This window comes from Pirellulales bacterium (assembly GCA_035499655.1).
Taxonomy (GTDB): domain Bacteria; phylum Planctomycetota; class Planctomycetia; order Pirellulales; family JADZDJ01; genus DATJYL01.
The window spans coordinates 1-45,249 of record DATJYL010000081.1 but is presented as its reverse complement, the minus strand read 5'-3'; the positions used below and the strand labels follow the sequence as shown (position 1 = coordinate 45,249).

The 45,249-nt window shown below is 58.0% G+C and carries 40 protein-coding genes; 20 read left to right on the top strand and 20 right to left on the bottom strand.

Annotated elements, in window-relative coordinates; genetic code table 11:
• Nucleotides 1-229: hypothetical protein (locus VMJ32_06030; protein ID HTQ38565.1), on the top strand; the 229-nt coding region annotated here is incomplete at its 5' end.
• Here the strand turns inward: VMJ32_06030 and VMJ32_06025 are convergent.
• Together VMJ32_06025 and VMJ32_06020 are read right to left on the bottom strand one after the other, a co-directional pair.
• Nucleotides 226-1,329 carry an agmatine deiminase family protein gene (locus VMJ32_06025; GenBank protein ID HTQ38564.1) on the bottom strand — a complete coding sequence of 368 codons (1,104 nt, stop codon included), beginning with the start codon at nt 1,327-1,329 and terminating at the stop codon, nt 226-228. The genes VMJ32_06030 and VMJ32_06025 overlap by 4 nt on opposite strands.
• Before the next feature lie 16 nt (nt 1,330-1,345).
• Nucleotides 1,346-2,260 carry a carbon-nitrogen hydrolase gene (locus VMJ32_06020; protein HTQ38563.1) on the bottom strand — a complete coding sequence of 305 codons (915 nt, stop codon included), beginning with the start codon at nt 2,258-2,260 and terminating at the stop codon, nt 1,346-1,348.
• Nucleotides 2,261-2,342: 82 nt separating this feature from the next.
• Between VMJ32_06020 and bioD the strand changes: the two genes are divergently transcribed.
• A complete protein-coding gene (gene bioD / locus VMJ32_06015) occupies nt 2,343-3,035 on the top strand; it encodes a dethiobiotin synthase (protein ID HTQ38562.1) in 693 nt (230 codons plus the stop codon).
• 54 nt (nt 3,036-3,089) lie between these two features.
• Here bioD and VMJ32_06010 read toward each other — a convergent pair whose 3' ends face one another.
• The 4 genes from VMJ32_06010 to glgA all read right to left on the bottom strand — a co-directional run bounded on the left by VMJ32_06010 (nt 3,090) and on the right by glgA (nt 8,739).
• The gene (locus VMJ32_06010; protein HTQ38561.1) at nt 3,090-5,318 is read right to left on the bottom strand and encodes an alpha-amylase/4-alpha-glucanotransferase domain-containing protein; all 2,229 of its coding nucleotides are present in this window, start codon (nt 5,316-5,318) and stop codon (nt 3,090-3,092) included.
• An 89-nt stretch (nt 5,319-5,407) separates the two neighbouring features.
• The gene (locus tag VMJ32_06005; GenBank protein ID HTQ38560.1) at nt 5,408-6,403 is read right to left on the bottom strand and encodes a DUF4921 family protein; all 996 of its coding nucleotides are present in this window, start codon (nt 6,401-6,403) and stop codon (nt 5,408-5,410) included.
• A 96-nt stretch (nt 6,404-6,499) separates the two neighbouring features.
• Nucleotides 6,500-7,096 carry a sterol desaturase family protein gene (locus VMJ32_06000; protein ID HTQ38559.1) on the bottom strand — a complete coding sequence of 199 codons (597 nt, stop codon included), beginning with the start codon at nt 7,094-7,096 and terminating at the stop codon, nt 6,500-6,502.
• A 146-nt stretch (nt 7,097-7,242) separates the two neighbouring features.
• Nucleotides 7,243-8,739 (bottom strand): glycogen synthase GlgA, encoded by a 1,497-nt coding sequence (gene glgA, locus VMJ32_05995; protein ID HTQ38558.1) that lies wholly within the window; start codon nt 8,737-8,739, stop codon nt 7,243-7,245.
• Nucleotides 8,740-9,165: 426 nt separating this feature from the next.
• Here glgA and VMJ32_05990 point away from each other — a divergent pair, with 426 nt between their 5' ends.
• Together VMJ32_05990 and VMJ32_05985 are read left to right on the top strand one after the other, a co-directional pair.
• On the top strand, nt 9,166-9,729 hold the full coding sequence (locus VMJ32_05990) for an RNA polymerase sigma factor (GenBank protein ID HTQ38557.1): 564 nt from the start codon (nt 9,166-9,168) through the stop codon (nt 9,727-9,729).
• Nucleotides 9,719-10,408 carry a hypothetical protein gene (locus tag VMJ32_05985; GenBank protein ID HTQ38556.1) on the top strand — a complete coding sequence of 230 codons (690 nt, stop codon included), beginning with the start codon at nt 9,719-9,721 and terminating at the stop codon, nt 10,406-10,408. The genes VMJ32_05990 and VMJ32_05985 overlap by 11 nt, the downstream gene beginning before the upstream one ends.
• Nucleotides 10,409-10,470: 62 nt before the next feature.
• Here the strand turns inward: VMJ32_05985 and VMJ32_05980 are convergent, their stop codons facing one another.
• Nucleotides 10,471-11,673, bottom strand: coding sequence for a pyridoxal phosphate-dependent aminotransferase (locus VMJ32_05980; protein ID HTQ38555.1), 1,203 nt, complete (start codon nt 11,671-11,673; stop codon nt 10,471-10,473).
• Between the two features lie 919 nt (nt 11,674-12,592).
• Between VMJ32_05980 and VMJ32_05975 the strand changes: the two genes are divergently transcribed.
• Nucleotides 12,593-13,927 (top strand): DEAD/DEAH box helicase, encoded by a 1,335-nt coding sequence (locus tag VMJ32_05975; GenBank protein ID HTQ38554.1) that lies wholly within the window; start codon nt 12,593-12,595, stop codon nt 13,925-13,927.
• A gap of 104 nt (nt 13,928-14,031) precedes the next feature.
• Nucleotides 14,032-14,682 carry a hypothetical protein gene (locus tag VMJ32_05970; GenBank protein ID HTQ38553.1) on the top strand — a complete coding sequence of 217 codons (651 nt, stop codon included), beginning with the start codon at nt 14,032-14,034 and terminating at the stop codon, nt 14,680-14,682.
• 2 nt (nt 14,683-14,684) lie between these two features.
• On the opposite strand, the gene VMJ32_05965 is transcribed toward VMJ32_05970, so the two are convergent.
• The gene (locus VMJ32_05965; protein HTQ38552.1) at nt 14,685-15,074 is read right to left on the bottom strand and encodes a DUF488 family protein; all 390 of its coding nucleotides are present in this window, start codon (nt 15,072-15,074) and stop codon (nt 14,685-14,687) included.
• Nucleotides 15,075-15,163: 89 nt separating this feature from the next.
• Between VMJ32_05965 and VMJ32_05960 the strand changes: the two genes are divergently transcribed.
• Both VMJ32_05960 and glyA read left to right on the top strand, forming a co-directional pair.
• Nucleotides 15,164-16,513, top strand: coding sequence for a hypothetical protein (locus tag VMJ32_05960; GenBank protein ID HTQ38551.1), 1,350 nt, complete (start codon nt 15,164-15,166; stop codon nt 16,511-16,513).
• Nucleotides 16,514-16,626: 113 nt separating this feature from the next.
• Complete coding sequence (glyA, locus tag VMJ32_05955) at nt 16,627-17,880, top strand: serine hydroxymethyltransferase (protein ID HTQ38550.1); 1,254 nt, start codon at nt 16,627-16,629, stop codon at nt 17,878-17,880.
• Nucleotides 17,881-17,959: 79 nt separating this feature from the next.
• Here the strand turns inward: glyA and VMJ32_05950 are convergent, their stop codons facing one another.
• On the bottom strand, nt 17,960-19,282 hold the full coding sequence (locus tag VMJ32_05950; protein ID HTQ38549.1) for a replication-associated recombination protein A: 1,323 nt from the start codon (nt 19,280-19,282) through the stop codon (nt 17,960-17,962).
• 161 nt (nt 19,283-19,443) lie between these two features.
• Nucleotides 19,444-20,538 carry a PA0069 family radical SAM protein gene (locus VMJ32_05945; protein HTQ38548.1) on the bottom strand — a complete coding sequence of 365 codons (1,095 nt, stop codon included), beginning with the start codon at nt 20,536-20,538 and terminating at the stop codon, nt 19,444-19,446.
• Between the two features lie 364 nt (nt 20,539-20,902).
• On the opposite strand from VMJ32_05945, the gene VMJ32_05940 reads away from it, so the two are divergent.
• Nucleotides 20,903-21,430, top strand: a complete 528-nt coding sequence (locus VMJ32_05940; GenBank protein HTQ38547.1) for a hypothetical protein — start codon at nt 20,903-20,905, stop codon at nt 21,428-21,430.
• Nucleotides 21,431-21,587: 157 nt separating this feature from the next.
• Here the strand turns inward: VMJ32_05940 and VMJ32_05935 are convergent, their stop codons facing one another.
• Entirely contained in the window at nt 21,588-22,802 is a 1,215-nt protein-coding gene (locus tag VMJ32_05935; protein ID HTQ38546.1) for an ADP-ribosylation factor-directed GTPase activating protein isoform b, read from the bottom strand.
• Nucleotides 22,803-23,255: 453 nt separating this feature from the next.
• On the opposite strand from VMJ32_05935, the gene VMJ32_05930 reads away from it, so the two are divergent.
• The 4 genes from VMJ32_05930 (at nt 23,256) to VMJ32_05915 (ending at nt 25,357) form a co-directional block, all read left to right on the top strand.
• Nucleotides 23,256-23,942 (top strand): zinc metallopeptidase, encoded by a 687-nt coding sequence (locus VMJ32_05930; GenBank protein HTQ38545.1) that lies wholly within the window; start codon nt 23,256-23,258, stop codon nt 23,940-23,942.
• A gap of 114 nt (nt 23,943-24,056) precedes the next feature.
• The gene (gene cutA, locus VMJ32_05925) at nt 24,057-24,377 is read left to right on the top strand and encodes a divalent-cation tolerance protein CutA (protein HTQ38544.1); all 321 of its coding nucleotides are present in this window, start codon (nt 24,057-24,059) and stop codon (nt 24,375-24,377) included.
• 53 nt (nt 24,378-24,430) lie between these two features.
• Nucleotides 24,431-24,883: a hypothetical protein gene (locus tag VMJ32_05920; GenBank protein ID HTQ38543.1), complete on the top strand. Its 453-nt coding sequence runs from the start codon at nt 24,431-24,433 to the stop codon at nt 24,881-24,883.
• Nucleotides 24,884-25,150: 267 nt separating this feature from the next.
• Nucleotides 25,151-25,357: a hemin uptake protein HemP gene (locus tag VMJ32_05915; GenBank protein HTQ38542.1), complete on the top strand. Its 207-nt coding sequence runs from the start codon at nt 25,151-25,153 to the stop codon at nt 25,355-25,357.
• A gap of 91 nt (nt 25,358-25,448) precedes the next feature.
• On the opposite strand, the gene VMJ32_05910 is transcribed toward VMJ32_05915, so the two are convergent.
• Both VMJ32_05910 and VMJ32_05905 read right to left on the bottom strand, forming a co-directional pair.
• The gene (locus VMJ32_05910) at nt 25,449-26,831 is read right to left on the bottom strand and encodes a hypothetical protein (GenBank protein ID HTQ38541.1); all 1,383 of its coding nucleotides are present in this window, start codon (nt 26,829-26,831) and stop codon (nt 25,449-25,451) included.
• Nucleotides 26,832-27,062: 231 nt separating this feature from the next.
• A complete protein-coding gene (locus tag VMJ32_05905) occupies nt 27,063-27,926 on the bottom strand; it encodes a ThuA domain-containing protein (GenBank protein HTQ38540.1) in 864 nt (287 codons plus the stop codon).
• A 229-nt stretch (nt 27,927-28,155) separates the two neighbouring features.
• Here VMJ32_05905 and VMJ32_05900 point away from each other — a divergent pair, with 229 nt between their 5' ends.
• Nucleotides 28,156-28,965: a DUF480 domain-containing protein gene (locus VMJ32_05900; GenBank protein HTQ38539.1), complete on the top strand. Its 810-nt coding sequence runs from the start codon at nt 28,156-28,158 to the stop codon at nt 28,963-28,965.
• Between the two features lie 50 nt (nt 28,966-29,015).
• Here VMJ32_05900 and VMJ32_05895 read toward each other — a convergent pair whose 3' ends face one another.
• A complete protein-coding gene (locus VMJ32_05895) occupies nt 29,016-30,626 on the bottom strand; it encodes a DHA2 family efflux MFS transporter permease subunit (GenBank protein HTQ38538.1) in 1,611 nt (536 codons plus the stop codon).
• A 27-nt stretch (nt 30,627-30,653) separates the two neighbouring features.
• On the bottom strand, nt 30,654-32,300 hold the full coding sequence (locus tag VMJ32_05890) for an HlyD family secretion protein (protein ID HTQ38537.1): 1,647 nt from the start codon (nt 32,298-32,300) through the stop codon (nt 30,654-30,656).
• 281 nt (nt 32,301-32,581) lie between these two features.
• Here VMJ32_05890 and VMJ32_05885 point away from each other — a divergent pair, with 281 nt between their 5' ends.
• From VMJ32_05885 to VMJ32_05870, 4 genes are all read left to right on the top strand, one after another.
• Entirely contained in the window at nt 32,582-33,379 is a 798-nt protein-coding gene (locus VMJ32_05885; protein HTQ38536.1) for a hypothetical protein, read from the top strand.
• A gap of 182 nt (nt 33,380-33,561) precedes the next feature.
• Nucleotides 33,562-34,452, top strand: coding sequence for a DUF58 domain-containing protein (locus tag VMJ32_05880; GenBank protein ID HTQ38535.1), 891 nt, complete (start codon nt 33,562-33,564; stop codon nt 34,450-34,452).
• A gap of 122 nt (nt 34,453-34,574) precedes the next feature.
• Nucleotides 34,575-36,641 carry a BatA and WFA domain-containing protein gene (locus VMJ32_05875; GenBank protein ID HTQ38534.1) on the top strand — a complete coding sequence of 689 codons (2,067 nt, stop codon included), beginning with the start codon at nt 34,575-34,577 and terminating at the stop codon, nt 36,639-36,641.
• 56 nt (nt 36,642-36,697) lie between these two features.
• On the top strand, nt 36,698-37,435 hold the full coding sequence (locus VMJ32_05870; GenBank protein HTQ38533.1) for a class I SAM-dependent methyltransferase: 738 nt from the start codon (nt 36,698-36,700) through the stop codon (nt 37,433-37,435).
• A gap of 18 nt (nt 37,436-37,453) precedes the next feature.
• Here the strand turns inward: VMJ32_05870 and VMJ32_05865 are convergent, their stop codons facing one another.
• From VMJ32_05865 to VMJ32_05845, 5 genes are all read right to left on the bottom strand, one after another.
• On the bottom strand, nt 37,454-38,779 hold the full coding sequence (locus VMJ32_05865; GenBank protein ID HTQ38532.1) for a (Fe-S)-binding protein: 1,326 nt from the start codon (nt 38,777-38,779) through the stop codon (nt 37,454-37,456).
• A 59-nt stretch (nt 38,780-38,838) separates the two neighbouring features.
• On the bottom strand, nt 38,839-40,089 hold the full coding sequence (locus VMJ32_05860) for an FAD-binding oxidoreductase (protein ID HTQ38531.1): 1,251 nt from the start codon (nt 40,087-40,089) through the stop codon (nt 38,839-38,841).
• A gap of 87 nt (nt 40,090-40,176) precedes the next feature.
• Nucleotides 40,177-41,646: an FAD-linked oxidase C-terminal domain-containing protein gene (locus VMJ32_05855; protein ID HTQ38530.1), complete on the bottom strand. Its 1,470-nt coding sequence runs from the start codon at nt 41,644-41,646 to the stop codon at nt 40,177-40,179.
• Nucleotides 41,647-41,746: 100 nt separating this feature from the next.
• Nucleotides 41,747-42,220: a flavin reductase family protein gene (locus VMJ32_05850; protein ID HTQ38529.1), complete on the bottom strand. Its 474-nt coding sequence runs from the start codon at nt 42,218-42,220 to the stop codon at nt 41,747-41,749.
• A gap of 3 nt (nt 42,221-42,223) precedes the next feature.
• A complete protein-coding gene (locus VMJ32_05845; GenBank protein HTQ38528.1) occupies nt 42,224-42,544 on the bottom strand; it encodes an MTH1187 family thiamine-binding protein in 321 nt (106 codons plus the stop codon).
• A 242-nt stretch (nt 42,545-42,786) separates the two neighbouring features.
• Here VMJ32_05845 and VMJ32_05840 point away from each other — a divergent pair, with 242 nt between their 5' ends.
• Nucleotides 42,787-43,956 (top strand): DUF1207 domain-containing protein, encoded by a 1,170-nt coding sequence (locus VMJ32_05840; protein HTQ38527.1) that lies wholly within the window; start codon nt 42,787-42,789, stop codon nt 43,954-43,956.
• Between the two features lie 200 nt (nt 43,957-44,156).
• The coding region (locus tag VMJ32_05835) for a hypothetical protein (GenBank protein ID HTQ38526.1) at nt 44,157-45,249 on the top strand (1,093 nt) is incomplete at its 3' end.

Here is a 45,249-nt window from a genome sequence, read left to right as displayed (position 1 = left end):
TCCTGAGAACGCATTTTTGACAAGCGATAATCTATTGACATTGGGAGACATGAACGGAGATGGACGGGTTACGAATGCCGATCTGCAATACTTACTCAATATGTTGCGCGGCGGCGGTGCGGAGACAAGCGGCGTGCCCGAACCGGAGGCGTGGGTGTTGGCCATTAGCACCGCGGCGGGTTGGCTGATGATGTTTCGCCGCCGAAATTCAACTGGAGCAATTCGTTAATTTAGGGCCGGTTCTTGTTGGGTGATACAGTGGAAGGCACCCAAGCCCCACACCAGGTCACGGGCCGGCAGGCCGATGATTTGGCGGCCCGGGAGCAGTTGGCTGAGAATTTGTAAAACCTTAGCATCTGCCGGGTCGTCGAATTGCGGCACAATGGCCACGCCGTTGGCCAGGTAGAAATTGCAATACGAGGCGGGGAGGCGCTGGTCTTCGTAGTGGATGGGCCGGGGCATGGGCAGCGCGATCACATTAAGCGGTTGATTGTTTTGATCGGTCATGCGCTGCAGCCGCTCGAAATTTTCTCGTAACGGCGAGTAGTTGACGTCGTTTGTGTCGTCTTCCAGCGCAGCGACCACAGTACGTGGGCCGACAAAGCGGGCCAGCTCGTCGATGTGGCCGTCGGTATCGTCCCCTTCGATTCCCTCGCCCAGCCAAAGGGTTTTTTTGGCGCCCAGATAATCGGCCAGATATTTTTCCATATCGTGGCAACAGAGCTGCGGGTTGCGATTCGGGTTAAGCAGGCATTGCTCGGTGGTGAGAATCGTGCCGAGGCCGTTGGAATCGATGGCGCCGCCTTCCAAAATAATTCCCGGGTGAAACAGCTTTCGGCCGGTGTATTGAGCGATGCGCTGGGGCACGGCATCGTCCAAATCGAACGGCGGATATTTGCCGCCCCACGCGTTGTAGCCCCAATCGACCAGCGCTGGCGGTGAGCCAGGCGGTCCGACAAGGAACGTGGGGCCGTGATCGCGGGTCCAAGCGTCGTTGGTGGGGATGTTGTGCAGGGTGACGTTGGGCACGTTGCCGAGAAGTTGTTTTACTTGATCGATGAGCGGCGTGCCGGATTCTGGATCGGCGCCGCCGGCCAGAATGTGCACTGGTTCGAACTGGGCCAGTGTGCGCACCAAGCGCGCAAACAGAGGCGGAATGGGCTCGAACTTGCCGGGCCAACTTTCCCGCTTGTGGGGCCAGGCGAGCCAGGTGGCGGCATGCGGTTCCCATTCGGCGGGCATGCGGTAGCCAAGTGCGGCGGGGACTTCAGCAGGGGAGAGAGGCGAGGCGCGGGGGGCGAGGGGCGAGGGGCGTGGATCGCTGTTCATTTTGTGTGCGTGGTGTTCAATCCACGTAGCGGCGGGTGATGTCGCCATAGGCGTCGATCCGGCGGTCGCGGAGGAACGGCCAATGGGTGCGGACGACGTCGATGCGGCTTAAATCGCACTCCACGATCAATGTTTCTTCTCGATCGTGGGTGGCGCGGGCCAGGATGTTGCCGTTAGGATCGGCCACGAATGATGCGCCCCAAAACTCGATGCCGCCTTCGGTTCCCACACGGTTGACGGCCACGACGAACAGGCCATTGGCGATGGCGTGGCTGCGCATCATGGTTTCCCAGGCGGCGTGCTGGCTGACGCCGTATTCCGCTTTTTCCGCGTGCAGCCAGCCGATGGCCGTGGGGTAAAACAGGATTTGTGCGCCGCGCAACGAGGTGAGCCGGGCGGCTTCCGGATACCATTGGTCCCAACACACCAACGGACCGACGCGGGCAAAGCGGGTATCGAAGGCGGCAAAACCTAAATCTCCAGGCGCAAAATAAAACTTCTCGTAATAATTCGGATCGTCTGGAATGTGCATTTTTCGATAGACGCCGGCGGTGCGGCCGTCGGCATCGAAGACGACCGCCGTATTGTGATACACGCCGGCGGCGCGGCGTTCGAACAGCGAACCGATGATCGCCACGCCGTGCTTTTTGGCGGCGGCGGCTAAGGCTTCGCTGGTGGGGCCGGGAATGGGCTCGGCTTCCTCGAACCGGGCATGGTCTTCGGATTGGCAGGGATACAGTCCCTGGAACAATTCTTGCAGGCAAACGACGTTCGCTCCGGCGGCCGCGGCTTCGGCAATTCGAGCGAGGGCCTTGTCGACGTTTTTTTGCTTGGCAGCGACGCAGTTCATCTGCACCAGCGCCACGTTGACGTGACTTGCTGGGGAGAGGTTTCCAGAAGCGGAAACGGATGATTGGTTGGCGGCGTTCATCGAAGCAACCGCGAGTCATTTTCGCGGCATGGAAAAAACGGCGTTAACAAGTCGAATGGTTCATGGTAGCGTAGTTTGCAACATGCGTACACCCGTCGGATTGTTTGTGACCGGGAACGATACAGGCGTCGGCAAGACGCACGTGGCGGCGATGATTGCCCGCGCTGCCCGTGCGCAAGGATTGGACGTTGGCGTTTACAAGCCGGTGGCCAGCGGATGCTCCAGCGAAAGCGGCAGCCTGATTGCCGAAGATGCCCAGGAGTTGTGGTTGGCGGCCGGCTCGCCCGGCGAATTGGAGCGGGTCTGTCCGCAACGGTTTGCCGCGCCGCTGTCGCCCCATTTGGCCGCGCAGGCCGAAGGCAAGGAGTTGGATGCAAATTTACTTCGCAGCGGATTGGATTACTGGCGAGAACGGTCGAATTTTTTGATCGTGGAAGGGGCCGGCGGCTTGATGAGCCCGTTGGGCGACGACGAATACGTGGCTGACCTGGCGCACGATTTTGGTTATCCGCTGATTGTCGTGGCAAGGAATCAGATCGGGGTGATCAATCAAACGCTGCAAACCATGATTGTGGCGATGACTTTCCGCGACGGGCTTAGCATCGCCGGCATTGTGTTGAATCGGACCATGCAGCCGGACGGTGATCCGAGTTTGATCGACAACCGGCGGCAGCTAGAAATGCGTTCGGTGCCGCCGCTGTTGGCAGAGGTAAAGTTCGGGCAGCAAAATTTCGAGCCGGGCGTGGATTGGGGGAGTGTGGCCCGCGCGCCGTAGCGCGGTTCTGCCAATGCTCTTTGCGTCGTTTTGTCGTTGAGGAACCAAGGGCGTCTACGAATGCAGCGCAATGGTAGGTTCCGCAGCGGCTGCCTGGCGCTGCTCGGCTAAAGATGTATCGAGCTTGAGTTGCATCACGACGGTCCAACGGCCTTTGGCATCGGGCTGGATATGCCAGTGGGGTTGCAGGCAGACGGCTTGATGAACCAGTTCGAAGCCCCCTTCCGATTGGCTGACGGTTTCGATGGGGTAGGTCCACAAATTCGTGGGGCGATTGAACGCCAATCCGACGTCGAGGCCCAGCCATTCGTCGACCAGATTCAGGGTCGCAGCATCGGAAAGACTTAAGCGCGAGCCGAGTTGGCCAAGCCGCTGGTGATCGCCGTTGTGAAAGTAGCGATCGTCGGCGCCGGCGGGCATTCCGGCGAAGTTGAATTCCACGCTGAAGTGGAACGTGCGATCGGCGGGCAAGCCCTCGAGGACGTAGGCGATTTCCAACGTGGAACTGCCGGCATGCAGCGTTAACCCCTTGGTGATTTTGAGCGGAATTCCCCACGCGTTTCCGGCGCGAGAAAGCTGGACTTGCACGCGGTCTGGATTGCGGCGAAGGCGTGCTTCGTACGGTCCTTGCAAAAAATCGCCCCGTTCCTGGGCCTCGTTGTGTTCGAGGGCCTCGGGCGAAATTTCGTCGTCGTAAAAGTGATCCAATAAACTTTTTCGCAAGTAACTGTCGTATTGCAAATGCCGCTCCAAGCCCTGCTGCTTAAACTTCACGGGCGTGTTGGCGTCGATGACGCTGCCGCCGGCGGCGCCGGGGCCCGCCAACACGCGGCGATGGTAGGCTTCGGGCCGTCGGCTGAGCGTGGCCAACAAGTTGTGGCAGATGGCGCGGACATCGAGCTCGTATAATTGTCCGCCGCGGCTGGGAGACAAGAGTGCCAGGCAACGATCGTTGGACAATTCGACTTCGGGGCGGTCGTCGAAATTCAAATCGTCCGAGACCGCTTCCACCCAGGAAGCATGCTGTCCGGCGGCGCGGTCGAGCAAATTTTCCGCGGCGATGAGGTGTTGATAAATTGCGTGCCGCAAATGAGGCAAATAAACGCCGCCGAAGGCGCCGTGCCAATAGGCACAATTGCACTGGGCGCGATACATTTCGGTGCGGGCATCATGCAACAATTCGTCGCGCGAGAGGGCCGAGCGGCCATTGAGCGACACATGCGGGGGCGGGACCACTGAAGCCGCGTTTTCCAACGCATCGTGCAGACGGCGGCTGACCATCATCATCCGAGAGTACATTTCGTTGATTTCGGGATATTTCACCAAAAAATTTCGCCATGTGCCGCCATGCACAAAGCGCGAAATGCCATTCCATTGCGGGTGTTGCTTCAGCTCCGCCCGCGCGGCCTCGTAAGCCAGCAATTGCTCAGGGGGCAAAACCCACTCGGTCATTTCGCGATAGCTGCCTTCGGGAATGTAAACTTTGCCCAAGGGGAGCACATGGTCGATGGTTTCCGAAGGGGTAGTCCAGTGGAGCCAATCCGCGTTGGCCTGCGCCAGATCGAAAAACTGCCGCAGCCAGCCGTCTTGATAAACCGGTTTTTTGGTATCGGGCCAGCAGCCGAATTTTTCGCCATCGTCGGCAAACACGGCCACCGCGCCCGGCTGGCGTTCGGCAATGCCGCGCAAGTAATCGATCGAATCGTTGGGGGCGGCAAAGGGAATGGTGTACCGCAGGCGTTCGCTGCCGGAAAATACGCGCAGCAAACGGCCGTCATCTTCGGTGAGGTAATAACCCCACAGTTGATCTTCGGTCAGTCCGGCCGATTTAAAGTGCGAATCGTCAAGGATGATGTATTCGACGCCGGCGGCGGCCAAGTCGGCGGTGAGGCTTTGCTCCCACACGCGTTCGGCAATCCAGGCTCCACGGATCGGAGTACCAAAGCGGCGCTGTAAAAATTCTCGATAAGCGCGGATTTGGCCGATGCGATCGCGGGAGGGTATCATCGGCAAAATTGGCTCAAAATAAGCGCCGCCAATAATTTCCAAGCGGCCCGCCGCCGCCAGCGCAGCCAAGCGGTCGACATATTCGGGATGATGCGCGTCGAGCCATTCCATCAATGGGCCGCTGGTGTGCAACGCCAGTTTAAAATTGGCGTAGGGCTCGATCACGTCCAGAAACGGCCGGTAACTGTCTTGATAGGCCTGTTCGAAGACGCCTTCGAAATTGCCGACCGGCTGATGATCGTGCAGCACAAACAAAAGGCGAATCGGATGGGGCATCGGCGGAAGCAGCGCTGGGCAAAAGGCGGCGAAATTTGACTCTACTGATTTTAGTGATTGACCGACCCTGTGGCCAATGGCAAGCGAAATTACACTTCGCGGAGTGCCGCCGCGGCCCGCTCGGGCAAGACCGCGTTGATGTAGCAGCCGGTGCCCAATTCAAAGCCCGCCAGGTTCGTGGTGCGCGGAAGAATCTCTATATGCCAGTGATAGTGGTCGCAACCGGGTGTGTCAAAGGGGGCGGTATGAACGATGTAATTGTAGGCGGGCAGTTTAACGATCTGCTGGAGTTTAACGAGCACCCTGCGCAGCAAGCTGGCCAATTCCGGCAGACTTTCCGAAGCCTGGGCATCGAAATGGGGCGCGTGGGCCAGCGGCAGAATCCAGGTTTCGTAAGCCATCCGCGAGGCAGAAGGGCAAAAAGCCACAAAGTTGGCAGTACGGGCCACGAGGCGGCTCTTGTCGCTGGGCAGTTCGTGGGACATCTGGCACGCGGGACAAATGCCATGTTGTTGGGTGTAGTTCTGAAAATTTGGAAGGCGGTCGCCAAAGTTTGGTCCGCCGTTTTCGAATGCCAGCAATTGGCTGTGCAAATGAGTTAGCGTGGCCCCGGCTGATGGTCCGCCGTTTTTGAATACAACGGCCAAACGAAAGCGACGTACACCTCGCAGTGTGGCCAGGCGCTGGCGGTAAACTTCCAATACCTCGGCCATTTGCACATCGCTCAGTTCGGCAACGCTGGTCAAATGGCGTGGTGATTCGATGATGATTTCGTGCAGACCCGCACCGGGTACGAGGTCGGCTTGAGAATTGGCTAGCGGTTGATTGATTTTGCCAAGCGCTTCCACCGCCGGATATTTGTTGGGCACCACGCGAACGCGCCAGCCGGGACAGTCGGGCGGACTACCAGCGGCGCGCAGAGCCAGCACTTCGCTGGGCGTGCAATGTTCGTTGCCTTCGCAGAACGGGCAGGTAATTTGGGTCCGCACCACCTGCTGAATATCCACTTCCTGGGGCCGCGCGGCGCGATTTTCCGCCAGAATCACCCAATGCCCGGTGATCGGATTGCGGCGGAGTTCGGACATTACAACATGCCAGTAGGGTTGATCGCGCCGAAGTTCGTTTTGATACCCAATCAGCGGTGCTGCGCGACCAACGGTCGCGGCTTTCTACTTTGCGCTTTATGATTTGGCGATTTGCTTTGCGCTTTCCATTTTTTTTTGCCGTTCTTCTTCCATGCGGCGTTCGGCTTCGGCATTGCCGCCCCAGAGCCAGTTGATTTGCCAGAACTTGCGCGTGGCTGCCGCTGCTTGCTCGGGCTTCAAACGATCTTCCCACTGCAGCGGCTGATAGGTGCCGAAGATGCGGTCCCAAATATCCAGCGACAGTCCGAAATTATGATGCCACTGGTTGTGCGCATGATGCATGAAATGCACGGGTCGGGGCATCCAGAAGCAGCGTTTGGGATTTTCGTGTTGAACTTGATGGCCGAACGCGGAGAAAAAAATAAAGGCATTGGCTCCAATCACCCAACCAATTCCTGCCGGAAGCGAAATTAAAAACGGCGGCCACATGAGGACCCAGGTGTACTTGAAATAATCCCAGAATTCCAACAAAACCCCCTGTGCCGTTCCGCGGGCATGATGTTCCCGATGAGTTTTTCCGGGTCCCCAGGTGACGGCGTGCATGAAGCGGTGACCCCAATACTCGACGAAGGTGCCAAAGATGAATCCGCCGACGGCCCATGCTGTGCCGACGCCCATGGCATACCAATTCATGTCGATTTCCTTGCTCGAAGCGACAATCCACGCTGCCTCTATGCCGGCCAACCACGAAATGTAGTTTACACGCGCCGGCCTATTGAGAAAACAGCAGCCCCGTAGAAGGCTTTGGGCGATGCTGCGATTGCACAATCGTGCGATTGTCAAATCTTGGCAGTATCGCCACTGCGGACTCGAGCGAGCGTGCGCTCGTACAGCGCTGTGTATTCCCGCGCGCTGCGACCCCACGACCAATCTTGCTGCATGCCGGCGGCGACCATTTTATTCCAGACTTCGGGTTTGGCGAACAAACCCACGGCCCGGCGGAGGGTTTCGCTGAGGGCAAAAGCGCTGTAATCGTGAAAGCTAAAACCGGTGGCTGTGCCCGCGGCCAGCGTTTCGTCAGTGGCGTTGATGACGGTATCGGCCAGGCCGCCGGTGGCCCGCACGATGGGCACGGCGCCATACTTCAGGCTGTAGAGCTGGCTGAGGCCGCAGGGTTCGAAGCGGCTGGGCATGAGGAAGATGTCGGCGCCGGCTTCGATCAAATGGGCCAGCCGTTCGGAGAATTCGAACTTTACGCCCACTTTTTGCCGATGGCGCTGGGCCAGCGTTTGCAATTGCTCCTGGTATTTGGGCTCGCCGGTTCCCAGTATCACCCATTGCACACCGGTCGACTGAACCCATTCGGAAATGGCAGCGATGAGCAATTCAATTCCCTTTTGTTCTGTCAGTCGCCCGACGAACGCCACAACGGGCGCTGCGCCGTTATCTTTGGGCAAACCAAATTCCTGTTGCAGCGCTGCCCGGCACTTGGCTTTCCCTTCGCGCACGTTGGCTGAATTGTATTTCGCGGGGAGATGAGGATCGGTTAGCGGATTCCATTGCGAATAGTCCACGCCGTTGATGATTCCCGACAACACGCTGCGGCGCTGCTGCAATAAACCCTCTAAGCCGCAACCCAAGGGAGCGGTTTGAATTTCCTCGGCATAGCGTGGGCTGACCGTATTGATGGCGTCGGCGAATGCCAAGCCGGTTTTGAGAAGATTCAACTGACCGAAGAATTCCATTTGATGCCAGTTGAAATACTTCCAATCCAACCCGGTGAGCAGCATGTCCCAATGCCAAAACGTTCCCTGGAACGCCAAATTGTGAACGGTGATGAGCGAGGCCGTTCGCTCAAAGCGCGGAACGCCGCGATATTCGATTTTGTGATACGCCGGCAAGAGGCCGGTTTGCCAATCGTTGCAATGCAAAATATCGACATCCAATTCCAGCAAACGCACGGCCTCCAACACCGCGCGGCTGAAGAACACAAACCGCTCGCAGTTGTCGGGGTAATCTTTGCCGGCGGTTTGGTACAGACCGTCCCGGTCGTAATAGCCGGGTTGATCGACAAAATAGACGGGCACTTGGGAGCCGGGAAATTTTCCGCGAAGCAGCCGACCGGCAATGCTGTTGCGGCCGATGCGAATATTGAGCGGAATGCCGGTGGCTTCGATCGATACGCCGGCTTGAAACACCGAACGATAGGCCGGCATGACGACCGTCACTTGATGTCCCAGGCGATGCAACTCCTGGGGCAGCGCGCCGCAAACATCGGCCAGACCGCCGGTTTTGGCAAAGGGGACCGCCTCGCTAGTGGCCAAAACAATTTTCAAGGCGACAGCCTCCCCCCGAGCTGAAATGTCGACAATCCGGCATCTTCAAAATCATAGGCCGGCATTTGGCCTGCGTCGCGGCTTAAACTAACACAAAATGCGGGAAAATTGAACTGTGCGGTGTTTGCCGCAATCGGGCGGGGTGTGAAAAGGCTGAAAATTGCAAATTCGATTGAACTTTGGCTTGGACTTGCACCACTCACTGCTAGGGGACGATTTCTCGGCGGTGGGCAGCGATTATCGCGGTGGTGGGACAATTTGAAATTCCGACAGCCGCTTTTCCCGACTGACACAGTCGGGCTATGTTCAAATTGGCCCACTACCATTATCGCGGTAGCGTGGCGGATTGCATTGGGTGTTGATAAAATGGAGGTTTCCATGGTGTTGTTGGTGCAGTGCCTTTATCGCCCCGCGGCATTCGCTGCCATGAGTGAGCTCGACGTTCGACAGATTAGCGAGAATTATTTGGCGCGGATTCATCGTGCTGCGTTGGTGTTGACCGGCAATCCGTGGGATGCGGACGACTTGACGCAAGAAACGTTTTTGGTGCTGTCACGGGAATTGCCGCGCTTTCGGGGCAGCAGCAGCATTTACACCTGGCTATACGGAATTCTCTTGAATTTAGATCGCAATCGGCGGCGCAGCGGCGCGAGACGGCGAAACAAGCTCCGCGTGCTATGGAGTACCGAAAGCGGCGTCGATAAATTGGCGCCTGCGGCGGAAACGCCACTGGAAATCAAGGAATGGAATCGCAGCCTGTGGAGACTGGTGGCCGATTTACCAACTCCGCAGCGGCACGCTTTGGTTTTGCGCTTCAGTGGGCAACTGCCCTACGAGGAAATTGCGGAAGTACTGCGTTGCCCTGTGGGGACCGTTAAATCTCGAATCTTTCACGGCGTGGCCGGCTTGCGTGAAGCCATGTTGGCCGAACATCGCCCCAGCAGCGAGTCGCAGCCTGCAGTGCCAGGAAACATTCACCATGTCAATTGAACCGCCGCGAAAATCGATTTTGCAGATGACAGGCCACGAGTCCGACGATTCTTCGGCGGACGAATGGCCCGACGATTTACAGGCGGTGGCGCAACAACTGACTGATGACGCACAGTTTTTGGCCGCGCGGTATCCGGCCACGGTTGCTGCGGCAGCGGTGGCTCGTGAAGTGGACAAGCGCCAGATTGTCCTGCCGCTTGAAACGCGCCTTGCCGTGCGCCGGCCCCGGCCATTTTGGCAGCAAGCGGCGGCGGCCGTGCTGTTCATGGGGTTGGGGGGCGCAGCCACGGCCATAACTATTTATTCGCGCAGCGCGGGCAATGGGCCGGTGCCGCACGCGTTGCACAGCCCGGTCGCTAGCAGCGAAGCTTCAGGCAGCGAAACTTCGGGCAGCAAAGCTTCGGGCAGCGGCGCTGTCAGCGACGATGAAAATTCCGTCGGTGTGCAAGCCGTCGGGTTTAATACGGTCCCGGCCGCGCGAACCACACTGAGCGAAGTCGAGATGTTGCGCATTCAATCGGCGGCGTTCGAGCAGGTGATACGCAAGCTGCAAGATGAACTGGCTCGGCGCGACAAAGAGCAGGCGGACATGCAGCAAACGTTGGAATCGCTGCGGAAAGAGGTGAGCGAACTGCGTCAGCGGGTGAACGAAGCGCCACCGGCCGGCAAGGACAAATAGCGGAGGGTCTGCATCGCATCCCGCGGTTTTGCTTTTTCAGCTTTCCCCTTAGCTATCAGCGGCTATTTTTTCGCGCCGGCAATGAAAGCGGCGATTCGATCCAGGCCAGCTTCCAGGTCGGCCATGCTGGCGGCGTAGGAGATGCGGACGTATCCTTCCGCCCCGAAGGCCGAGCCCATTACCGTCCCCACATTTTGCTGTTCCAACAGCGCCAGGCACCATTGGGCCGAGTTGGCGCATTTTACGCCGCTGTAAGTGCCGCCTAAATGCTGCTTGATGTTTACAAAGGCGTAAAAGGCGCCGGCCATTTCCGGAACGCTTACGCCCGGGATTCTGGCCAGCCGGCTGCGGACAAAATCGCGTCGCATGGAAAATTCTGCGTGCATGTCGCGGACGCATTGTTGCGGACCTTCCAGGGCCGCCGCCGCCGCATACTGACTGATGCTGCATGGATTCGAGGTTTCCTGGCTTTGTAAATCGGCCATGGCCTTGGCCACGTTTGTGGGTGATAAGGTCCAGCCGATGCGCCAGCCGGTCATGGCGTACGATTTGCTTACGCCGTTCACCACCACAGTGCGCTCCACCAAGCCCGGCCGCACCGTGGGGAAGCTTTTGAAGCGATGGTTGCCGTAAATCAAGTGTTCATAGATTTCGTCGCTCACAACCAGCAAATTGTGCTGGAGAACTACGTCAGCCAGTGCGGCCAACTCCTCCGGCGAGTAGACGCTGCCGGTGGGATTGCTGGGAGAACAAACCAGGAGGATGGTCGTGCGCGGAGTAATCGCCGCTTGCAGTTGAGCGGGCGTCAGTTTGAAATCGTTAGTCTCGGCTGTTTGCAGGATGACGGGCTTCGAGCCGGTGAGCTTCACCAATTCTGCATAGCTGACCCAATAGGGGGCCGGAATAATGACTTCATCGCCCGGATTGCACAGCGCGGCAAAAACATTGTGCAGGGAATGTTTAGCCCCGTTGGAAACCACTACTTGGGCCGGCTGGTATTCCAGGCCGGTGCGCTGCTTGTAAGTTTTGACAATTGCTTTTTTCAATTCCGGAATGCCGCTGGCAACGGTGTAATGCGTGTGGCCGGCCGCGATGGCCGCATCGGCGGCCGCGCAAATGTGCGGGGGCGTAGTGAAATCGGGCTCGCCCACGCTGAAGTCGTACACCTTCTTTCCGGCGGCAGCCAGCTCCTTGGCTTTGGCGGCCATCGCCAACGTGGCGGAGGGTTCCAAGGCGGAAACGATATGTGAAATCTGCATCGCCATGGGCGAAATCCTTGGGCTGCAATGAACGGAAAGCGGCTGGCAAGAAACACGAACCACGCACGGCATTGTACTGGAAGACAGGACAATCATATTCGCCTGCGGGTTCGTCTCCAAGCGGGTCGGGTAAAGCGCCTTCCAGCCGCCCGATGCGAAGCGATTGAAACTCATGTTGCGAAACCTACTGGGGCGCAAGAATGACACGTCGAAGTTCCAAGGCGCGTCAGATTGATGGCGCGGCAAACTCGTATTGACAGATTTCTGGGGATCGTGTTTCAATGGCCTGCATGGGAGTAGTTGTTAGGCCAGCCACAGGCAAGTTTTGTCGACTGGCCACCCTCGGGAACTTGGATTGCAGATCGAAAGTCGCCGTGCCGTAGGAAACAGCGACTTCGGGATTAGTGCGTCATCGAACTAGAACGTGTTGTTGGCGGAACCGGCCTGAACCGGAGCACCCCAGGCTCGACCGCTGATTTGTTTGCATGTGGTGCTCGCTAGTTCAGGAGCCAATAGATATGGCAGCCAAGAAGAAATCCAGTGCTCGAAAATCGAAACGCTCACCGAAAAAAAAGGCGAGCAAGCGTTCTGCAAAGAAAAAGAGCAGCCGGCGATGGTAAGCGCCCCAATAGGCGTATGCTAATCGTTGTTTGATTCCGACGAGAAAGGTCGGTCTGCGCGCTTGCGGCACAGACCGACCTATTTTTTCATGGTCGGGCCGCTGTTCCGTGGACGACGGCGCGACATTGACCAAACTTGTTTGGCATGTTAGAGTTGCGTGTAATGTAAATAGTGATTCATTCTTGCGCGGGGGGCGATCAACCCGCTTCTTCAAGCTCTTCTGGCAGCGAATTCAGTGACCGATACGGCAACCAGTGTGCTGGATCAATCGACCCGATTCGATCAGCTAAATCTTTCAACCACGATGCTGGCGGCGCTGGCTGCTGCGGAATACTCGCAACCGACGCCAATTCAGGCCGGCTTGATTCCACGGGCCTTGGCCGGAGTTGACGTGCTGGGCCAAGCCCGTACCGGGACCGGAAAAACGGCGGCGTTCGCCATACCGATATTAGAGCAGCTTGATTTGGGGAAAAAACATCCCGGTCCGCAAGCGCTGGTGTTGGTACCGACGCGCGAACTGGCCGTGCAAGTGCGCGAAGAAGTCATCAAGCTGTCGCATGGGCGCAAAGTGCATGCGGTGGCCTTATACGGCGGCAAGCCGATCAAGGGGCAAATCGAAAAACTTCGCCGCGGCGTGGAAGTGGTCATCGGCACTCCGGGAAGGGTGCTGGACCATTTGGCGCGGGGCACTTTGGGACTGCGCGATTTGAAAATGGTGGTGCTGGACGAGGCAGACCGGATGTTGGACATCGGCTTCCGGCCGGACATCGAAAAAATTCTGCGGAACTGCCCCCAATCGCGGCAAACGCTGCTGCTTTCTGCGACGGTGCCGCCGCCGGTGGAACGGCTGGCGAAGCGCTACATGCGCGATCCGGAAGTGCAGAATTTTTCGCCCAAGGACGTGGCGGTGGAGACGATCGAGCAATTTTATTTCACGGTCGACGCCAACCGCAAATTCGAGCTGCTGGAGAAGCTGCTGCAGCGCGAGCAGCCTCGGCAGGCGATTATTTTTTGCCGGACCAAGAGGGGAACGGAAAAAGTGTATCAGCGGCTTTCGAAAAAGCTGTCCGAAGCGGCCACGATTCATGGCGATTTGCACCAGGGGGCGCGCGATCGCGTGATGGCCGCGTTTCGAGCGGGCGAGGTGCGGTATTTAGTGGCCACCGACGTGGTGGGACGCGGCATCGACGTATCGGGGATTTCGCACATTATCAACTACGATTTGCCCCAATTCTGCGATGATTACGTGCACCGCGTGGGGCGCACCGGCCGCATGGGGCGGGAAGGCGTGGCGTACTCGTTTGTCACTCCCGAGGAAGGAAACGAATTGACGCGGATTGAGATGAGAATCAACCGGCTTCTGCATCGCGATGAAATGCCGGGCATTTCCAACGCGGGAAAACCGGCCGACACGACGGGCATTCCGGCCCATAGCGGCCCCGTGCAGTGGAGACCCGGCGGCGGTTGGGGAAACAGCCAGGAGGAGTATAGCCAGCCCAGCGCCGGCGCGGCGGCGACAGAGGCCGCCAACGCAAGTGAAGCGGGAGCAGCCGGAACAGGCTCCGAACCAAAGAGCGCATCGCCACCGCCGGCCGCGGCAGCGAAACCGGCAACCAAGCGCTATCGCCGGGCGCTTTGAGGGGCTGATTCAGGGCAGCAGGTGCATCGTTCAGCCCGGCGGTGGTGTCGTTTTGCAACATCGCGAACGGCGAGATAGAATTCTGGGGAGTTCGAGACCGCTCTATGCAGATCACCGCAGATTTTTTGGCGCAGCAGTTGGAATTGGCCGACGCTTTAGCGGCAGGAAGAAATCGCATGCTACAGCCGCAGGATTTGCCGGGCCGATATGGACGCGTGGTGAAGGCGCTGGATCTGGTGCTGGCCGCGTGCGATTGCGAAGCGGTGGTGGGCGGCGGTTGGGCCGTTTGGCGGCACGGGTACGTTGGCCGTGTGACGCAAGACATTGACATGGTGTTGCCGCGCGATCGCATCGACGATTTTCTCAAAACGGCGTCGGTGAGCGGATTTGTTATCCTCAATCAACCGGCAGGACGTTGGCCTAAGCTGCAACATCGAGAGACGGGAATCGACGTCGATATTTTGCCCGAGGGGGAGCGGCCTGGCACCATGACGCACCCCGCGCCGACGACGATTGCCCACCCGAGTTTGATGGGGGGCGTTCGTGGGCAGTTGCGCTACATTTCGCTGCCCGCTTTGGTGGAACTTAAATTGGCGGCCGGCCGGCTGCGCGACGAGGCCGATATTCTGGAACTGTTGCGAGAAAATCCGGAGCAAGTTGAACCGCTACGAGAGCATCTGGCCGCAGTACATCGACAATATGTGACGCGGCTGGAGCAATTACTGGCCCGACTTGATGAATCTGCGGGCGGTTGAAGTTACGGCAAGTGTTTGCCGGCGGCACGAATCAGTTCGATCAGGACTGAGCGGTGGCAGCGGGTTTCGTCTTCGCAGAAGCAGCCGACCGCAATTGGGGTGCGGCGGCTGATGGCGGCGAGCAATTCGATGGTGTGCCGGGCTTCGGGGCGCTGCATTTCCGCTTGATAAGCGCGAAAGAATTGTTGCGGAGTTTTTTTGCCGTCTTTGAATGCGGCGAGCAATTCCCGGCTGGGGGCGACCAGCGGGAGCCAGACGTCGAAGAAGTCGCGCCGGGCATATTCACTGCGAGGGACACCGCGCGGCAGATGCCGGACCGTGCCCAGACGCAGGCCTTCGTGCTTTGTTCGCGGGGAACCGAGGCGATATGTCGAAATTTGTGGGCGATTCATCATGCGGCCCCGGATTTACCTGGCGGAAGTTACAATAAAGAAAGCGGCGAAAAATTCGATTTCAGTGAATTTGGTCCGGCAATTATTCTATGTTTTTTCGCATTGGGTTGGCCAGCGTGGGCTTGTTGGCGGCGGCGCTGGTGTGCAGTTGCGGCAGCGCTTGGGCGCAAACGGCCGGCGGCGCGAATCAAGGCGCATTGGTTTCTTCTGCGCCGCTCTTTGCCGCCGTCGACGAAGCCGCGGTGCGGGCTTTGGGCATTCGCAAGCTGGAAAGCCGGCGGCTGGTGTTGTACACCGATTTGCCCACTGTGCCGGAAGTTGATGAATTGCCGCAAGTGTTTGACCAGGCGTTTGAATTGTGGTGCAAGTATTTTGGGCTCGATGCGGCGCGGTATCCGGATTGGAAAATGCGGGCGTCGATCATCGACAATCCACAGCGATTTATCGACGCGGGGCTGATGCCGGCCGATTTGCCGAAATTTCTCAACGGGTATACTCGCGGACATGAGTGTTGGCTGTACAACCAAACCAGCCCGTACTATCGGCGGCATTTATTGTTGCACGAGGGGGTGCATGGGTTCATGTTCTCGCTGGTGGGGAGCAATGCGCCACCGTGGTACATCGAAGGGATGGCGGAATTGTTGGGCACGCACCATTGGGAACAGGGCAAATTGCAATTGCCTTACTTTCCGCAGCACGCCGCCGAGGTGCCCAAGCTAGGCCGGATTGAAATTGTGCAGAAAGATTTTGAACAGCATCGGGCCATGCGCCTGGCGGATGTGATGGCTTACGACCGCTTGGCCCATTTGCATGTGGAACCGTATGGCTGGTCGTGGGCGGCGTGCGCGTTTTTGGATGGGCATCCGAAGTACCGCGATAAGTTTTGGCAAATGCAGGGACGGCTGAGCGTGCATAACCACTTCAACGCCGATTTGGTGGCCGCATACGGCGACGATTACCCGCACTTGGAAGAAGAGTGGGAAGTGTTTGTCGCCAATTTAGATTACAGTTACGATTTTGGTCGCATGGCCATCGACTTTACGCCGGGCGAACCTTTGGGCTCGCAAAACCGTCGTGTTGAAGTGCAGGCCGACCGGGGTTGGCAGAACAGCGGCGTGCTACTGGAAGCGGGGAAAACCTACAAACTGACGGCGAGCGGGCGATTTCAAGTGGCCAGCGATCCCAAGCCGTGGATCAGCGAACCGAACGGCGTTTCGGTGCGTTATATTCATGGGCGGCCGCTGGGTTTAATGCTGGGGGCCGTGCATCCGGAACATACTGACCACGCGGTTAGTTCGCTGGTGAATCCGATTGTGGTGGGTCTGGCAGCGACAATTACGCCCTACGAAACCGGCACGCTGTATTTGCGAGTGAACGATTCCGCGGGTGAACTCAGCGACAACGCCGGACAGGCGGAAGTGAACATTTCGACGGATTGACGATGTGCATTGCAGCGCCGACAATTATTCAGCGTGCGGTGATTTTCGGTCGTCGATTTCATCCATCCGTCAATTCACTTCCAAACCATCCCATGCCACTTCTGCAATCGCCCATGAATTTTATTGAGCAGGAAGATCCCGATGTTTGGGCCGCCATTGATGCCGAGGCGCAGCGGCAGCAAGACGGGCTGGAAATGATCGCCAGCGAAAATTATGTCAGCCCGGCGGTGATGCAGGCGGTGGGCAGCGTGCTGACGAACAAATATGCAGAAGGGTATCCGGGCCGGCGGTATTACGGCGGCTGCGAGCATGTCGACACCGTGGAAGAACTGGCCCGCAACCGGGCGAAGCAATTATTCGGCGCGGAGCATGCCAACGTGCAGCCGCACTCGGGCAGTCAGGCGAATTTCGCGGTGTATCTTTCGGCGGTGCAGCCGGGCGATACGGTGTTGGGCTTGGACCTGGCCCACGGCGGGCATTTGACGCATGGCATGAAATTGAACATTTCGGGCATGCTGTATCACTTCGTGGCGTACGGCGTGACGCGGGATACTAACCGATTGGATTTCGACCAGGTGGCGCGGCTGGCCCGTGAGCATAAGCCGAAGTTGATTGTGGCCGGGGCCAGCGCTTATCCGCGGCAAATTCCGCATGGGAAGTTTGCGGAAATCTCGCGGGAAGTCGGGGCGAAATTGTTCGTCGACATGGCCCATTACGCCGGGTTGGTGGCGGCGGGTTTGCACGATAATCCCGTGGGTGTCGCCGATTTTGTCACCACGACGACGCACAAAACTTTGCGCGGTCCGCGGGCCGGGCTGGCCATGTGCAAAACGGAATACGCCAAGGATTTGGACCGCAACGTGTTCCCGGGCATTCAAGGCGGGCCGCTGATGCACGTGATTGCCGGCAAGGCGGTGTGCTTTGGCGAGGCGCTGCGGCCCGACTTCAAAATTTACGCGCAGCGAATTATGGATAACGCCAAGGCGCTGGCCGAAGCGCTGATGGCGGGCGGCCTGCGATTAGTCAGCGGTGGGACTGACAACCACTTGATGTTGGTCGACGTCACGACGCTGGGCATCGGCGGCAAGCTGGCGGAAGCGGCGCTCGACAAGGCGGGCATCACCGTGAACAAAAACATGATTCCGTATGACGAGCGCAAGCCGATGGACCCTTCGGGCGTGCGGATTGGCACGCCGGCGCTGACGACGCGCGGCATGGGGCCGGACGAAATGCGAACGATTGCCGCTTGGATTTTGCGGGCGCTTAAGTCGGCGGAGAATGAAGCGGCGCTGGCGGAAATCCGCGGTGAAGTGAGCGAGTTGTGCCAGCAGTTTCCGGTACCGGCGGCGCGATTAGGAGCTTTCTGATTTGTAGGAGGCGAATCCTTTCGCCGACCCTCGCGAATGCATCTTCATTAAAGCTGCCGTCGGGGAAAGGATTCCCCTCCTACTGTTTTTTTGCTTCGCGCAGGCGGGCGCGAATTTTTTCCAGGCGCGAGGCCAGTTCTTTTTCGAAGCCGCGATCGACGGGGCGATAGTATTCGCGCTCGATGCCCAAGTAGTCTTGCGCGGCGATGGCGCCTGGCGCATTGTGCGAATACTCGTAGCCTTTGCCGTGGCCCAGCCGCTCGGCGCCCTGGTAATGCTTGTCGCGCAGTTGCACCGGCACCGGTAGCAATCGGCCGTCGCGGACATCGTGCACGGCTTCGCCGATCGCCACGGTGGCGGCGTTGCTTTTGGGCGCGCAGGCCAAGTAAGCCACCGCTTGGGCCAGCGTCAACTGACATTCGGGCAAGCCGACGAACTCGCAGGCTTGCATGGCGGCGACGGCCAACGGCAGCGCGTGCGGATCGGCGTTGCCGACATCTTCACTGGCTAAAATCACGAGGCGGCGGGTGAGAAAGCGGACTTCTTCGCCCCCTTCCAGCATGCGGGCCAGCCAGTAAATGGCCGCATCGGGATCGCTGCCGCGGATGCTTTTGATGAGCGCGCTGGCAGCGTCGTAATGGGCGTCGCCGCTGGCATCGTAGTCGACGGCCTTGCGCTGCACCGATTCTTGCGCCAGCGCTTTGGTGAACCGCAACGGGCGCTCGGGTGACGAGAGGACGCCGATTTCCAAAGCGCCCAGGGCGCGGCGGGCGTCGCCATCGCTGACTTCGGCCAGAAATTGCAGGGCGCCGTCGTCGAGCGAAACTTGTTCGTGGCCGAGGCCGTGTTGCGCGTCGGCCAGAGCGCGGCGAATGATGGCTTTGATGTGGTCGATGGACAGGGGTTTGAACTCGAAAATGCGGCTGCGGCTGACCAAGGCGCTGGTGAGCGCGAAGAAGGGATTTTGGGTGGTGGCGCCGACCAATATTACCACGCCTTCTTCCACGTCGGGCAGGAGCACATCTTGCTGGGCGCGGTTGAAGCGATGAATTTCGTCAATGAATAGCAGCGTGCGTTGGCCGGCGGCGGCGAGACGGTCGCGGGCTTCGTCGAGCACTTCGCGCAGTTCTTTTACGCCGCTGGCGACGGCGCTCATGGGCTGAAACATGCTGCGGCTGGCCGTCGCCAACAGATGCGCCAGCGTTGTTTTGCCGGTGCCGGGCGGGCCGTAAAAAATGACCGAGCCCAAGCGGTCTGCGGCCAACAGGCGGCGCAACAATTTTCCTTCGCCCAGGAAATGCTCCTGGCCGACGAAGTCGTCGAGCGATTCGGGGCGCATGCGTGCCGCCAGCGGTTGGGCCTGGCGGCGGTTTTCGGCTTCGGCGGCGGCGAAGAGGGACATGGCGGAAGTGGTCAGGGGTCGATGGACGAAACGAAGGCGGAAGGAAAAAAGGCAGAAGGCGGAAAGCAGAAGGCAGAAAGTCGGAGGTCGGAGATTTGTGTGGGAACCGACTGGTTTATTGTATCCGTTGGTTCGGTGAACGTGAATGAACGCGGTGAGGATTAAAACAGCGTGAGTTGGCCGTCGGCGGAGCGCGGGGGGTGGAATTGGGTGGTGTCGAGCGGCGGCAGGTCGCGGTTCAGGCCGAACTTGTGTTTGAAGACGCGGAACGTGTCGGCGATGCCGTCGGTGTATTCGCCTTGACCACGCATGCGGCGGCCGAATTGGTAATCATTCATTTTCCCGCCGCGGACATCTTGAATGCGGGCGATTACACGGTCTCGCTGCAGCGGCCGGTTGCGGGCCAGCCAATCTTCGAAAATTGGTCGCACGGCCCAGGGGAGCCGCAACATTTGCCAGCCTGCGCCACAAGCGCCGGCCTGGGCGGCGGCTTCCAAAATGGCGGGGATTTCTACGTCGGTAAGGCCGGGAATGATGGGTGCGACCATGACGCGCACTGGTACACCGGCGGTGGAAAGTTCTTTCACAGCGCGCAGCCGGCTGTCTGGGGGACTGGTGCGCGGTTCCAGATCGCGAGCTAAATCAGCATCGAGTGTGGTGACGGAAAGATTGATCGCGCACATTCTCTGCGCAGCATGAGGGGCGAGCAAATCAAGATCGCGCAGGATGAGGGCGTTTTTGGTGATGATGCCAAACGCTTGGCGGGCTTCGACTAGAACTTCGATGCAAGAGCGGGTGATTTTCAGGCGGCGCTCGGCGGGTTGGTAGCAATCGGTCACGCCGGACATGGCGATGACTTCGCGGCCATTCCACGACGGTTTGCATAGTTCGGCGCGGAGCAGGCGGGCGGCATCGGGCTTGTACAGCACTTTGGTTTCAAAATCGAGGCCGGCGTTCATGCCCAGGTATTCGTGTCCGGGGCGAGCGTAACAGTAGGCGCAGCCATGCTCACAACCTCGATAAGGATTGATGCTGTGCGTGAATGGAATGTCGGGGCTGTCGTTGTGAGTGATGAGGCTGCGGGTGTGGTCGGGGAAGAATTCGGTGGGAATGCGGCGCTGGTTTTGGGCGGCCAATTCGTCGTGTTCGAGCTGCTGCCAATCGGCGTGGGTGGAAACTTTTTCGAACCGATTGGTCGGCTCGATTTGGGCCCCGCGGCCGACGATATGCTGTGGAGGTTGTTGAAGTGGCTGCATGACTTTCGCGGGGTGGTTTTGACCGGCTTTCAAGTAGTGTACATTTGTTCTAATCAAAGGTCAATTGTGGACGGAACACCCAGGGCACTGTTTTTTCATTCCGGCAGCAAAGAGAATTGGATTGCGGCTGCCGCGGGCCGCTTCTTCTTTTCGCAAAGAGGCTGATTTGCCAGCGGCGAGTAGAAAATTCAGGTCGAAGAAGCCGTGCGCTTGCTGGGCGATTGGCCGGGGAATCGCTAAACTGCAGAGCCGTCGCCCGCTTTTCCTTCTGTGAAATCTCCGCTGGGCAAGCCCAGCGGCTAACTATTCAACTTCCGCTATTCAACTTCCGCTGGCAAGTCCAGCGGCTAAAAATGGTGCCGCCATGACTGATCGCGAACGCTGGATTGTGTATCCGTTATTGTTGTTGTCGATCGGTTTGGGCGTGTTTCAAACCGGAAACGAACAACAAAACCATTCCGCGGATTTGGATCGGGTGCGCTGCAAGGCGCTGGAAGTGATTGGCGCGGACGGGAAAGCCAAAGTCACGCTGGGAACCAATGAAAACGGCGATGGCGTGATGGAAACCGCCACTGCCAACGGGTTACTGGCAATGAAAATGGGATCGAACCCCAGCGGTGCAGACCTGACCCTGTTCGACGGCGATCATAAAAAATTCTTGGCGCTCGGCTTCGAAGGGCAGATTATCGGTCTGGTTGCCGGATTAGTGGGAGAGCAGAAGTATTACTTAATGAATGTCTTGCCGATTCCTCGATTGCCACGGCCTGAAGAAAAAACAACAGATCGATCAGACTCGACCGACAAGCCGGCGGATTCTGACAAATCGCCGGGCTCTGGCGCCGATTCGACCGTTCCGCCGCCCGCGCAGGAAAAGGGACCGGGGATCCAGTGATTAGTATACAACTCAAGAAGACGTAGCGGCCCCGGCGCGCCGGGGTCTCCAGCCGCTGAGGACAAGCGGCCACCACATCCGGGCTGACCGCAGCCGCTGAGGACAGCGGCAACTACATCCACCGCGTAATTGCGGGACAGGCTCCTACAAGCGGCCTTTATTTTTCCGTTCCGATGCCGGGAGGCGGGGCGGGGGCGGCATCGTCGGTTGCCGGGCCAGCGGCGGCGGGTTTGATCGGATCGCCGCCGTGCGAATCGGCCGGGGCGCGGGCTACGATGGGGGATTGGCTGTCGCGGGGGCCAAATACCTTCTCGCGGTACAGCTTCAATCCGCGGGCCGCGTGGTACAAAGCGCCGCAATCTAACTGGCGGTTGGCGTTATCTTCCAGCAATTGGCACAACCGATTCACCGCGGCCGTGACCCACGGCTCTTGCAATTGCTCTTTGGTCAATGCGACATCCAGCCATTCCAACGTGTGGCCGGTGGCGTGCAGGGTAACTTTGACATCGGCGGAACTGCCCGGCCGAACGAAAAAGCTCGTGGAAAAGTTGCCGTCGGGCTGTTGAAATTCGCGGGCTTTGCGGACGCAATCTTGAATGACGTTGTGGGCTTTCTGCCAGCCGCCAGTGAGTTGGTCGGGAGTTTTGCCGGTTTGCTCCATGTAATGATTCAAGGCAATGGTCAGGCCGTACAAGCGGTGCGTGCCGCCGCAGGAAGCTTTTTCGCCGACAACGGGAGCATCAGCCTCCATGGCTTCGAGGCGTTCGGTGTTCCACTGCTCGCCGTCTTTATCTACCCAGGTGTGATCGTAAGGATAAAAAGTGCTGACGGTCCATAAAGTCCAGCAGGCTTCCATGCCTGGGTAAAGATCCCATTGGGCCTGAGTGGCAAGATCCTCCACTTTGTAGACTTTGCCTTGAACCACGAGCTTGTCGTCAGGCTTAACGCCGACTTGCGAAAGGATGCCGACCCATTGGTCTGGATGGCCTTGGGCCGCCATCGAACCGGGTTCCAAGTGTGCTTTTACGCCGTGATCGCCTGGTTCCAATTCCCAGCCGTGCAGATCACCACCGTTGAGCAACCAATCTAGGGCCCCAATCATTTGTCCGTCGTGTTCGATCTTGAGATCGTGTCCATAGGCCAAAATACCGTGCATGATTTGCCAGGCATTGTGGTCGCGCGTGTTCAGCGTGCGGTTGTTCAGCGTGTAATCGACCAGGGCATCGATGCGATCGCGCAGTTCGTTGGGCGAGGAAAGGTTGACATTAAACGTCTGAGCAGGTGGAGTTGTATCTTTCGAGCAACCGCAGGCCAGGCCAAACGTTAACAACAAGGCAACGCTGAACCATCGAGCACTAGGGAGAAATGACATTGGATTCTCAATGGGGAGAGGAATGGCGGGAGAGAAACGCGGTTCCAGGGGCAGACAGTCTTTTAACACTTCGGCACGGATGCTAGCAGAAGTCGCGTAAAAGTGCAGACGTGCGGTTAAGTGGGCGGAATATGTTGAGTTTGCCGGATGAAAGGAGCTTCGGTCAACCCGCAGGGAGCGGCGATTTTACCCCAGCCATTTGAAAGGCGAGGTTAAGTGGCGAGGCGATCTCAGAGCGGTGGTTTGTGAATCGCTTGTAAATCCTATGATGACAAGTGGTTGCGCATGAGCAAACAGGCTTCGGACAAGATCCGACGGCCTTTGGGATACGTAGTAACGAAGAAAACGTGTCGTAAAGCGAAATAATATAATCGCATTTACACCCCCGCATCATCTGCTGATGCATCTGCAATGCTGGGCAAATGCAGCCAAGCGTATTGAGGACGCAACCAAATGTTTCACATGTTTGATCCGTTGTATTTTTTGTTCCTGGCACCTGCTTTTTTGCTGGCGATGTGGGCGCAATTCCGCGTTAAGTCGGCGTATGCTCAAGCGCAGCAACAGCCGGCGCCGCTGAGCGGAGCGGCCGCCGCCCGTCATATTTTGGATCAAGCAGGTTTACAAGCGGTCAACATTGAGATGGTGCCGGGGGAAATGACCGATCATTACGATCCTCGCGATAAAGTGCTGAGGCTGAGTTCGGCGGTGTATCAAAGCCGGTCGTTAGCAGCGGTGGGTATTGCGGCACACGAATCGGGTCACGCTTTGCAAGACGCCAAGCACTATGCGCCGCTTTTGGTGCGCAATGCGGTGGTGCCGGCGGCTGGCATCGGAACGCATTTCAGTTTTCTATTGCTAATCCTGGGCGTGCTTTTTAGCCTGCCGGCTTTGCTGTGGGCCGGCATCATTCTGTTTAGCACGGTCGTGTTTTTCCAAGTGGTGAATTTGCCGGTGGAATTCGACGCCAGCGCGCGAGCCAAGCGCGAACTGGTAACCTTGGGCATTGTGCCCGAGCAAGACATGCACTACGTGAACAGCGTCTTGAATGCGGCAGCACTGACGTATGTGGCGGCCACGTTGCAAGCGGTGATGACGTTGCTGTACTATGTTCTTCGGGCCAGCGGCGAATCGCGGCGATAAAATGCCGCCTAGGGCAGCCCAACGGTTGCTGATCGCACGTCAATTCATGCGACCGTCGCCGGATACGTCGTTTCGCACGCTCGTGGAGTTCATCTAGTCGAGTTCATCCATTTTATGACCGAAGAATTTATCCAGATTGTGACCACTGCGGCCAGTCAGGAGAGCGCGAAAAAAATTGCCCACGCGCTGTTGGAGCAACGGCTGGCCGCGTGTGTGCAAATCGTGGGGCCAGTCAAAAGCATCTACCGCTGGAAAGGCCAGATTGAAACTGCCGCGGAGTGGCAGTGTTGGATTAAAACTCGTCGAGCAAAGTACGAGCCGGCTGCCCAGGTCATCCGCCAGCACCACACCTACGAACTGCCGGAGATTTTGGCTCTGCCGATTGTCGAGGGCTCTGAAGCGTATTTGCGTTGGCTGGCCAGCGAAACGAGCTGAACATGTTGAACTGGCAGATGCTGTTCCCGGAAAGCATTGGTTAAAATAGTCGGATGCTTTCCTTTCATACTGCGGTACATGCACGCTCGCCGGAAGTTGCCGCTGGCCCGGAAATCAGATTGCGGGGCACGACATTTCAGACGCTGACCGTCAACCCTTCGGCATTAGCAACGGCGTTCCCCGTCAGTTTTGAACAGGCCGGCGCGGCGCTGGAAAAGCTGGAGCGGTTGCATTTCGAACCGGATGGGTCGTTCGTATGGGTTTCGGGCCGTGACGAACTGGCGTGGCAAATTGACGGCAATTTGTTCGATCGGTCCGGTCGGCTGCTGTTTGTCGATTTGAAGGGGACTTGCCCGAGCCGGCAATTCGATCAACTGTTGGCGGCTTTCGGTTGGCCGACCACGGCCGTGATGTTCCAATTGTTGCGCGAAGCCGCGTTTTTGGACGAGACGGAATTCCGACGCTATGCGGAAATAAGGGCTGCTAGCAGTCCAGCGACATTATGAAAGGAGGGCGTTTGGTTGCGCGGCGGGAGGATTATTAGCGTCCGCTTGCCAGGCTGCATGGCGACAACTTCATCACGCGTGGACAATCGTTGGCCAGCGAATGCGGAATGCCTCCATAGTCATCGCAGCGTCTTCGTGCTTTCTCGTGTCGATAGGCAGTTTATTTGGGTGGAAATCCAGGTAATTTTCCACGGCGGAATCGGCACGGCGATTGCAATGTGCGTTTTGTATCTGTCTCCGCTCCAAACGCTCCCAAGGAACCATCGCATGTTGCTTACCGAAATGTCGGGCGAAAAGCAAGAATCTACGGATCGCTCAGCGGCGCTGAGTTTGTTGCCAACGGCGGAGGTGCGTCCGCCGATTTATGGTTCGAACGAGCTGCTACAGGGCTGCCGTGAAGCTTGGATTGAGCACGGTCAGCAAATGTACCGTTTGCGGCTGACCCACGCCGGCAAATTATATTTGACGAAATGAGCGGACGGAATTTGATGAACTGCGCGAGCGGTGATGCTTCGCCGACACACCACCAGAGATATGCCGTCGGCCGCTGCCGTTTCCCGATAACTTATTTCGCCCGCGGCAATGCCAAATCTTTGTCGCTGGCTTGCATGGCGGCTTGGATGCGGCGATTGATTTCCATGGCCGCTTGATGCTGGTAATCGCTGAGCTGCGTTACCAATTGCCGATTTTTTTCGGCGGCGTCGCTGGCCTGATCGTTGACCAAGGCGACTTGTTTTTCCAGCGCCGCGACGTGCTTTTTCAGCATGTCGCTTTCCGCTTGAAAGCGAACCAGGTCGCGCTGCAAGGCGGCAATTTCGGCGGTTCGATACTCGATGTCTTTGGCGACTTTCTGCTGTGCATCTTGCACGGCGGCATTTTCGCTGTCGACCTCTGCCGTGGTGCGCAGCAAGCCTTCAATGGCTAAATTCAAATCGCGATAGAGCCGTACATAATCGCGCAGCGGACGGACAAAGACATTCGGGTTTTCGGGCACGAGGACCACGTTGCCTGCGGCAATCTGCTCCTGGGCCGATTGCGGGTCGAGCAGCAAAATGGTGTCGGCGGTCACATGCTGGGTTTGCTTGTCGGCGCCGGCGCCGAGGGAGACATCAAAATCTTTCAGCGCTTTGACCCGTCGCCAGACGCGGTCGGTTTGCGATTCGTCGGCCGCGGGAGGTTGGCCGTCTTTGATGAATTCTTCCTTGACTTGATCGGGCACATTGGCCGGGAATTGACCGCCGATGATTTCGGCATCGTTGGGCGGTTGCTTACCCTGTCGCTTAAATTGTTCCTGAACCGCGCGCAATAAATCCGCGTAGATGTCGCGGCTGTCGGTCGGCATGACTTCGTACAGAATGAGCGGATCGCTGCGACGTGCTGCGAAGCGCTGCAATTCCGACAGACGCAATTTGAGCGCCGGAGTCAATTGCACTTCCTGGCCGTTGACGGCGGTAACTTCAAACTCGCCGAGAAATTGGCCGCCGGCGCCGGCATCGACGTCGTCGAACACATACAACACCATATTTTTTTCGATACCTGACGGATCGGGCTTATCGACGACCGCGGTAATTTTTCCGGTGTCGGGGGCGACCGCTTTTTGCGTGACCTGGGCCCAAACCCGACCCCGGCCTTGCAGCATTTTTTCCAGGTCGGTCCGCAATTGCGCCAAGCTGAGGTGCTCGTTTCCGGCGGCATCGGGACCGCCTTGGATGAGCTTGTCGTGAATTTTTGCCTCTTCGGTCAGGGCATTTTCGTATTTGTTGATTTCGCCGCGCCAGACGCTTTGAATTTCCAAAGTGCGGGCCGCTAGATAAAACCAGACCACCGACAGCAACATGATCAGCGCGCCCAGCGTGATGTGATACCACCGCCAGGTGGTTGCGCTGAGCACCAGCGCCACAATGCCGCCGATGACCAGCACTCCGCAAAGAATCGGCACAATGGGCATCGGGAACAACTCTCAGTGAGTGCTTGTGGCCGTAAAGAAACCGCTCCCTTCCCGCGGGGAAAGGGTTAGAGAACAGGGAAAATCATATATCGTTCGGCAGGAAAAGGACTTGCGCGACATTCGTCGCCATACTTCGATGATAAATGGGGTAAACCAGGGTGTCAACAAAGAGCACCCGTCGTAATTCCTGGCTCTTTGCTCGGCGCGTCGCGGTTTTGGCACAGATAAGCGCTAATTCGCAGGGCCGTAACCGGGTGCGGGGTTTCCGTCAGCGTCTAGCTTGCCACACGCCCACAGCAGACCATCGGCCAGTAATCGCAGGTAAGCGTCTTGTTCCACGGTTTTAGTATCGTGCCCCAGGGTGGTTCCGAACACCGGGCCTTTGCCGTAGGTATGGACCCAGCAGACGATGCTTTGCTTGCCATTGTTGTCGGGCGTGGTGGAACGAAGCAACGGGGTGGAAGAATCGGGGAACACCAGCGTTTCGTACAATTCGTCTCCCGGTGTGCTCCAGTTGTCTGGAAAATGCTTCATGATCGGATGGTCGGCGGTCACCTTTTCGGTAGCGAAGGGCTTATATTTGTCGTGATGCCGTGTGCGCTGACCGCAGCAATCGGTCCAATCGTCCGAAGCCATGAAGGTGTGCATGGAGCAATGCAGCATCAATGTCGGCTTGCCTTCCTTGGTGACACGCAGGGCGTTGTCGATTAAATCTTGATCGGCCTCCGGCGGCAGCGTGTTGGCTTTTTCATCGCCGGCGAAGCAGATGTTGTAAATAATGGCGTCGTACCCTTCGCCCAAGTTTTTATCGCGCATGCAATCCAAGTTCCACTTGCCGTCGGCATTTTTTTGCATCTTCACGTCGATGTCGGCATGGGCGTGTTTTTTAATGCCGTCGGTAATGATGGGGGTGAGCTTTTCGTAATCGTGATATCCGCCGCCGGTGATGTACAACACTTTCAGCGCGGGGGGCGCTGCCGGCAGGTTGCTCGCCGGCTGGTTGCTGAGCGTAAAGCCAGTTTGAGCCTGCGCGGACACTGTCCATAAACAGAATGGGGTAATCAGCAACGCGATACATGCCAGAGTGGATTTCATAAATGGGCTCTTGAAACGATGAAGGTGGTGCGAATGGCGCAAGCCATATCATTTCCGCATACGTGCGGTTGCCGGTCAAGCGTTTCACACAGAATTCTAAAACTGAACCGGTTTTTGCGGCACCATTGGGAATGTAAGACGGGCGCTCGATAGCGAGCCACGACCATTCGTGGTACAACTTTCATCCGCTGCGTCAATTTCTCCAGGCCCAAAATTGCACGATCCCTCTATGAACGAGCCATTTGTCACCGCTGCCGGTGAGTCAGCCCCGTCGCCGCCGCAGTGGAAACCGTTGGGGCGCATCGATCGCCGTGTGGTTGGCGTACTGGTCGAAAAAGCCAAGACCACGCCGGATCAATATCCCATGACCATGAATGGGCTGATCAACGGCTGCAACCAAAAGAGCAACCGCGATCCGCAAATGCAGTTGGAAGAATCGGACATCGACGACTCGCTCGACCGGCTGAAAGGCGCGGGAGCGGTTATCGAGGTGCAGGGGAGCGGGCGGGTGGCCAAATTTCGCCATTTGCTGTACGAATGGCTGGGCGTGAACAAAGTGGAATTGGCCGTGATGACCGAGCTGCTGTTGCGCGGGGCGCAGACTGAAGGAGAATTGCGGGGCCGGGCGGCCCGAATGGAGCCGATTGCCGATTTGAACGCGCTGCGTGAAATTCTGCAATCGTTGCGGGCGAAACGATTAGTCATTGATTTGACGCCGCCGGGGCGTGGCCAAATCATCAGTCATAACTTGTATGAGCCGGAGGAATTGCAGCGGTTGAAGGAGCGGCTGGCTAGCGGCGGTTACGAAACGGCTTCGGCCCCGGTGCCAACTGCTCAGCCGTCAAGGGAGCCGCCGAGAGGATCGCCGCATGCAGCACCCAGTTCGACACCCGTTACTACCCCAGGAAAAGCAATTGGCGAATTGCAATCGCTCCGTGCCGAACTAGCGGAAATGCGGCGCGATTTGGAAGCACTGACGGAGACCGTTCGACGGCAAGAACGGGAGATTTCCGATTTGCGAACGTCGGTCGGCGGGTGAGAGCCAATGCTCGCCTGCCGAGTGCGGTCGCGGGACAAAATGTCGCAGCGTCACTCGGCCGCGACGTGGGCGCCTTTTTCGGCGACGGAGCGCTTCATGAAGAAAACCAGAAAAACCAGGCAGAAGGCGACCATCGACGCCACCCAAAAGACGTCGAAAAAAGCCAGCGAGCTGGCCTGCTGTTCCCGCAGGTTGGCCAAGACTTGCCAGGTCATTTCGTGCGACAAGGGCGCATCGCCGGTGTGTTGGAAAAAGAAGCTCTGCATTTGCTGGGCAAACGCGGCAACGTTGTGATTGAACAGATCGAGCTGTTCGTTCAAGCGGAGTAAATGAAATTGCTCGCGCCGTTCCTGAATGGTTTGGGCGAGCGAGGTGCCGACGCTGCCCCCTTCATTGCGGAGCAGGCTGAACAAACCGACGGCGGCCGCGCGCAACTCGCGGGGCATGTACATGTAAGCGGCCACGTTGAGCGGGGCGAAAGTGAGCGACAGGCCCATCACCATCACAATCCGCGGCGCGGCGACTTGCCAAGGGCTGATTTCCAAATTCATTTGGCTCATCCAATAATTGGCGGAACCGACTACGACCAGTCCCACTGCGATCAGCCACCGGGCGTCGGCTCCTGCGCGCAGCAGAATGCCGCCGATCAAGAGGACGCCAATCGCAAAAATGCCGGCGGGCGACATCACCAGACCGGAATGATAAGCATCGTAATTGAACAGGGATTGCAATAATCCGGGCAACGAAATGCTGGCCGCATACAGTGCTCCATAGGCGCAGAAAATGATGGTGCACGACATCAAAAAGTTGCGTTCTTTCAGGGGCCGGAAATTGACGACCGGGTTACGGATACGCAGTTCGCGGAAAACCAAGAAGCCAAAGCAGAGGATGATGAGCGCCAGGAGCGTTTGCACGCGCCAGAACGGATCGCCCAGCCAGTCCCACTGCTGTCCCTTGCTGAGAAATGTTTCCCAGCAGGACATACCCAGCGCCAGGAGTCCGAAGCCGATGTAATCAAAATTGAGGGGCTTCTTGAGCAGGTCGGCGCGGAGCTGCTGGAGATAATCGGGATCGGTCACGGTCGCCCAACAAGCGGCCAAGGCAATCAACCCGACGGGCACGTTGATGTAGAAAATCCACCGCCAGTTGTAATTGTCGGTCAGATAACCGCCGAGCGTGGGCCCGACGACCGGTCCAACCAGCGCCGCCAATCCGAAGACGGTCATAGCGCCGCCTTGCTTCTCCGGCGGAAAGGCGTCGAGCAAAATCGCCTGGCTGCTGGGCTGCAACCCGCCGCCGGCAATTCCCTGAATCACGCGGAACAATATCAATTGCGGCAGGCTGGTGGCCAGTCCGCACATCATGCTGCTGCCTGTAAACAGGGCGATGGAAAGCATGAAGTAATTGCGGCGGCCCAAGCGGGCGGAAATCCAGCCGGAAATGGGCAGAATGACGGCGTTGGCGGCCAGGTAGCTGGTGATGACCCATTCGCTATCGACCACGGCTGCCGACAGTCCGCCAGCGATGTAACGCAGGGCGACGTTGGCGATGGTCGTATCGAGCACTTCCATGAACGTGGGGATGACGACCGCGGCGGCGACGATCCAGGGATTGATCGACTTGCGAGTCGTGACCGGAAGCGATAAGGGGGCGGTGCTCATGGCGCGTTCCGAGTGCGGAGCGAAGCGCTACTTCGACGGTTGACTCAATTCCGGAGGCGTCGGCGGCAACGGCTTGGAAGTTGTCGGATTTGCATCGGTCGGATTTGTTTCCGTTGGCTGCGGCGCGTCCGGCTGCGGCGCGGGGGCTGTCGCCGATGGCGCGGTCAGGTTTTGCTTGCCAGCGGGAACGGCGGGATTGGATCCATCCAGCATGGCATTTTGTTCCGATTGTTGCGTGACTCGCGGCAACGGCAAAAACGGCTGCAGGAATTTGCCGGCATCGGGGCCGGTCGGCTCTTCCTTCACGTACACATAGGGAACGACGGACAGGCCGATGAACAGCGGCAGTTTGTCGGGATCGTAATTGATCGGATCGATGCGCACGGGCAGCCGTTGCACGACCTTGATGAAATTGCCGGTGGCGTTTTCGGCCGGCAGCAGGGCCAGCGTAGAGCCGGTGCCCATGGTGAATCCGGAGATGCGGCCTTCGAATTCGTGCTGGCGGCCGTACATATCGACGCGCATGCGGACGCGCTGTCCGATGCGGAGCTCGTCGAGCTGCGTTTCCTTGAAGTTGGCGTCGATCCAAATATCGGTGAGCGAGCGGATGGCCATCAGACTTTGGCCCACCTGCACGTTGTTGCCGGGATTGACGTTGCGGCGGGTGATGACGCCGTCGATTTCCGCCACCACGTCGCAGTAGCTGAGGTTCAAGTTGGCTTGATCTAAATTCGCCTGCGCCTGCTGCAGCTTGGCTTGCGCGAGCTTGATGGCCGGGGCGTCGGCCTCCAGCTTGGCATAAATGCGGTCGAGATTGCCTTGCGGATCGCGTTTGTAAAAAGCGTCGATGACTTCCTTCGGCGTGGCGTTCCAACTGGGGGGCGTAATGCCCAGTGGCGCCGCGCTGACCATCAAATCGGCCAGGGCTTGCCGAACGGTGGAGAAGTTTTGATCCAGGTTCGGCGGTACTTCAGTCAAATCGCCATTGTCCGGCTGGGCGGGCAAACCCAAGCTGACGCGGATTTGGTACACCTGCTCCAGCGCTTGCTTTTGCTGCGCTTGGGTCACCCGGTATGCTTCTTCGCGCAGGTCGACATCTTGCTGGCTGATGGCGCCGGGAGTTTTTTGCACTTCCAGGGCACGATCCCAGTCGGCCTTGGCACGAATCGAACGAGCTTTGGCGGTATCCAGCGCGGCGACGGTGGCCCGCAGCGAGGCGATTTGATTGTTCACATCTTCGATGGAATGTTCCAGCTTGAAGCGATTGGCGCGAGCGGTGGCAATTTCGGCACGGACTTCATCTTCGGAAACGATGAGCTGGGCCTGAGCGACGGCGACCAGGGCTTTGTTCACTTCGACGATGACTTGGTACGGCGTTTTATCGAGCTGCACCAGAATATCCCCTTTGCGGACGCGGTTGTTGTCGTCGACCAACACCTTGACGACCTGATCTTGAATGCGCGGCGCGACAAACGTGACGTGGCCGTTGACGTAGGCGTCGTCGGTCGAGACGGTGTTCAACACGGTCTCGACAAAGGGAATACCGAAGCAAGCAGCCGCGGCGACGACCACGGCGGCCAGCACAAGCAAAATCAAACGGCGGCGCAAAACAGGCTTGCGGCCTTTGGGAGCGGGAGCGCTTGCCGGGACAGGAACTGGTGCAGGCGTAGACATCGAGCAATTTTACGTTAGTGGGCAAATGTTGCGAAAATAAAACACCGCATTCTTTGGTGCGTCGCAAGCTATTGGCCTGTTTCACCTTGCGGCAGATTCACGGGCCGCGTCTACCGATTACGGCAGCGGGCTGCCCAGCCTGCAGCCCGAAGTTCTGGTCATTTCCGCCAATTTGTCTTTCTCGTTTCAAGCGGTTTGGGTACTGTTTTGGCCGCGCCGCCGATCTGTTTTACGCTCCGGGGCGCGTGTCTGGAAAGCACTTCAATCGCGGGGAATATGCCATGCAAATCAAAACCAGGTATTGGAAAGCATGCACAACGCTGACCTTCGGAATCGTCGCTGGGATGGCCCTAGGGGGAGCGGCGCCGACGAGTGCCGATGAGTTCCGAGTCGAATCGAAAGTATACTCCGGGAAGGACGAATCGAACACCAGCCAAAGCGTGACCTTGTTCACCGACGACCGGGTGTACGATTTCCTTTCTTCGCCCGATGAGATTACGGTGTTTGATTTTCAGCGCAACCGGATCGTGGTTTTAGACCCCAATCGCAAATTGCGAACGGAGATGACCACCGACAGATTGAACGAATTCACCGAGCAGCTGCGCGTTCGGGCTGCTCGGCAAACCGACGCCTTGTTGAAGTTTGCAGCCAATCCGAAGTTTGATGGCAGCAAAAGCGACGACCAGTGGCTGCAGTTTTCGAGTCCGCAGATGACGTATCGAGTGCAACCGGCCAAGCCGGACAATCCGAACGTGGTGCATGAGTATCGGATGTTTTCGGACTGGTCGGCGCGGTTGAACGCCATGACACATCCCGGCGCTTTGCCCCCGTTTCCGCGTCTGGCCGTGAATGACGCGTTGGAGCACAACGGCCAAATCCCTGAAAGCGTGCAGTTGACTGTGGTGGCGCAAAACCATTTGATGGCCAAGCCCATGGTGCTGCGGAGCGAACATCTATTGACGATGCGGCTGCTGCCGACTGATCGGAAGCGCATCGACGACGCCGGGAAGGACTTGGTGACATACCCCGAGGTTTCCCTCGAGGAATACCTACGCCCGCTGCAAACGGCCAAGCGGTAACCGGTGAGAACAGTAAGCACATTGTCTAGCGAGCCAGCGCTTCGCATTCGATTTGTATCGCCCATTTCCTGACTGGGATACCGCTATTTGGGCGGTTAAACTGGAGATATTGCCGGGCTGCGACAAAGAACGCGGCCTGAACCAGTGCCTTTCCAGTTTTATCGGAATCGACCCAGGCTCGCATGTCCACCGCGCAAACGCCTCTGCTTTCGCCGCAGTTGCTGGCCCAACTGGAAAAGTTGGAGTTGGTTAGCCGGAAGATTTTTCGCGGGCGGATGAAGGGGGAGCGCCGCAGCAAGCGCAAGGGGCAAAGCGTGGAGTTCGCCGATTTTCGCAGTTATGTGCCGGGGGACGATTTGCGATTCATCGACTGGAACACGTACGCCCGGCTCGATCGGCTGTTTCTGAAAATGTTCCTCGAGGAAGAAGAGCTGCATTTTTATTCGCTGATCGACGCCAGCCGTTCGATGGATTTCGGCACACCCAGCAAATTGGAATACGCCAAGCAATTGGCCGCAGCGCTGGGGTTTATTGGACTGGTGCGCGGCGATCGGGTGCGCGTGGAATCGCTGGAACAATCGGCAAAAGCTTCGGGGCCGATTTTTCGCGGACGGCGCAGCCTGTGGCGAATGTTAGATTCCCTGGAGAAAATTGAGCCCGGCGAAGCCGTGTCGTTGGCCGAGGGAGTGAAAAATTTTTGCCTGCGCAACCGCGGCAAAGGCATTCTGCTGCTCATCACCGATCTAATGGATAAAGCCGGTTACGAAAGTGCGCTGCGCTATTTGGTGTCGCAGCAGATGGATGTGTACGTGATTCAAGTGCTGAGCGCAGAAGAAATCGATCCGGACATCAAAGGCGATTTGAAACTATTAGATTGCGAAGACGCCGACGTGGCGGAAATTACCGCCAGCGCGCCGCTGCTGGCACGCTATAAACGCACTTTGAATGCCTTTGTCGAAGCAGCGCGGTCGTTTTGCCACCGCAGGGGGATGAATTATTTGATGGCGCGGACCGATTTGCCCGTGGAACAGTTGGTGGCCGGATATTTGCGCAAGCGAGGGTTGGTAAGGTGATGTTTTTAGGCGAACGTGCTAAACCGCTAGCGGACAGAGACGGTAATGGGATTTCGGCGCGACCAACGGTCGCGGCTTTATGATTCAATAGGCGACTGGTCAACGGCCACGGATCGATTTCCATGGATTTTCTTCCGGCACTTTCGGCTTGGCAATGGGCGCTGCTGCTGGCGGTGCCGCCGGCGATTGTGGCGCTATATTTTCTCAAGCTGCGGCGGCAACCGCTGGAAGTGCCCAGCACGTATTTGTGGCACAAGTCGGTTGAAGATTTGCACGTCAATAGCCTGTGGCAGCGGATCCGGCAAAACTTGCTGCTGTATTTGCAACTGCTGCTGGTGCTGCTGGTGATTTTCGCACTCTTGCGGCCAGGGTGGCGCAGCGGCATGCTGAGCGGCGGGCGTTACATTTTATTGATCGATCATTCGGCGAGCATGAATGCCACCGACGTGAACCCATCACGGCTGGATGAAGCCAAGCGACAGGCACTGGCCATGATTGACGAAATGCCCAGCGGCGAGCAGGCGATGGTCATCAGTTTTTCCGACGTGGCGCGGGTGGAGCAGGGGTGGACCGACGTGCGGCGGGAATTAAGCCAGGCGGTGAATAATATTAGGCCCACGCATCGGTCGACTTCCATTGAAGAAGCGTTGAGGGTCGCCGCCGGGTTGGCGAATCCGACGCACACCACGGACGAAAATCAAAAAGAGATCATGCCCGCTAAAGAGTTCATATTCAGCGACGGCAAATTTCCGCCAGCGACCGACGTTGCACCAGGACATTTGGAGCTGGTGTATGTGCCTATCGGGAAAACATCGGCGGAAAACGTGGGGATTGTGGCGTTTAGTGTGCGGCGGAACGAGGATCGCGAAAACGAATTGGAGGCGTTTGGCAGCCTGCAGAATTTTGGCGCGGCCGAAGTTGCCGCGCCGGTCGATTTGCTTTTGAACGGCAATGTGATCGATGCCTCCACCGTACACGTGAAGCCGGGCGAAACGGCCGGCGTGTCGTTTCATTTGGGCGAGGTCGATTCCGGGGTGCTGGAGCTGCGGCTGAACCAGGGCGACGCTTTACCCGACGACAACTGCGCTTGGACGGCGGTGAATTCATTACGGCGTCCAAAAGTGTTGTTGGTGACGCCGGGGAACGAAGCGCTGGAAATGGCACTGGCTACGCCCCGGGCCGGCGAAATGGTGGAAGTTTCCAAGGCCAAGCCCGAAGTGCTGATGACCAAAGTGCATGAGCGAGCGGCCGCCGGCGGTGCATTCGATTTGATCATTTACGATCGCTGCCAGCCGATCACCATGCCCCAGGCCAATACGCTGTTCATCGGGGCAGTGCCACCGCCGGAAACCAGCAGCGCGCCGGCGAGCAACACCGGCGGCACCCTCACCCCGGCCCTCTCCCAAAGGGAGAGAGAGAAGGGCGGCGCGACAAATGACAAGGGGCCAGCCGATACGTGGTGGTCGTTGGGCGCCCCGGTGGTGTATCCGCAGATTATCGATTTGGATCGGACACATCCGTTGATGCAATGGCTCGATTTGGGAGATGTCGATATTGCCGAATCGCGACCGGTAACGCCGCCATCTGGCGGCACACGGCTCATCGATTCCAACAAAGGCACACTACTTGCAGTTGCGGCCCGAGAAGGTTTTGAGGACGCAGTGCTAGGGTTCGACATTTACACGGTCGATAAAAATGGTGAGGCAGCGCCCAACACAACGTGGCCGATTCGGCGGAGTTTTCCGGCGTTTGTGTATGCTGTGCTAGACTATTTGGGAGGCGCAAACGGTGTTCAGGCTGGCGAGACCGTGAAACCCGGCCAGCCGGTGACGCTGAAAAGCGACGCTCCGGTGGGAGAGTTAAGCGTACGTACTCCGCAAGGCACGTTGCTGGCGGTGCCGCGCGGCCAGAGTGGTTTGTTCCATTTCAACCAGACCGACGAATTGGGGCCGTACGAAGTGAGCCAAGGGTCAAAAATCGTGGAGCGGTTTACGGTAAATCTGTTTGATCCGGCAGAAAGCGATATTCCGACTGCGAAAGACAAATCGATTGAAATTGGCCATGTTACTGTCGAAGGGAGGGCGGCATATGAGTCCGGTCGACAGGAAACCTGGAAGTGGCTGCTCGTGGCTGGGCTAGTTGTTTTGCTGTTGGAATGGTATATGTATAATCGGCGCGTTTACGTGTGACAGAGTTCGCAAAAAATCGATCCATAGTCACAACGAGATCGACCGGGCGGTTACGCATGTCACAAAGCACAACGTCGCTTACGCCACCGGAGTTTCGGTCGCCTCGTCGGCGGCGCAAAGCCTTCAACCGATTAGTGGAAACCAAAGTCTGGGAGAGGGTTTCTTATCCGGAGTACCGGGAGCATGTGCGCCGCGTTTACGCCGGCCCGAAGGGCGCACTGCTGTGGGCTTGCAGCTTACTGTCACTGCATGCACCGCTGGGCGACCGGATGTTTCGCCAACGACGGTTTGACTTGCGCGGCCGCAAAAGCATTTTGGACGTGGGGAGCGGCGCCGGGCAAATTGTGCAGCACTTGCTGAAATACGCGGACGGTGACGCCGCCATCGTGGGACTGGATATTTCGTCGGAGATGCTGCGGCGAGCGCGAGGCCGAATAAAAAGCGATCGGCCGCAATTTCTGTCGGCAGATCTTTCGCGACTCCCGTTTGCCGACTGCGCATTTGATTGCATTACCTGCGGCTACGTATTGGAGCATTTGCCGGAAGCCGGGCCTGGTTTATCGGAAATGGCCCGGGTATTGGCGCCGGGCGGCCGCATGCTGCTGCTGACGACGGAAGACAGCTTCGGCGGCGCGTGGACCAGCCGCTTGTTTTTGTGCCGCACGTACAACCGACAGGAGCTTTTGCACATTTGCCGCGAAGTGGGCTTGGAGCCCGTACAAGAACTGTGGCTTTCCGACATTCACAAAGCCCTGCGCGCCGGCGGTATTTGCTGGGAACTGCGGCGGGTGTAATGAACTCCTGGAAAATGGTTAACCGCGCGGTTTTTTGCCGCGGTAGCTGAGGTCGAGCAAATCCATCGGATGATACACGGGCAAGCGCTGGCCTTGCTGCCGAGCTTCGCGGGCAATTTGCAAGATGCAGCCGGCATTGGCGGTGACTACCGCTTGCGCGCCGGTGCCGAGAATGTTTTGCCACTTTCTGCGACTTAATTGTTGCGACATTTCCGGCTGGGTGAGGTTATACGTGCCTGCCGCGCCGCAGCACAATTCGCTTTCGGGCAACTCGCGGAGTTCTAAACCGGGAATCAGGCTCAGTAGTTTGCGCGGCGCATCACGCACTTTTTGAGCGTGAACCAGATGGCAGGCGTCGTGATAGGTGGCCTTCAAATTGATTTCGCCTTGCGGGGCAACGAGGCCAAGCTCAGCCAGAAATTCGTGGATATCTTTCACTTTGGCGGCAAACTTTTTTCGCAGTGGCTGTAATTCGTCGTGCCAATGATGGCCGTAATCTTTGAGCATGGCGCCGCAGCCTGCGACGTTGACCACCACAGCGTCGACTTCGTCGACTTTGAAAGCGGCCAAGTTTGCGTCGGCGAAATGTCGGGCCGGTTCGCTGGCGCCACCGTGAAAATGGATGGCGCCACAGCAAGCTTGGGCCTGCGGCACAAGCACGTCGCAGCCATTTTGCTGAAGCACGCGGAGGGTGGCCCAATGCGTGGGTCGAAAAAATACATCAGCCACGCAGCCGGTAAAAAATGCCACACGGGCGCGTGGCTTGCCGACGGCGGGAAGAATTTCCGGCAAGCGGCGGCCCCTGCGCTTGGCCGGCGGCAACAAGGTCGTTAGTTGGCGCAACTGCGCCGGCAACAGGCGCATCGCTCCTAAATGTTTTAGCAGCCACCACAATCCGGTACGCTGAGCCACGCGAACAGGAAACAACCGCCGCGCCAAGCGGCGCGGGTACGGAAACAAGCCGAACAAAATCCGGCGATGAAACCAATCGTCGCTGGCATGCTTTTCGTCGCCGAATTGCTCCAAGCCCACGCGGAAGGGTTCGATCAACCGACCGTACTGCACTCCGGAGGGGCAGGCGGTTTCGCAAGCCCGGCAATCGAGGCACAAATCGATATGGCGGCGCAGCTCGGCGGAGAGTTCCAGGCGTCCGTCGGTTACGGCCCGCATCAAATAAATTCGGCCCCGCGGACCATCGTTTTCATTGCCCAACTCGGCATACGTGGGGCAAGATGCGGTACAGAGTCCGCAGTGAACGCACTCCAGAAAGCGCTGATAATCGATGGCTGCCCCGGGATTGGTTTGCCCAGTTTCGACGATGCTGTTAGATGTCTCGCGGTGCATGCTTTCTGCCGGCATCTCTAGACGGTTTTTGGCGATATGCGCTCGGGTTGCCGCCATTTTCACAATCCAGCGTACACAAAACGACCACGATTGAGCAGATCTTTGGGATCGAATTGGCGTTTGATTTGTTCCATCACGGGGGCGGTGTCGCCGAATGTACCCCACCAACACTGGCGGGTGAGGTCGGCGGGGGTAGAGCAGGACAGGACGGTGATGTGCCCTCCGTATTCGGCGGCGGCCGGTTGCAAGCGGCTGACGAGCATTTTTGACAATCCGCCTGCCCCGAATTCCGTCAGCCGGGCGACGACCACTCCGTTTCCGGCGTGGGCTTGGACGGAGCAGTTGGGATCGATCCGCATTAGCATTTGGACGAACTGCAGCGTGCGACTGGGCAGCATCGCCGCTTTAATCACCAGCGGCGGATTACCTTCGACCGGAAATTGCGCCAATCGCCTCCACAGATCGGCGATGTGATGATCGGCGATTACTTCGCCCGCCACCCCTAACTTGCGCCATTCGTTCCAGAGCGTGTCGGCCATCCAATGGACTTCCACTTCGCTGCCTTCGAAACCGACTAACAGATGAGCCGAGCCACGGTCGGCTACGGAACCCAGCACAGGATTGTTGCTCCAAGCGGGTCCGGTGAGCAATTCGATGGCGGCGGGTGCGGTTTGCGTGGTCACGAGCGCCTCCAACAATCGCTCGGCGGTTTCCGGACTTCTGGGGTGGCAAACCACAAACCGTGAACATTCGGGCATTGGCTTCACGCGCAGCGTCACTTGGGTAATGACAGCCAGCGTGCCGAGAGAGCCCGTGAGGAGTTTGCAAAAATCGTACCCGGCCACGTTTTTGACGACTCGGCCGCCGCCGTGGAAAAGAGTGCCGCGGCCATCCACTGCGGTGACCCCAATGAGGTAATCACGCATCGTGCCCTGGGAATAGCGCCTTGCGCCGGAGGTATTGGTGGCGATGACGCCGCCGATCGTGGCACGATGGGCATCGGGCAAATCGATGGGCAACCGTTGTTTTTCGTTGGCCAGCGTGGCGGCTAGGACATCGAGCGAGAGGGCGGCTTCGACCGTGACCGTCATGTCGCGGGCTGAGTAATCGATCACGCGCTTCAAACCTTGCAGCGACAAACCCAGTCCGGAATCGCGCGGCGGCAAGCCAAAATTGAGACTAGCGCCGCCGCCGATGGGATAAATGGGGGTCCCTTCGTGAAAGGCTTCGCGCACAGTTTGAGCCAACTCGGCCTGATCGACGGGAGTTAACGTATCGGTCAATGGGAGTGGATCAGCAGCGGGGGGCAAGGGAGGGTGAATGAGAAGAATGATGAGAGCTTGATGCGCCAGTAATCAGTTAGTCGGAATTATTCCGATGGTCGTCGCAGCTTGCGGTTACAGTGCGGCCTGCCGACCGGGGAATTTTTGTTTGATGACGCTTGGACTAGACCCCGAATGTTCCATGCCGCAACCGCCGGCGGAAGGGAGCATTTTGCAGGGACTGAGGCGACCCTCGGGATTAAACGCCAATCGGAGGCGCTCCATGGCGGCCAAATCTTCAGTCGTAAACATTTTGTGCATGAAGGCGATTTTTTCCACGCCGATGCCGTGTTCGCCGGTCACGCTGCCGCCGCAGGCGATACATTCATCGAGAATTTCGCCGCCGGCGGCCAAGGCGCGCTCGATTTGGTTTGGATCGCGCTCGTCGAACAGCAAAATGGGATGCAGGTTTCCGTCGCCGGCGTGGAACACATTTACGATTCGCACGCCGTGCCGCTGGCCGATTTCCATGATCCGCCGAAAAATATGCGGCAACTTGGTGCGTGGCACGACGCCGTCCTGCGTGCAATAGCTGGGACTTAACCGGCCGACGGCGCCAAACGCCTGCTTGCGGCACTTCCATAACCGAAGGCGGTCTTCGGCATCTTTTGCCTGGCGCACTTCGCGGGCTTGGCATTGGTTGCAGATTTGGATGATGCGGTTGCGTTGCCGGTCTAAATCGACCTCGAGGCCGTCGACTTCGATGAGTAAAATCGCCTTGGCATCCAACGGAAAACCCATGTTGAAGGCGTGTTCCACAGCCACCAAAATCCCCTCATCCATCATTTCCAGCGCCGCCGGAATGATGCCGGCGCCGATGATTTCGCTAATGGTGTTGGTGGCGTCGTCGACGGAATCGTAAATGCATAGCAGCGTGCGAACCCCTTGCGGATTGCGCGTCAGGCGCACCCATACTTTCGTGACAATGGCCAAGGTTCCCTCGCTGCCGACGAGCGTGCCAACGATGTCCAGGCCGAGTGGATCGTCGCTGGGCCCTCCGAACTGCACGATGCGGCCATCGGGCAATACCGCCTCCAAGCCCAGCACGTGATTGACCGTGACGCCGTATTTTAGCGTGTGCGGGCCGCCGCTATTGGTGGCCACATTTCCGCCAATGGTGCAGGCGCCTTGGCTGGAAGGATCTGGCGCGTAGTGGTAACCCTGCCCTTTCAGGGCCAGATTCAACCAGGCATTGACCACGCCCGGCTGGACCACCGCGTAACGATCGCGAAGATTGATTTCTTCAATGGCTTTCATCCGTGTCAGGACGATCATGATGCCGCCGCCCACGGGCAAGCAGCCGCCGGCCAAACTGGTTCCGGCGCCGCGAGGCACAAACGGAACGCGATGCTTGTTGGCCAACTTTACCACTTCGGACACTTGCAGTGCTGTGCGTGGAAACACAACGACGTCGGGGCTGTTTTTTTCGATGACGAAGCCGTCGCATTCGTAAACCACGAGATCGGCATGGGCGGAAAGGACGCCGTCGACGCCCACGACTTCCCGCAGTTCGTCGACCAACATCGGCAATAGAGAAGTGCTCATGCGAAGAAAATTCTCGTGAAGATCGGGCAGCAAACTACAGATTATAGAGCGACGCAGCAGTGAAAGTTAGCGGCTCGAAACTTAGGCAATGGCCAAAAACCTAGTATCGCAGGCCATTTTTACGGATATGCACGTAGGGCTGACCATCGGCCGCCAAGTGGCCAGCGAGCACTTGGGCCAGAAAAATACGGTGATCGCCGGAATCGAAGTACGTTTTTGGGCGGCACTCCAAGTGTCCCAAGGCGTCGGTTAGCGCGGGCAGATTGCCGGAAGTGCGATGCACTTTTAAGCCGGTGAAGGCGGGTGTGCCGGGCTCGAAGCCGTGGCCGAAATGGCTGAGGAGCGACTTTTGATCGTCGCGCAGCAAATTCAGCACAAAGGATTCGTTGGCGGATAACCACTGGGCCACATAGCGGCCTTGTTTGACGGCCACGGTAACCATCGGCGGATCGAAGCCGGCCTGCATGACCCAACTGGCGAGCATGCCGGTTTCGTTGCCTTCGTGCGCGATGGTGAGAATAAACAGCCCGCTGGGAATGCGCCCCAAAATTGCTTCCAGTTGAGTGGCGGGCATAGATCAAGCTCCCGGAGTTTTTTTCAAGGGACGGCCGAGGCGTCGTTCGACGCTGGCGATTTTGGCTTGCAAGCGGCCGCTGTGACCGCGTCGCACGTCAAGTTTGGCGGTGCAGGAAACGCGCGGATAGTCAGCCGCCACGGTTTCGATGCAGCGGCGCAGGAGATCCAGGACCGCGTTCAGATCGCCTTCGACGAGCGTGCCCATGGCGTGCAGTTGATAGTCGAGCCCTGATTGCTCTACCAGTTCCAAACATTTTGCCACGGCGGAGCTGACGCTTTCTCCAGCACCGAGCGGCGATACACTGAATTCGAGAAGAACCATTTTGCCAGCCGCGGATATGCATCGGCGGCGATAAGATTGCGATGCAGTTGGTGAGTTGATCGTTCGCGTTGCGCGAGTAGATTGTAGATTCCGGCCGGCGAAAAGTCGATTGGCCGGCTGACCTAAGTGCTTGACGGGCTTGCCATTATCGCGGTGCAAATCGGCCTGGGCAGTGCGGTGGGGCTGCGGTACACTACCCTGCTTTTCTCAGGGCCGTTCGGCTTGTCGCATTTGGCGAATTTATGAATCGATTCCGGCAAACTGATTTCGATCAGTGGTGCGTCTTCGTAGCACTGTTCACGTACGGCGTGATTGCCGTCTGTGGAGTTTCAGTTGCTCAGGGCGTCGAAGGCGATATTCCGCCGCCGCAGCCGGCAACATTCGCTGGGAATATTTACGGCATCAGTCCGCTTCCGGCGGTGCCGCGCACAGCTTACGACGATCAACGTCAGTCGGTGTATATTCTCGATGGGCCTGCGCCGATGGCCACCTCTCCAAGTGGGGCAAGCCAAGCGGTTTATCAACCCGGTCAGCAGTTTCAGTTGCTTGACGCCCCGCATTCCGGCGCGTCGCCCGTGGCGTACAACACCATTGAAGCGCCGTCGCTGCCTCCCGGCGCGGTCGTGCCTGAAGGCTATGACCACTGCGACGAACCGTGGAGTTGGCAGCTGATGCCGGACGGATTGATTTGGCATTCCGACCTGGCCGGACCAAAAGAGCCGCGGATTGGCGGCGTACTTGCCAGCGACACCGGCGTGGACACGAAGCTGGACGGCACGGTGGGTGGTCGCGTGGGATTATTGCGTTACGGCGACACTGCCGATTTTCGTCCGCAGGGCTGGCAGGCGGATGTGGAAGGAGCGGCTTTCATCCGTCAGGATTTAACGCAAAATAGCGACGTGGATGCTTACGATTTTCGCATCGGCTTTCCCGTCACGTATGGCTGGGGCGATTATCAAATGAAAATTGCGTGGTACCACACGAGCGCTCATATCGGCGATGAATATGAGCTGAAGCACCCCACGTTCATGCGCATCAATTACAGCCGCAATGCCATTGTCTGGGGGCACGGGTACTTCATCACGCCCGATTTGCGTATCTATAGCGAATTTGAATGGGCCTATTTCGCCGAGGGGGGCAGCAAGCCCTGGGCCATTCAGTTTGGCATCGAATACAACCCGGTCGTTCGCGGCTGGCACGGCGCGCCATTTTTCGACATCAATGCCTATCTCAAACAAGAAAACAATTGGGGCGGTCCGCTCACCGTCGAAACTGGCTGGCAATGGCGGCCGATGCACGGTGGGCAGATGGTTCGCACGGGCTTCTTCTACCAAACTGGCCCGACGATTTACGGCCAATTTTTCCAAGACAGCCAGCAGTTGATCGGTTATGGGTTGTGGTACGATTATTGAAAGAAGGCGATCCCCCGGAAGCCGTGTTGGCCAAACCCGCGTGTGCTTAGAGCTCAAACGGTCCTGCTTAAATTGAAACGGGTCGAATTGCTTGCGGTCCGGGGGCGCGTTATTCTCTGGTGGTTTCATTGCCCGCCGAGATTCCTTCCTGTTGACGCACTTCTCCTAGTAAGCGCCTTTGTTCGCCGAGCATTTTAGTTATGAGCAGATCTACGCGCAGCGTTTGGCTTGCCGTGAATTTTGCGGCCACCATATTTGTGAGCGCGTTTTTGCTGTTTCAAATTGAACCGCTAGTCAGCAAGTATATATTGCCCTGGTTCGGTGGCACGCCGGCCGTGTGGACCACGTGTTTGTTGTTTTTCCAAACGCTGTTGTTCGGCGGTTACGCCTATGCGCATTTCAGCCAAATGTGGTTGCGACCCAAGCAACAGGCGTTAGTTCACTTGGTATTGATGGTGTTGGCGTTGGTGTTCCTGCGTGTGGTCCCCAGCGATGCGTGGAAACCGACTGATAGCCTGGAACCCGTACGGCACATATTGGTGTTGCTGGCAGTGAGCGTGGGGTTGCCTTTTTTCGTGTTATCGTCGACGGGTCCGTTAATTCAAGCCTGGTTTGCCCGGGCGTACCCTGGCCGCATTCCGTACCGGTTGTATGCGCTATCGAACGTGGGCTCGCTGTTGGCGTTGTTGAGTTATCCGTTTTTTTTCGAACGGATTTGGGCAGTGCATGACCAGGCGACTTTTTGGTCGTGCGGATTTTATTTATATGCGGCGTTGTGCGGTTGTGCGGCAATCTATATCGGGTGGGCATTGCGCTGCGCGGATCGTGTTTCGACCGATCCGAACGTAACCGATTTGCACAGCGCCAATCCTGTGGTGATGGATTTACCCAATCAAGCTGCGCCGTCGACTGCGGCGAAAGCGGAAACTTTCTCCTCGCCGACGGTGTTGGGGCGGATGTTGTGGCTGGTGCTGCCGGCATTCGCTTCGGTCGCATTGCTGGCCATTACCAACCACGTATGCACCGACGTGGCCGTGATGCCGTTTTTGTGGGTTGTGCCGCTGTCGCTGTACCTGGTTACGTTTATCATCGCGTTTGATCACCCGCGCTGGTATCGGCCGGTGTTGATGTCGCTATTTACCATGCTGGCGATTTATACCGTGGCGATGACGTTTCACGACGGCCAGTCGGAAATCGATTTGTACGATGGCGGCACGCCGGGAAAACTTGCGCACTACTTAAAATACCATCGCTTCACGGACGACGATTTACCGGAAGCGGAGCGCCCGGAAT

Excerpts from the sequence above, each read along its gene's own strand:
- VMJ32_05865 (HTQ38532.1), bottom strand. The coding sequence starts at position 38,779 with ATGCACCGCGAGACATCTAACAGCATCGTCGAAACTGGGCAAACCAAT.
- VMJ32_05915 (HTQ38542.1), top strand. The coding sequence starts at position 25,151 with ATGTTGCTTACCGAAATGTCGGGCGAAAAGCAAGAATCTACGGATCGC.
- VMJ32_05875 (HTQ38534.1), top strand. The coding sequence starts at position 34,575 with ATGGATTTTCTTCCGGCACTTTCGGCTTGGCAATGGGCGCTGCTGCTG.
- VMJ32_05950 (HTQ38549.1), bottom strand. The coding sequence starts at position 19,282 with ATGTCCCTCTTCGCCGCCGCCGAAGCCGAAAACCGCCGCCAGGCCCAA.
- VMJ32_05970 (HTQ38553.1), top strand. The coding sequence starts at position 14,032 with ATGCAGATCACCGCAGATTTTTTGGCGCAGCAGTTGGAATTGGCCGAC.
- bioD (HTQ38562.1), top strand. The coding sequence starts at position 2,343 with ATGCGTACACCCGTCGGATTGTTTGTGACCGGGAACGATACAGGCGTC.
- VMJ32_05990 (HTQ38557.1), top strand. The coding sequence starts at position 9,166 with ATGAGTGAGCTCGACGTTCGACAGATTAGCGAGAATTATTTGGCGCGG.
- VMJ32_05935 (HTQ38546.1), bottom strand. The coding sequence starts at position 22,802 with ATGTCATTTCTCCCTAGTGCTCGATGGTTCAGCGTTGCCTTGTTGTTA.
- VMJ32_05840 (HTQ38527.1), top strand. The coding sequence starts at position 42,787 with ATGAATCGATTCCGGCAAACTGATTTCGATCAGTGGTGCGTCTTCGTA.
- VMJ32_06005 (HTQ38560.1), bottom strand. The coding sequence starts at position 6,403 with ATGTCCGAACTCCGCCGCAATCCGATCACCGGGCATTGGGTGATTCTG.
- VMJ32_05850 (HTQ38529.1), bottom strand. The coding sequence starts at position 42,220 with ATGCCCGCCACTCAACTGGAAGCAATTTTGGGGCGCATTCCCAGCGGG.
- VMJ32_06000 (HTQ38559.1), bottom strand. The coding sequence starts at position 7,096 with ATGAATTGGTATGCCATGGGCGTCGGCACAGCATGGGCCGTCGGCGGA.
- VMJ32_05870 (HTQ38533.1), top strand. The coding sequence starts at position 36,698 with ATGTCACAAAGCACAACGTCGCTTACGCCACCGGAGTTTCGGTCGCCT.
- cutA (HTQ38544.1), top strand. The coding sequence starts at position 24,057 with ATGACCGAAGAATTTATCCAGATTGTGACCACTGCGGCCAGTCAGGAG.
- VMJ32_05910 (HTQ38541.1), bottom strand. The coding sequence starts at position 26,831 with ATGCCCATTGTGCCGATTCTTTGCGGAGTGCTGGTCATCGGCGGCATT.
- VMJ32_05975 (HTQ38554.1), top strand. The coding sequence starts at position 12,593 with ATGCTGGCGGCGCTGGCTGCTGCGGAATACTCGCAACCGACGCCAATT.
- VMJ32_05920 (HTQ38543.1), top strand. The coding sequence starts at position 24,431 with ATGCTTTCCTTTCATACTGCGGTACATGCACGCTCGCCGGAAGTTGCC.
- VMJ32_05965 (HTQ38552.1), bottom strand. The coding sequence starts at position 15,074 with ATGAATCGCCCACAAATTTCGACATATCGCCTCGGTTCCCCGCGAACA.
- VMJ32_05980 (HTQ38555.1), bottom strand. The coding sequence starts at position 11,673 with ATGGCGATGCAGATTTCACATATCGTTTCCGCCTTGGAACCCTCCGCC.
- VMJ32_06025 (HTQ38564.1), bottom strand. The coding sequence starts at position 1,329 with ATGAACAGCGATCCACGCCCCTCGCCCCTCGCCCCCCGCGCCTCGCCT.
- VMJ32_05960 (HTQ38551.1), top strand. The coding sequence starts at position 15,164 with ATGTTTTTTCGCATTGGGTTGGCCAGCGTGGGCTTGTTGGCGGCGGCG.
- VMJ32_05845 (HTQ38528.1), bottom strand. The coding sequence starts at position 42,544 with ATGGTTCTTCTCGAATTCAGTGTATCGCCGCTCGGTGCTGGAGAAAGC.
- VMJ32_05930 (HTQ38545.1), top strand. The coding sequence starts at position 23,256 with ATGTTTCACATGTTTGATCCGTTGTATTTTTTGTTCCTGGCACCTGCT.
- VMJ32_05885 (HTQ38536.1), top strand. The coding sequence starts at position 32,582 with ATGCAAATCAAAACCAGGTATTGGAAAGCATGCACAACGCTGACCTTC.
- VMJ32_05890 (HTQ38537.1), bottom strand. The coding sequence starts at position 32,300 with ATGTCTACGCCTGCACCAGTTCCTGTCCCGGCAAGCGCTCCCGCTCCC.
- VMJ32_05855 (HTQ38530.1), bottom strand. The coding sequence starts at position 41,646 with ATGAGCACTTCTCTATTGCCGATGTTGGTCGACGAACTGCGGGAAGTC.
- VMJ32_05940 (HTQ38547.1), top strand. The coding sequence starts at position 20,903 with ATGACTGATCGCGAACGCTGGATTGTGTATCCGTTATTGTTGTTGTCG.
- VMJ32_05900 (HTQ38539.1), top strand. The coding sequence starts at position 28,156 with ATGAACGAGCCATTTGTCACCGCTGCCGGTGAGTCAGCCCCGTCGCCG.
- glyA (HTQ38550.1), top strand. The coding sequence starts at position 16,627 with ATGAATTTTATTGAGCAGGAAGATCCCGATGTTTGGGCCGCCATTGAT.
- VMJ32_05945 (HTQ38548.1), bottom strand. The coding sequence starts at position 20,538 with ATGCAGCCACTTCAACAACCTCCACAGCATATCGTCGGCCGCGGGGCC.
- VMJ32_06020 (HTQ38563.1), bottom strand. The coding sequence starts at position 2,260 with ATGAACGCCGCCAACCAATCATCCGTTTCCGCTTCTGGAAACCTCTCC.
- VMJ32_05985 (HTQ38556.1), top strand. The coding sequence starts at position 9,719 with ATGTCAATTGAACCGCCGCGAAAATCGATTTTGCAGATGACAGGCCAC.
- VMJ32_05895 (HTQ38538.1), bottom strand. The coding sequence starts at position 30,626 with ATGAGCACCGCCCCCTTATCGCTTCCGGTCACGACTCGCAAGTCGATC.
- VMJ32_05905 (HTQ38540.1), bottom strand. The coding sequence starts at position 27,926 with ATGAAATCCACTCTGGCATGTATCGCGTTGCTGATTACCCCATTCTGT.
- VMJ32_05880 (HTQ38535.1), top strand. The coding sequence starts at position 33,562 with ATGTCCACCGCGCAAACGCCTCTGCTTTCGCCGCAGTTGCTGGCCCAA.
- VMJ32_06010 (HTQ38561.1), bottom strand. The coding sequence starts at position 5,318 with ATGCCCCATCCGATTCGCCTTTTGTTTGTGCTGCACGATCATCAGCCG.